The organism is Paenibacillus odorifer (assembly GCF_000758725.1).
GTDB classification, from domain to species: domain Bacteria; phylum Bacillota; class Bacilli; order Paenibacillales; family Paenibacillaceae; genus Paenibacillus_AQ; species Paenibacillus_AQ odorifer.
Genome location: NZ_CP009428.1, coordinates 5,190,440 through 5,248,110 on the forward strand (window position 1 = coordinate 5,190,440; position 57,671 = coordinate 5,248,110).

A 57,671-nucleotide genomic window follows, 5' to 3' on the forward strand; every position below is an offset into this window, starting at 1 on the left:
CTGCCCTCCCGAATGTGTCGCAAAGTTACTTCTGCCAATATTAGATCATCTTCTGCACTCCAAGCGTCCTGTCTAACGGCTGTCATAAAGCCAAACCTCCTAACAACGTCATGAAATAACCATCTCCATAACCGGCAGTTCTGCCGGGTAGTGAATAGGGATAAAAGCTGCTTACTCCATTTCTATGCTTCTCATAGAGTTCATAGAATCTATTTGATACTAATTTGTATTTCCATTATCTGCGTACATCATACGCATAAAACTATAAATTCTCTTTTTTAAAGCGCTAATCACTCAGGTCAATTATAAAAATCACATTTTTTGAAGATTAGTGCATTTTTTTCAATGAATTCGTTTACACATAATTATGTTGAGGGTATAATAAATCGAAGGAATATTCGTGAGATACATACTGGAAGGGGGACTCTCTCTTGGACCGCATGTTTCGGGTATTAGGTTTTTTCACATTAGCTATTGGATTGATGGCTTTCGCCGGAGGTCTAACAGAAATGGCCTTGCTTTTCTTTTTGCAAACAGCATTTTTCGTAATACTTGGCTATATGAAATTTACTGAAAAAACTTATGTTCTTCTCTTCTGGGCATACATGATTCTGACTTTCACCGGATTTAGTTATTGGACGATCTTTCAAATGGGTCTTCCACTATAAATTGCAGTACTCTTTTAGAGCGGATGAGGTCCTTATCTTATAAGGATCACTTCCGTTTTTTTGTTTGTATGCTATTTTAGAAGGGTTAAACATATTATTAGTACATACATATATCATTTCAAAAAAAAGGTGGTGGTGTGGTGCGCTCCCGCAATTTACAAAGCCGCATGATTGCAACCATACTAATTCTCTTCTGCTGTACTTTGTTTCCGTTACAACCTGTGAAGTATTTGTCTGCCGATCCTAGCGGTGATTTTTTCAACTCTGCTATACCAGATAATGAAGAAACCCGTAAACTACTTGAACAGACCTTGTCTTCTGCAGAAATTGAACGTGAAATCATCAAGATTACAGCCGAACAAAAAGCGCTTGAACAAAAGGTAGAAAGCTTGAACAGACAAGCTACCCAGAAAAAAACAGCCATTGCGGACCAACAGGAACGGGCAGGTGCAGTTGTGCGTTCTTATTATATGGGGGATAGAGATAATCTTCTGGTCGCGTTTTTTTCAGCAAAAAGTATCAGCAGATTCCTGGCTCTGTTCGATTATTATGAGATTATTATTGGGAATGACCGCGATATTCTCTCACAATATGAAGAACAATATAAGGATTTGAAGGATACCATTCAGACTGCGAAGCGAAACTCGGAAGAGCTCGCCCGGCTGCGCACGGCTCTGGAGGAACAGCAAGTTCGGGTAAACGCGCTCAACAAGGAAATTGAGGGTGGGATTAAAAATAGCAGCGATCCTGAAAATATGAGTACTCTACTTAAAGAATTCACATTATATTGGGAGAATATCGGCCTGCACGAGGTAAAAACATATTTCAAGGCGTTATCCTCCGCAATGAATAAACTACCACAGTTTGTTCAGAATCGAGAGGGTGTACTGACTCGAAAGGGAATGACTTATGAGCTAAACCTGAAGGAAGAGGATTTGAATGAATTTTTGCAATCACAGAATTCGCTGTTTAAAGACTTCGCCTTTCATTTCAATGACGGTTCAATTACTGCCACTGGAAAAAGCGGAGCGCTAGCTCTTTCACTGACCGGTCACTACACCATTCAGGAAGAACCGATCAACGGCCTTATATTCCAAGTCGATCATATTGTATTTAATGGTCTTGAATTGCCTGACACGACAAGAAAAACGTTGGAAGAAGAATTTGACTTAGGCTTTTATCCTGGAAAAATAGTATCTTTCCTTCGTGCCACGGCAGTAGATAGCCAAGAGGGCGTCTTGCATGTTAAGCTTTCCATTTCATTTTAGACCTTCTTTTAGATATTCTTTGTAGCCTTCCGCATCTATCTGCCCTGTTAATAGTAATGATACAGCTTCAACAACCTTACTCCAGCCGCCCTGTGACTCATCCTCCGGGGCGGTTTCTTCTGTCAGCAATAGCTCAACATCGAAAGGAAGTTTGTATTTAAAAGCATGCTCCGAACGATAAAGAACATCAAGCGCCGGCAAGCTCCCCGTATTCTCCAACCATTCCAGCTGAGCATCCTCTGAGGTGATAAAAGTCAGCCAATTCACAGCTTCCTTTGGACTTTGAGATTGAGCTGGAAGGGCAAAAGATCGACTGTAACAGGATTCAAACCCACCTCCGTTATTGGCAGTCAGCGCCGGAACAGCAGCAAGGGATGAATTACCATGCTTCTGCCACTCGGATAACGGTAAAGAAGCAACCGCGACACTACCTCCTTGTAGCATATCCCAGACATCTTTATTGTAGCGGCTGGTGAGATAAAAATAACTGCGGGCGTTCTGAGTCCAATTCAACACTTCTTGGTTATCTGCTAACAAGCTGCTATTCATGCTCTCCATTACCGCTGACAATCCATAAGGATTACGGGTATCCATCGCGAGTAAATATTTTCCTTGCTCTTTAAGCACATTCTGAAGCAGGATATTCCACTCTTCGAGGCTTTTGGGTAATGCATTAAAACCCAGCTCCGCCAGCCGTTGTGGGGAATAAACGAGCACGTAAGGATCTATATCTAACGGGACTCCCCAATTATATCCATTCCACTGCATCAAGGGGATCAACTGTGTTAACGGTGCACTCCCCGGAACGCTCTGATACACATCCATCGGCAATAAATATCCACGTGTGGCCCAGTCCAGTATGCTTCGTCCATCTGCCATGACTATATCCGGGCTGTCCCCGATCGTTAAATCATGCTTCAATACCTCATCGGCATCCTCAATATCCACATTGCTTAAAATAACCTTTACTCCACTTTCTAAGGTATAACGGTTGCTAAGGAGCTCCAGTTCACTAAATTCTTCGCTATTTAACGATACTCTTATATGTAAGCTATCTATAGTTCCCTCATCTCCGGAAGAGGGATTGGTCGACTGACTTTGCGGTCTTTTCATAGGACGTGGATCGTTACTGGTACTCAATTCCATACTAGGCGACAGGCTTGTCAGCGATAGTAGTAAAATTGCAAAAAGCAGCCAATAATTTTTGCGTTTCAGCACGATTTCCCACCTTCCCTTTTGATTGGTCTCCCCTATTTTACCAAACCCTCCGGTGCTTGTCTTTAGTTTGTGAAACCGTTCTCTTTCTATTATATGGGTGAAACGCTCTAAGAACCATAACCTCCTAAATTCCTCTGCCGTTTCTGGGCGGGCAGGAAAAAGCCGGGAGTGTTTGCTTCTCCCGGCTGAAAATTGGATTCATGAACGGCTAGAGTAGATCCGCGGCCAATTGCGCCAAGCGGGAACGTTCACCTTTTTCCAAAGTAATATGTCCGCTAATCCCTTGCTGCTTAAACTTCTCGACGATATAGCTCAGTCCGTTGCTCGCAGCATCCAGATATGGATGATCGATTTGCTCCGGATCGCCCATTAGAATGACTTTACTTCCTTCTCCCGCTCTGGAGACAATGGTCTTCACCTCATGACGGGAAAGGTTCTGCGCCTCATCAATAATAATGAACTGTGATGGGATTGAACGGCCGCGAATATAGGTTAAGGCTTCTACCTGTATACTGCCTAACCCCATTAAGATTTTATCGATATCGCCAGCTTTTTTGGTATCGAACAGGAATTCCAGATTATCATAAATAGGCTGCATCCAGGGTCTAAGCTTCTCATCCTTCTCACCGGGCAAGTAACCAATGTCCTTACCCATAGGAACAACCGGACGGGCGATAAGCAATTTTTTGTATTTATGTTCATCCTCCACTTTGAATAGTCCGGCTGCAAGCGCCAATAACGTCTTCCCTGTCCCAGCCTTACCCGTGATCGTTACGAGTGGGATTTCATCATTTAGCAGCAGCTCCAGTGCCATTCGTTGTTGAGCATTACGGGCGCTAATCCCCCAAACCGAATCATTGCCCAGATAGAGTGGCTCCAGACGTGTGGCATCACTATTCACTTTGAGAAGAGCTGATTTGCCAGTGCCAATCTCATCCTTGAGAATCACAAATTCATGAGGGTACAACGGATACGACAACGCGAGCTGTTTTACCGTCAGAGAGCGGTGACTATAATATTCATCAATCAATGCGGGATGCACCTGCAGAGATTGGTAACCAGTGTATAGTTCATTTAAGTCTCCAGTACGATCTGACAAATAATCCTCTGGCGTAATTCCAAGTACATCCGCTTTAATACGAACCAGTACATCCTTGCTCACAAGCACAACGGGACGCGGATCAGGCTTCTCATTCTCTTCATTCAAATAATTGAGCGCAACAGCCAAAATCCGATTGTCGTTAGACACCTCACCAAACATTTCCTGTACCTTCACAAAACTGCGATGGTTAAGTTCTACCTTCAGCTTGCCTCCATGCTCCAGTTCCACACCACTATGCAAATGACCTAGTTCCCGGAGTCCATCAAGCAATCGGGATACCGTACGGGCATTCCGACCGATTTCGTCAGCATTGCGCTTCTTGGAGTCGATTTCTTCCAGCACAACGGCCGGAATAACCACCTCATGCTCCTTGAAAGAGAAAATTGAATTGGGGTCGTGCAAAAGCACGTTGGTATCTAGCACAAATATCTTGTTCATATTATCCCCTCCACAGCGCCTGGTTTGATTGATCATACATAACTCTTTCCGCCAAGGGAAAAGATAAGGTACAGAAACGATTCATTGGCTGAAAGGAGTAATCACATATGAGAAAATCAATATGTCTGTTGCTGGTACTGCTGCTACTGACAAGCTGCGGTATCGCTAATAAAAAGACATCACCCTCTCCTCAGAATAAACAATCTGCGAATGCTGTAAAGGGTACGGGGAACCATGAGGTTCGGCAATTGTCCAATGATGGTGCGACTAATCCTAAAGCCACCTCAAAAGCTGGTCAAGCCGTCAATGTTAATGGAGAAAATGAAATTGCACTTAAGGATCATTTTGAACAGTTGGCCAAAAGAGTTCCCGGTGTAAATGGCGCACACTGTGTAGTCATGAACAAAGTTGCCATTGTTGGTCTTGATGTAGAAGGTTCTCTAGGCCGCTCACGTGTAGGAAGCATCAAATATTCTGTAGCAGAAGCTATCCGCAAAGACCCAAGAAGTGTACGGGCGCTTGTCACAGCGGATATGGATCTCTCCAGCAGATTAGCGGAAATGAGCCGCCATATCTCCAAGGGACATCCGATTTCCGGATTCTCATCCGAGCTGGCTGATATTATCGGACGAATCATGCCACAGCTGCCAGAGGATACCAAGCCGCAAAGAAATGCACAGTAGTGGATAAAGGAAAAAAGAAGTCCTTAGAATTCAAAAAAAGCCCAGTGATATTTTCACTAGGCTTTTTTCATGGCAGCAAATACTTGTCCGTCCAACTTCTCAGCGGCACGTCCATCATAAACTTTCGCATATCTTGGGGCGGAGTCAAGCTGCGCGCCGTAAAAAAGCGCGTTGCGGACCGCTTTAATTTCAACATCAAAACAGCACATCTTAAAGGGAACATCCTCTAGCGGGTCCTGCCTTACAGCAGCACTACCGTTAATGGCATAGACAGTTCCTTCACCAAACACAGTTATAGTTATTAATGGATTAACCTTCATATTATTCACAAGTCTTGAACGATGATCAATAGCCAAACGCACAGTACTAGGACTAACAGCATAAAGCCACGAAATAGCTGTGGATGTAGGACCGCCTGTCTCCGCATCAACTGTGTTTAGAAGAACAAAGGTTTCCGATTGCAGCATCGATAGCAAAGTTTCATTCAGCTGAGCAACGGCTTCGGACATAAGTACTGGCCCCCTATGCGACGTTAATTCATTCGATTTATTATATTATAGCACAGGCTGAAACTTGCATTCAATTTTAGCTATGGAAGATATTAAGGTCCTCAAGGCGCCTCAGCAGTTGTCGAATCAGCTCCAGTGGAAATTCCTGCAATTCGATCCTGCAAGCTTTTCTTAGCGGCCTCCAACTCCTCATCATTAATATATACATATGGACTTCGCCACGTACCAGTAACCGGCTTGAATTCGATATTCTCTTTGGAAATCTTCCAATACGTCGCAATCATATCTTTGATTTGCGAATTTTCGATATCTGTCTTCATGTTACTGTCCACTGCATCAAGCACCTTGCCGATTTTCAATACGCCACCAAGCGATTGCATCTGATCCACCAGACTGTTCAGGACTTCGTTCTGGCGTTTGTTGCGATCAAAATCATCTGAAGCGTTAGTCTTAGGCTTGCAATTGGATTTACGATACCGCACATAGTCCAATGCATTTTTTCCATCCAGCTCTGCCGGACCCTTTTTCAGATTGATATTCGTGCCGTCCACAGTGTCTGTATAACACATATTTTCACTAATATTTACTTCGACTCCCCCAAGCTCGTCCACCACATCCCGGAAGCCCTGAAAATCAAGAATCGTTGTATAATCTACATCAATGTCCAAATACTTACCCATCATCGTCTTCATCTCGTCTTCAGCCAGTAGACCGGAGGATTTCTCCTTACCCTTGAAGCGAGCATAAAATTCATTAATCTTCGTTTTCTTATAGCCGCTTAGCTCCACATAGGTATCACGAGGAAGCGAAACAATAGTCGCTGATTTGGTCTTAGGATTAAGTGCTGCAACCATGATTACGTCAGTCAAATAAGACTCGTGTTTAGGTCTGTTATCCGTTCCCAGTATAAGCATCGTCAGTGGCTTTTCTGAAGCGGATTGCCCTGGAGCAACCGTACCCTCAACCCCTGCATTAAATACGCCATGCTCAAGCTTCCAATACAGATAACCGCCATAACCCAGCACGCCGAGGATCGCAATAATTAGCAAAGTTAACAATACTCTAACTAATCTGCCAAAAAAACCTCTCTTTTTCACTTTCTTTTTCGTTTTTTTCTTAGAAACACCCTTCACAGGCTGTTTTCTATTAGTAGGTTGTTGCCCGTTTGCTCTTGGAGGTAAACCGCTGTTTCTTGTACTCATAATAGAATAAAGTCCTTTTCATTTCATTTAGAATTAGAATTGCTACATTAATTAGACGATCCTTAAGGTACAAAAGTTGCGATTACGATCTCTTCGCTGCTGCTGCGGCCTTTCTCTTCTGTCGAGCTTCTACTATATAACGTATCCGTACCATCAGCATTAATCCGACAGCAACCAACAGACACTGGATAATCGGAAGCTTATCATGTTGGAAAATTAGGAGCATGCCAGAGCCAATCGCCATCATTATGTAGAGCATGATTTCCTTGCCAATCGATAACTTTTGATTCACACGAAAGACTTGATTATAAACAAAAGTAAGCAATATAAAGATAACAATATAAGCGACGATTGGATGCTCAGCGAACCACACCTGCATAGATAACCGCACTCCTCCCAAATTTAAGATACGTTTACATTATATCATCAGTAGGGGAATTTTTTGTTTCTTATATTAAAAAAAGCCGCCGGATGCAATAATCCGGCGGTCTTATTCATAAGCATGTGTTTACGCGTTGGCTTGTGCTGTTTTACGTTGTTTCTCTACACGTTCGCGTTCGCCTTTGTTCAGAATCTTTTTACGCAAACGAATGGATTTAGGTGTAATTTCACAATATTCATCATCGTTCAAATATTCAAGTGCGCCTTCCAAAGAGAAGGTGCGTGGTGTCTTCATTTTTACAGTATCATCTTTGCCTGAGGTACGCATGTTGGTAAGTGCTTTTTCCTTACAGATGTTAACGATAATATCGTTATCACGGGTATGCTCGCCTACGATCATACCTTCATAAATTTCTGTACCTGCATCCAAGAAGAGAATACCACGATCCTCAACACCCACGATTCCGTATTGAGTTGTTGAACCAGTCTCACTTGCTACAAGCACACCTTGATGACGTCCGCCAACTTGACCAGCAACCAGTGGAGCGTAGCTGTCAAAAGCATGGTTCATAACGCCGTAACCGCGTGTCAAAGTCAAGAAGTAAGTGTTGTAACCAATCAAACCACGTGCAGGAATCAGGAACTCCAGACGTACTTGACCCGTACCGTTGTTAATCATATTGACCATTTCGGCTTTACGAGTACCCAGACTCTCCATAACAGAGCCCATGCTTTCTTCTGGAATATCAATCATTAGACGCTCAAGCGGCTCCATTTTGACACCGTCGATTTCTTTAATGATTACTTGTGGTTTAGAAACTTGCATTTCGTAACCTTCACGACGCATATTCTCGATCAGAATACCAAGGTGAAGCTCACCGCGTCCAGAAACGATAAATGCGTCAGGACTATCAGTTTCTTCCACTCGCAAGCTCACATCTGTTTCAAGTTCTTTAAAGAGACGCTCACGTAGTTTACGGGAAGTTACCCATTTACCCTCTTTACCAGCAAAAGGACTGTTATTCACTAGGAATGTCATTTGCATGGTTGGCTCGTCAATCTTCAGAACCGGAAGTGCTTCAGGGTTTGCAGGATCAGCAATGGTCTCACCAATGTTGATGTCCTTGATCCCTGCAATAGCAACAATATCCCCTGCGCCCGCTTGCTCTGTTTCAATACGTTTCAAACCTTGGAAGCCGAACAATTTCTCGATACGTGCAGTTTTGCTCTTACCATCACGCATAATAACTGTTACAGATTGACCTTGTTTGATCACACCGCGGTTAACACGTCCAATCGCAATACGACCCAAGTATTCGTTATAATCCATCAACGTTACGAGGAATTGAAGCGGTTCTTCAACACTTTCGGTTGGAGCTGGAATATGTTCAACGATGGTTTCGTAGAGCGAAAGCATCGTTTCATCTTGTTTCTCCGGATCCATGCTTGATGTACCATTAAGAGCAGATGCATAAACAACCGGGAATTCCAATTGTTCGTCATTTGCTTCAAGTTCGATGAACAAATCGAGCACTTCATCAATAACTTCCTTAGGACGAGCAGCTGGACGGTCAATCTTGTTCACGACAACGATCGGTGTAAGTTTTTGTTCCAATGCTTTACGCAGAACGAATTTCGTTTGCGGCATGCAGCCTTCATAAGCATCAACAACCAGCAATACACCGTCAACCATTTTCATGATCCGTTCTACTTCGCCACCGAAGTCAGCATGTCCAGGTGTATCCACAATGTTGATCAAAAACTCTTTATAAGTAATTGCTGTATTTTTAGCTAGGATTGTAATTCCACGTTCCCGCTCGATATCATTAGAGTCCATAGCACGTTCTTGCAAGTGCTCATGGGCGCTGAAGATCCCCGATTGTTGAAGGAGCTGATCGACGAGTGTTGTTTTGCCATGGTCAACGTGGGCAATGATCGCAATGTTGCGAATATCTTTTCTTGAATGCATGATTTGTATCCAAATCCTCTCATTTATCAAATTAAAACAGTTAAAATTCATAGCATGTCACGGCAGTCTCACAAAAGAAGCGCCAGGCAGAAAGCCGACGCTTCAACATAACATTAATATTATAGTGAAAGTACCATGAAAAGCAAGTCTTTTTATGAAAAAACAGTTACCAATTTCCGTTTTTTTTCACAAGATCCTACAGCAATTAGCTTCGATACCATCTATTCCGGCCACGTGCTCTGCCTCGACCTGTAATCAGCCAAATTCCTACAGCTATTAATACAATCCCGATCAGGTAGATCGCGCCGGTGCCCATAAGGCTGAAAATACAAAGTGCAAGGCTTAGTAAGCCTAATGTTACAGCAATTGCTGACAGTCCACCCGTCCGTCTTGGTTCATAGATAGAATATTCATACAAGCCCACGGCAAGACCAAGCAACAGCACAGGCCATAAGTTACTCATAAGCCCCCATCCCCAAATATTGCAAAGGCCAAACAACAAACCGTACACCGTTAATATCCCAGCAGGAACCAATACTGAGGCCGAAGCACGACGGCTGAAAAATAACATGTGCAGCACTATTCCTGGAATTAAAATCACTAGAGGCCAAAGCGCGCGGCCCAAAAATCCGAAGACGCCCAGCTTACCTAATAAAATCACGATGCCAGCAGCAACAATAAAAATTCCTAGCTGTATATCTTTCTTTGAAGACATCCTTCACCCATCCCTTCAATTTCACGTCTACCTCATTTCCTCGTCACCTTATAGCCTGAAAGCGACAGGATTCTTACTCATATATTATCCGAAACATACACAAAATGCCATCACTCCCTGTGATTAATCAGTGTCTATAAGCACTTCTGATCGCGAAAAAAAAAACGGACAATTCCAATTTATGGAGATGTCCGTTTAGTATTGCCTTTTATTGCAGTTTATTAACCTGCAGATGTTTTTCTGCGTTTAATTGCTCCCGTAACCACAACTAATATGCCTAAGGCAATGGGCAAAAAGGAATGTAAGGAGGGGAATAAAAAGGAGAGCATCGTCCCTAATTTTGCATCCTGAAGCAACATATCCCCTGCTGTAAACGCCAGTATATAAGCACCGATAAATACGAGCACTGGAAACCGGTGCAGCCAGCCTACAATGATGCCGCTTCCCCACACTACTATCGGAATGCTGAGAGCAATCCCGATGACAATTAAAGCTAAATCTCCTTTAGCTACTCCCGCAATGGCTAGTACATTATCCAGGCTCATAATAAAGTCCGCTACAAGAATCGTTCGGATTGCTTTCCAGACTGAGGAAGATTCCCTTACTCTGAGATCCTCCTCTTCCTCCAACAGCAGCTTGAACGCTATCCATAGCAGCAGCATCCCCCCTCCAGCCTGAATATAAGGGATTTTTAATAGCAATACCGCAACAAAAGTAAGCAAACACCGCAGAACAACTGCGCCTGCTGAGCCCCACCATACCGCAGTCTTTCGGTGCTTCGCCGAAAGATCCTTGCTGGCCATTGCGATAACCATTGCATTATCTCCGCTCAGCACCAGATTGATCATCAATATTTCACCAAGGAGCAATAATGAATCCATTCGCACTTACCTCCCCGAGTCACATGTAACTACTTGTATGTTCGGAAATGACAAGCTATGCTTCCTGTCCAACTTTTTTTGAGCGTGAACGCATGTTGGCTCCTTTTTTTGCGTATACAAAACTAAGCATATTTTGCAGCTCAATCTAACAAAACTTGGGAGTGACTTCGCTTTGAATACATCCATCTGGGAGTTTATATTATCGCTGCTCAACATTATTTTTCTAGATCTTATTCTGGCAGGAGATAATGCCATTGTGATCGGACTTGCAGCGCGTAATTTACCGTCCGACACGCAAAAAAAGGCTATCGTATTTGGAACAGCAGGCGCTGTAGTGTTGCGGATCTTCGCAACGATTCTGGTCGTATGGTTGTTGAAAATCCCCTGGTTACTGCTTGCCGGTGGGATTTTACTCATTCTGATTGCCTATAAGCTGTTAACCAGTGAGAACACTTCAACAGATATCAAGGCAGGTCAAAGCTTGTGGTCCGCTGTAGGTACAATCATTTTAGCTGATGCTGCCATGGGCCTTGATAATGTGATCGCCATTGCGGGAGCTGCCAAGCATAATATCTCACTGGTTATCATAGGACTGCTGATCAGTGTTCCCATCGTGGTGTGGGGAAGTACCCTTTTTATTAAATTAATCAACAAATATCCATGGATCATTTATATTGGTTCTGCTGTCTTAGGTTTTACTGCTTCAAGTATGATTACGGATGAACATCAGCTTGCGCCATTTTTTGATCATCATCCGCTGCTCAAATATCTGTCTATAATCGTGATCATTATAGGTATCTTGGCAGCGGGACATTGGAAACGCCAATCAAAACCAGAAGAGCCTCAGGAGGGCACAATCGTCTAAACCACAAAAAACTGCCTCAGAACGTAGATTTCACTACACTCCAAGGCAGTTTTTTGGTTTATTATTTTAGAACCATTCTTCCTGTAATCCCGCCTCGACACTTACAACATCACTAGGCTTCTCATCTCCATAAGGAGTGATTAACACGGTCTCTGTGGCTTCAATCGCCGCTTCCAGAAGTTCAGAATATCCCGGAAGCGTAGCCTCTATCTTATCCACAATCCGTAAATTCGGATTTGTTGTAGGTGATTTTGGAACAAATAAAGTACAACAATCCTCATAAGGAAGGATAGACAAATCATAGGTGCCGATGTTCTTCGACAGGTCCACGATATCACTTTTGTCCATCATTACCAGCGGACGCAGAAGGGGGAGGGTTGTCGCCCGGCCAATCACGTTCATGCTTGGCAAGGTCTGGCTAGCGACTTGTCCCAGACTATCCCCGGTTACAATCGCCAATGCACCTTCGCGCTCAGCAAGCCGGGTAGTAATTCTCAGCATTGCCCGCCGCATCAGTGTAATAATCAGATTATCCTGGCCGATGCCGGTAAAGGAAGTCTGCACTTCTGTAAAGGGTACCAGATGCAGCTTGATGACACCCGCATAACGTGACAATACCCGCGCAAGATCCACAACCTTTTGTCTAGCAAGCTCGCTTGTATAAGGATAACTGTAGAAATGCACGCACTCCACTTCAAGTCCGCGCCGCATGGATGACCAGCCTGCTACGGGACTATCAATGCCACCGGACAGCAATAACATCGCTTTTCCGTTAGTGCCTAATGGAAATCCACCTACACCGGCAATATTTTCACAGAAAATATAAGTATGTCCCTGACGAATTTCGACCCTCAGCTCTAATTCAGGCGATTTAACGTCTACGGTGAGGCCAGGATATCCTTGCAATAGTGGTGTCGCGATCAGTTTATTCATCTCAATGGAGCCGTAAGGAAACTCTTTCCATACCCGCCGAGCATTAACCTTAAATCTGGTGCCCGGAGCAGGCGCGATTATCTCCAAAAATTGACGGCTTACCGCTACAATATCCTCAAGCTCTGACTTAGAAACCTTCACTGGACTGACAGAAGCAATGCCAAAGACATTCTTCAGTGCTTGTACCAATTCAATCGCAGATTCCCCGTTCAGTTCCACGTAAATTCTTCCGAATTCCTTGCTCAGAACTACGTTTGGATAAGGCTTAATCAATTCCTTCACATGACGCAGTACGGTTTTTTCAAATCGGGTACGATTTTTGCCCTTTAAAGTAAACTCCCCAAAACGCAGGAGCAGCATATCAGCGTATTCTATACTATGGGCTCTGCCTTCTGCAGATTCCTTGTTCATCATGCTCATTTGTTACTTCATTCCTCCTTCAGCAATCTTTAAAGCTTGTACCGCAGTGGTTAATGCTTGCTCAAGCGCAGAGACATCCTCATTTGTATGACTGTCGCCAAGGCTAATACGAATCCCACCTAAAGCACTGGAGACATCTTTACCCATAGACAATAACACACGACTAGGCTCAGCCAGTCGTGAGGAGCAGGCCGAGCGGGTGGAGACTACCATCCCCAGTTCCTCCAGCTTGCGGGCGAATACCTCTCCCTTCATGCCAGGGTAAGAGAAATGCACAATATGGGGAGCTCCATCCTCTCTGCTGTTTATAACAAATTCAGGAACGGTGCGCAAGAAGCGTAATAATCGATCTCGGAGTGGAACCAACTGGGCAACGAAGGTTTCGCGCTGCTCACCACTCATGCGGATAGCTTTGGAGGATGCGACAATCGCAGGTACATTTTCAGTTCCAGCGCGTTGTCCTTCTTCATGAGAGCCCCCTGTAAGCAATGGGAATAGCTTAATTCCATCTTTGATATACAGTAATCCCACTCCACGTGGGCCTCGAAGCTTATGAGGAGACAGGCTATAAAGATCCACCTGCCAATCCTTTAGATTAACTGCAAGCTTACCATATCCCTGAACACCATCTACATGAAATAAGGTTCGCGGATTCACAGCTTTAATCAGCTTACCCATCTCTTTAAGCGGTTGTATCGTTCCAATCTCGTTATTGACATGCATCACACTAACAAGCACTGTGTCGCGCCGGACAGCAGCAGCTACGCGCTCAGGATCAACAACGCCAGTGCTATCGGGTGCTACAAAAGTAACCTCCCAGCCCATTCGCTGCAATTGCAGGAAACTCTCATATACAGAGGGATGCTCTATTTCTGTAGTTACCAAATGGCGGCCTCTAGACTGATATTGCAGAGCAGCGCCTTTTATCGCCAAATTATTGCTTTCCGTTGCACCAGAAGTAAATAGAATCTCCTGCGGTTGTACAGATAAAGCAGCAGCGCATACTTCACGCGACCGTCTGATCAGCTTACCCGCTTCACTGCCCGCACGGTGCAAAGAGGAAGGGTTCGCATAATGCAGCTTCATAATTTGTTCCATCGTCTGCACCACTTCTTCATAGGGCGGTGTAGCGGCGGCATAATCCCAGTAAAGCATATGTCAAATGTCTCCTTTACTTCGTTGAGTGAACTTATTATCGAAAAAGGATCAAACGGTGTTTCCCGTTTGATCCTTTTTATTATACCGCGTATTGAGCGCGAGCGCGTTCTATTTTGAAGATATAAGACTGTGTCTCTTTTGGAAGCAGGCTAAGTTTCTCCAATAATTCCTGATCATTGGTTACTCCAAGATCTGTTACCCGTCCCGGCCCTGCGTTGTACGCTGCAAGTGCCATCTTTTCCTCTCCGCCAAAGCGTTTCAGTTGATAAGATAAATAACGTACGCCGCCATCAATGTTTTGCGCCGGATCGAACGAATCAGTAACCCCTAAGCCGCTCGCGGTGCCATCCATAAGCTGCATTAAACCTTTAGCCCCTGCCGAAGAGACCACATTAGGATTAAACGAAGATTCAGTATCAATCACTGCTTTGATCAGATCAATCGGCACGCCATATTTAGCACTCGCCTTCTGGATGAGATCATCATAGCTTGTAGGTGTGGAACCCGTTATTTCCCCGGAAATTATGTTATTGAAGGTTTCTGTTGTCCCACCTATCTGCTGCCATAACAAGCTGCTGACAGAAGTTGCATCCGGGAGAGAGGTCAAATAGCTTGAACTTTCACTACTCGTTGACATTGCCTGAAGCATTGTCGCAAATCCAGAAGCTGAAACTCCCGTTGACCGTTCATTTCCATTCGCGGAGCTAGTTTTTTCGGTTGTAGCCTTAAGGTTGATCCATTTAAGCTGCCCTAACCCGTCGGTTACAGCGGGATTGATCTGCATGCTGGCGCACTCCTTTTTTTGTCCTACTCGAATCATATATAAGGTTTCGCGTTGAAATTTCGATGAATTACGGCTTAATCTTACATTTTATCTGAGATTATTGCTATATGTTGGAATGAAAAAACAGACTTCAGACCCTGATATTTAGGTCTAAAAGCCTGTTTAGATCAAAGCCATTCAGTTTTTTAGCGCGCAAAGGGAATCATCACGAAGTAGCTTAGTGTCGCAACAATCCCTAAGCCCATTGCCCATGCCCCAAGCGTTTTTTGCTCTTTGACATAGGAATAATAACCAACTACGGCAGCGATGGGTCCGAGAATAAAGGACCAGATGAACAATGAGGCGATTCCCATCCCCAGTCCAACATACCCCATTACCCGGCTTCCACTATATTCCGCTTCACTGTCCTTGCGCTCTTCCACTATACGCGGGGCATCCCGTACCTGCATTGGAACCGGATTTACCTCAGCAGCGTATTCTTCGCGATGCTCTCTGTCCCGACGAGGATAGTCCACTCTCCGCGGACGAAGAATGACTTTTCTCGGACCGGATTGTTCCCGTGATGAGCTTGATTCATTATCCTTTTCTGTGTCCATTCTGGCGGCCTCCTAAGCGTTCGGCTTAAACGTCAGACAACATGTTGCAGATGATGTACTGGCATGATCGCGGTGACCTTCATTCGTCATTTCTTCAGCATATTCTTCCTTATAACCATTGCCTACGTGCTTATCGATCTCAATGACAATTTCTTCAGCCCGGCATAAATTATGCTCGCCCCAATAATGACAATTGCTCACGCTACATTTTACTAATGGTTTTTCACTCGACATAATTATCACCTCGGCTTCATTATGTCCGCTCCATTTACCCGCTATTCGACAGAGTGGTTTCCAGTTGATGTATCGAGACAGGCTTTCAATCCACGCAAAAAAGGACCAGCTCATCGTCATTACAAAATGACAAAATGCTGATCCCTTTAGATCACTATTTAGAAGTTAAACCTGATTTTGCATACGTTTCTCGGTCAAATAGTCGTTCTCATAATAAATGAGATCATCGCGAAGATCTTCATACGTTTTGGTGATTTCCAGGATGATATCACGTGCGGGACGTACTGGCTTTTTGCGGAAACGGATTGCATCCTGACCTGTATAAGCGTAACGTCCATCTTCAGAATAGCTTTCATTTTTCGGATAAAAGAAGTTGTTCACGCCATAGTGATATACATTATAAAGCGCTTTCTGTGCAAAAGATTCATCGAATGTCGCACGACGCAGCGCAACGCCTAATTTCTCATATGACATTTCCGAGAACACTAATAGATGACGAAGATCGGACAGAAAACCTTGGTAAAATTGTACAGTTTCCTCATCTCCCTCAACTACAAGCTGAGGCAATGCATGCTCATTTAGAAATACTTCCATTTTGTCGATTACCACTTTAAGTTTATCTCTCGTCGATTCACATAATTTCTGCACATTGGCTGCTGACATAGCGGTTGCTCCTCCTTATTATTCCCTGCTCTTGTAGTCAATAAAGTTAATCCTCTGAAAGAAACCGCCCTAAGGACGTATCTCTTTATTCTTGCAATATCAGGATGTGAACACAGAGAAGTCTAACCTTCTGAACAATTATTAAGAACAACATCTAATGAGGTATCTCTTACACAATCAAGAAGACAATTCGAGATACTTATTCTCTCTGATATTATCATAAAAAACGTTAGGAAGGTATCCTTTTCTAAGATGCATAAAAGATACGCTCTCTTCTAAACCTATAGACATTACATTGCATAGAGGAGCGGAAATCATGTCACGAAAAAATCTAACAGTTGCAGGTTTGGTTACAGCAGCTTTTACAGTTGGGTTACTTACCTTTGCCCTGCGGCCTGCCACTAATGGGACGACCAGAGATGCCGCTAAAGTCGCTGTTCAGAATCCGGCTCCAACTTCAGCTTTGCATTCACCTCCAAATCCCTCTCAGGAAAAAACATTAAAGAAAACCTCCTTAAGCCAGGATGTGGAGGCGACAGATCATCTGAATAGAGTCGATGTCAGTAGACATTTAACTAAACTCCTGTCTGAAACAGACGGGATGTCTTCGATTCATGATAAATCAGTGTATGCGAAACGATTGCAGCAAGACCACGGGTTTATCTCCATGCTGATGTGGATCGATTTTCGCACACAAAAGACTGAGACCTTTAAGTCATCTTTTCCAAAAGGAACCGAACAGGAGAACAAGCAGCTTCTAAAATATCTCAAAACGGCAAAATCAGCAATCCACGGTCATCAATCCTATGAATCTCCAACGTTTACAATCGGTAAAGAAAAATATTACTTTATCGCTCAGCGGAACAAACAGAAAAATGTAGGGATTATTGCTCTTATCAACCAAAAGGTGCTTGGGCGTGTGGCAGACCATCAGCTGAAGAACCTGCGTCTCATTCCGTATCCTAAGGAAGGCAAATACCATGTGGAATCAGTCCATACCGATAACTTAAAGGACATTAAGGTCAAGACCGGCCATGATAACGAAAATGCCAGCCATTTTTATGAGAATGAAATTGTAGTCCGTTTTCAGGGAAATGCTCCGACTCAAGGACAGCTCCAGACGATAGTCGCCGATATCCACTGCAAGCAGCCACGCAAGCTGGGATATGCCTATATCTTTCGCTCTGAGAAGATGACCTACTATCAGCTGAAATCCTATTTCACCAACAAATGGCATCCCGAGTATACGGAACCTCACTATATGTATTTAACCAATGATACCATCACTAAAAACGCTGAAGGAACTGTCACTCCTAACGACATGTTATTCTCCACTTACCAATGGAACCTCCCGGCGATTGAAACCGAGCTAGGGTGGAATCTTTCCAAAGGCAGCAAAGAAGTGGTTGTGGCCGTGGTGGATACGGGAGTACAGATTAATCATCCTGATTTACAAGGTAAGCTTTTAACTGGTTATAATGCCATTACCAATGGTTCCACACCCGAGGATGATGTAGGTCACGGTACACATGTATCTGGAATCATTGGCGCACTTGTTAACAACGGGGAAGGTGTAGCTGGCATCAGCTGGTACAATAAGATCCTCCCTGTAAAAGCGCTAGATAACTCAGGTGCCGGAACGACTTATTCCGTAGCAGAAGGTATCATATGGGCAGCTGACAATGGTGCAAAGGTTATTAACTTAAGTTTAGGGAATTATGCCGACTCTCAGTTCCTTCATGATGCGATTAAATACGCCTATGACCGGGACATCGTGCTTGTGTCTGCAGCAGGCAATGATAATACAGAGCGGCCTGGATACCCTGCAGCTTATCCCGAAGTGATTGCAGTGGCTGCTACAAATGCTTCAGGGGAAAAAGCCTCCTTCTCCAACTACGGCGATTATATTGATGTCGCTGCACCCGGAGAAAGCATCGCAAGCACCTATCCGGACAGTCAATATGCCGCTTTATCCGGCACGTCAATGGCCAGTCCCCATGTCGCTGCGCTGGCGGGTCTGGTACGTTCACTAAATCCTAATCTGACGAATAAGGAAGTTATGGACCTTATGACCAAAAACGCTGTGGATCTGGGAACTTCCGGCCATGATAAATATTTTGGCTGGGGTCAGGTCGATATTTATAAAACGCTACAAGCGGCAAGCGGCAATCAAGTCCCATTGCAGCTTTTCCCTCAACATGTACGCCAGCAAATGAATCAATTAAAACAAAGAACAAATAACACCCCTTAACCGTGTCATTGCAAAAACCGGCCAAGTAAGTGAAGAAACCGCTGCAACCCTTCCTCCATCTCCGGTTCCTTCATTTGAGAATAGCAAAGACGGATGTGGCGGGAAGGCGTTTCCGCAGAGTAACAGACATCACCGGGTAAAAAAGAAATGCTCTCCTGTTCCGCCAAGTCATGCAGGCTTGCGATATCAGGAGAAGGGGGCAGCTCCAGCCAGAGATTAAGTCCTCCCTCTGGTAGCATATAGTTCACTCCAGGCGGCGCGTACAGCTTCAGAAGCTTCGCCGCCTTTTCCATACGACCACGCAGTGTAATTCGTAGCTGTGCTGCGTAGGCGTCGTATTTTTCAGCGATGAAGGGTAATACAGCCTTCTGTGTCAGCAAGGGACTTCCTAGGTCACTCGCAGATTTAGCGGCGATCAGCCGGGATAGAATATTTCCTTCTGCTGCTACACAGGCGATTCGGCAACCAGGAGCAAGTACTTTGCTAAAGCTTTTCATATAGACTACATGTCCATCGGGATCCATTGATTTAATCGCCCTAGGTGGAGGTGCATGGAAATATAAATCACTAAATGGGTCATCCTCAACAATGAGGCAACGGTAGCTGCGCGCTAATTCCAGCAGTCGTTGCCTTCTTGTGATGCTCATAGTTACGCCGCTTGGATTTTGAAAAGTAGGGATGGTATAAATTAGCTTTGGGGGTCTTTGATCACACATTTTTGTAAGAACATCCACCCGCATCCCTTCACTATCCGTAGGTACAAAAATCATCTCTGCACCTCGTCCCGCAAATACATCAATAGCACCAGTATAGCTAGGCGCCTCAAGATAGACTGTATCTCCAGGACCAACAAATGTACGAGCCACCAGATCAATGCCTTGCTGGGTCCCGCTGGTTATCATCAAATCGGAAGAAGTTAGCGAAATCCCACGCGATTTCAAATGTTCTCTCATGACATTCCGCAGCTTAAGATCTCCCTGAAAATTCCCGTAGGTCGCCATAAGCTCCGGTTGCTCTTTGACCAAGGACGCGTAGGTGTCACCAATATCGTGAAGCGGCAGCAGCTCACTGTGGATGGCGGCTAAATGAAAGGGATATTTCACTTCCGAAACATCAAAATTCCGCCAAAGCTGAGCCCGCGGCAAATAATCATCATATAAATCCTGCCAGCAACCCTCTTCGTGACGTCTATTATGGGTTGGATCGGCTACAAAGCAGCCTTTGCCCTGTCTGCAGTAAATAAGTCCTCGTCTCTCAAGCATATCGTAAGCCTTGCTTACTGTAACCTGACTCACGTTCAATGTTATAGCTAGACTTCTAACGGAGGGCAGCCGGACACCTTGCTGAAGCAGTCCTGATGAGATCCGCTGACTGAGGGTTTCACTGATTTGATGGGGCAGAGTTTTGCTGCCGCTGCGATTCAAATCGATATGCATGAACCCTTCACCTCCACTGTTATATTCAACGCTTTACTGTTATACAGCGCTCCTATTATGATAGCATCAAATCGAAAGGTGGAGAACTAATTTATGGATATCAAATACTCAACGGCAGCCAATCATCTAGGATCATCAGCAGTTCGGGAGATTCTAAAAGTTACACAGGGCAATGACATCATTTCACTTGCAGGCGGGCTGCCTGGGGAGGATTTGTTTCCCTTGGAGGCCGTACGCGATGCCTATAATCGTGTGCTCTCCAGCGATACCTCAGCGCTTCAATATGGGCTAACCGAGGGTTTTACTCCACTACGTGACAAAATCGCTGAAAGACTTACCCGGCAAGGCATCCCGGTTACATCCTCTGAGATGGTGCTGACTACAGGCTCACAGCAAGCTATAGATCTGTTATGCAAAATATTGCTGGATCCCGGCGATGCAGTTTTTGTGGAAGCGCCCACCTATCTGGCAGCACTACAGGTACTCGGTTCTTACCGGGCTGCTATTCATACGATACCAAACGACGAACATGGCATTCTGCCAGATCAATTGGAGGAGCAGATTCGGGTACATCGGCCAAAACTGCTCTACGCAGTTCCGACCTTCAACAATCCGTCTGGAGCAACCTGGAGTAAAGAGCGCCGCGAGCAGGTGGTTGAAATCTGCCGCCGTTACAGTGTTCTTATTCTAGAGGACAATCCCTATGGAGAAATAACCTTTGATGAAGATAAAACTCTATATCCCCCCTCACTAGCCTCCATCGATAGAAGCTTCGGCGGGGATTATTGTGTAGTCTACACAGGGACCTTCTCCAAAATCGTCGCCCCTGCCCTGCGCACGGGTTGGATTATCGGCGATTCCGAACTAATCAAGACCATCGCCAAGGCGAAGCAAGCAGCCGATCTGCATTCCAGCACCATCGACCAGCGTGCTTTAGATGAACTGCTATTACATTTTGATATTGAGCAGCATATCCGCCTCATCTCAAGAGAGTATCATTCGCGTATGAAGCTCCTGTCCGCGGAGCTCAGATCACATAACTGGGAAGGAGCATATTTCCTTGAACCAAGAGGCGGCATGTTCCTATGGCTTACACTTTCCGAAGAGATTAACACTAAGGAATTACTCCCGCTGGCAGTGGAAAACGGAGTAGCGTTTGTTCCAGGAGAGGTATTCTATTCAGCGGAGCCTCACAAAAGCAAAATGCGCCTTAACTTCACGCATACGCCACCCGAACTAGTTCCTGTTGCTGTTCAACGTCTAGAGAAAGCATTGGTTCAATGGCAGCAAAATCAAAACATCGTTCGGTCGTGAATAACTGCTCATAATCAATAGCCACGATAGCTAATTAAAACGGCTTCTCCATCCTTTATTGGCCGGAGAAGCCATTTTTTGTGAGCAGATTTCTGCGTTTTCACTTTTGCGCATTTGCAGAATGTTACCTTTACGCATTTCTGCAAATCAAATTTTCGCATTTCTACTTTTAGCATTTTTGCAAATCTCATTTCGCAATTCCACATTGAGCGTTTCTGCTCAGCTTATTTCGTATCTTCACATTTCACATTCAGCGATTTTCACACGTCATATTTCTGATTTCCACATTTCAGCGCCTCTACAGATCACATTTTCCTATTTCCACATTCAGCAATTTTTGCTCGTCATATATCGCATTCCACATTTCAGCCTCTCTACACATCTCATTTTCGTATTTCCCCATTCAGCAATTTTTACACATCACATATCGCATTCCCACATTTCGCCGTCGGCATCACCAAACATCCTTTAGTTACTCAACACATCTGCCATTCAACTAATCCGATTTCACAGCGAAGTTACAGCCAGAGGTTACAATTGATATTTTGCTACTAACTCCAATCTTCCCGCAGAAGATTAGCCAAGCTCCGCATTGCGCAGTTTGCTAGCTACTAATCTAATTCTGGCGTCAAAGTAACTATGGAGTTCTGGAGTTCTGGAGTTCTGGAGTTCTGGAGTTCTGGAGTTCTGGAGTTCTGGAGTTCTGGAGTTCTGGAGTTCTGGAGTTCTGAGTTCGGGAGTTCGGGAGGTTCGTATCGGACCCCAGCGCTCTTATTTGCATCAATTCCGCTCATTTAGTTTGCTATCGGACTCCATAGTCACTATTGGATTCAAAACGCCCGATATCCACCCTGTTTATGCCGAATAACGGCTCTCCAGTCCGAAACTCCTCCAAAAAGGCATAAAATACACAAATAGCTGCATCTCGGTCCGTTAGCATATCAGCTCATCAGCCCATCAACCATCTGCCATCTGCCATCAGCCATCAGCCATCAGCCATCAGCTCATCAACCACCAGTCATCAGCCCATCAGCTCATCAACCACCAGCCACCAGCCATCAACAATCAGCTCATCAACCACCAGCCACCAGTCATCAGCTCATCAACCACCAGCCATCAGCCATCAGCTCATCAACCACCAGTCATCAGCCCATCTGCCGCTAGCAATTCTTTTAAAAAATCCAATTTCTGCATCTCACATTTCTAAACACCTGCATTTTCACGCATTCACTGCTTTATATATTTGCCTTATCCGCATTTGTTTGCAACAAAAAAGGCGACGTAGCCGGGTTACCGGGATACGTCGCCGTTTGTATGGTGTTGTTATTATAACGTTGCAGTTAGGAAAGTTTGCCGTAAGCCGGGTTCTGTGCTCGTCGTGGTTCGATCGGGAACTACCCTCCCACCATAAGCGACAATCATCTATCTAGGCCATACATTACTGCACAGCTCCAGCGACCAACCTAGACGCGCCTCAGGCTAAGGCTGCTTATTCAGCTGCGTCTCATTAGGTCTTGCTCCAGATGGGGTTTACCAGGAACGAAGTCACCAGCGTTCCTCGGGGTCTCTTACACCTCGGTTCCATCCTTGCCTGTGCCGCCCTAAGGCGGCCATCGGCGGTCCATTTCTGTGGCACTATCCTTCAGCTCGCGCCGACTGGACGTTATCCAGCATCCTGCCTTATGGAGCCCGGACTTTCCTCCCGTGACGTCTTCACGTCACCGGCGATTGTCTGTCAAACTTTCCGAACAACATTATATATTATACAGACATCACATGTCTGGCACAAGCATTATTAAATGGCAATTTTATAGGAACTTAAATGGCTCCGTATTCACCTGCGAAGCATGTACAGCTGTATCATACTTATGCTCGGCCAATTTTCCAGCCATCCACTCCGCTACTTTCTCTTTCATGATCTTCTCCGCATTATGTCCCGGATCAATCAGAGTGATTCCGGCGAGCGCAGCATCCTGAACTGTATGATAATCCAGATCCCCAGTAACCAGGACATCCGCACCACGGAAAATAGCACTGTTATAATACTTTCCACCCGAGCCACCGAGAACAGCGGCTTTACGAATCGGACGGTCCAAATCACCAACAACCCGTACATGGTCTACCTTCAGACCTTTTTTTACCGTCTCCACGAATTGTCCAAGGGTTGTAGGCTCTTTGAGCTTTCCTACCCTCCCAAGTCCTAAGCTGCGGCCCTTAAGATCCATTGAATATAAATCATAGGCAACCTCTTCATAAGGATGGGCCTTAAGCATAGCCTGCACCACTTTATTGCGGATGGAGTGCGGGACGATCGTCTCAATACGAATTTCCTCGGCACGTTCCATCTTACCTTTTTCCCCGATATAAGGATCCGTGCCTTCTCCTGGAATAAAAGTACCGTATCCCTCGATATTGAAGCTGCAATGACTATAGTTGCCAATTGCCCCTGCTCCAGCATTCAGGATAGCATCCAGAACCTTCTGATGATGATCCTTCGGCACAAATACTACCAGCTTTGATAATTGCTCTGAATGAATGTCTTTGATGGGTACTCCGTTTTCTATGCCAAGAGCTTCCGCCATCCAATCATTCATTCCACCCTCGGTAACATCCAGATTCGTGTGGCTGATGTACACCGCAATGTCATTCTTGATTAATTTTTCATACATTTTGCCCGTCGGTGTGTCTGTCTGGATTCCTTGCAATGGACGGAAAATAATCGCATGATGCGCAATAATCAAATTGCAGCCTAGACGAATCGCTTCTTCAACTACCTCATCATTCACATCTAAAGCAACTAATACATTAGTTATTTCTTTTTGCAGCGTGCCCAGTTGAAGGCCAATTTTGTCCCAATCCTCAGCTAAATGCTTAGGAGCCAGTTGCTCCATATACTGAATTACTGTTTGTCCCTTGGCAAACATTGTAGCACCTCCGTAATTTCCCTGATCTGACCTTGAATCTGTTTCCGTTTATTCTCAGCAGATTCTAGTTCTGAACGTGACAACGATGTTAAAATGCCTTCCAATTTCTGAATCTCACCCTGCCACTTAGCAAAAAACACAGCATTTGGCGCTTGAAGCAGCCATGGTCCCATTTGCAGCAAGGCCTCTTGCCCAAGGACCTTAGTGGAATCCCCCAAGGTTAAGTCACGATATACACTTTCATTTGTAATTCCAGCGTCCGTATTTTCTGGTACAGCCGTCAATACTTCATATAACTTCCCGTCTTCTTCCAAAATTCTCTCAGCTACGAGTACCCATTTATTATTTAATAACCAGCGGCGCAAAATATCCTCGCCTACATTCGGCTGAAGCAAAAGGGTTGTAACATCCTTTAGCTTACCTTGGCTTTGACCCCGGTCCAGAATCGCGGCAATTAATGCGCCTCCCATACCAGCAATCGTGATACAATTGACTTCACCAGGTTCCAGAACCTCAAGGCCGTCTCCTCGGCGCACCGAGATCACCTTCCCTAGTCCAGCCTCTGCAACGCCCTTACAAGCAGCATCAAAGGGACCCGGGTTTACTTCACCTGCAATTGCAAACACAGCCTTACCGCTTTCGACAGCGGCCACAGGAAGCAAGGCATGATCGGAACCGATATCTGCTAATCTGCTTCCTTGCGGAATTTGCTCCAGCAATTGCTGAAGCCGATCTGATAATTTCACATTGTTCATGTTGCCACCCACGTTATCCATTTTTTTCGAAACCCAAACAACAAAGCTAACCCTGCTGCAATCTTTAGGATCAGCATCAATGAAATCCACTGCGGATAATCCTGTCTTAATAAAAGAGCGTCAAGCTCTGGCATGATCCAAAGCGATACTCCCACTGCAAAATAAACACTGGCAACACCCCTTACCTTATGATGCAAAAGCCAGCTTAACCATACCATCAGCACACACAATGGCAGCCATAGGAACTCCAGTTCAAATATAGAGGCTTCCGGGCTTCTTCCACCGAAGAACCCTGCATACAGTAATGCCCAAAAAGCAAAACCACAGTACTGCAACAAACCTATCCGGAGTAAAAATCCCAAAATACACCATAACAAGCCGCAGCACCCAATTAGAATAGGCCTCCAGAGCTGAGGATCCAGATCATGCAAATCAATCAGCCATAGCCCAAAACCAAGCGTTAAAACACTGCCCAGCCCCGCTAGGATAAGACTGATAACATTGTTCCGGTCCTTATAAACGGCGGAGTATCCATAACAAATAATTAATACAGATAGTGCGGTTGCAAGTTGCAAAGGCCAAGGAAAAACGCTAAAATAAAGACTAATCAAGAAAATCAAGGAAATAATTCCAAAAGAAAACAGCCAAATTTTGATGCTTCCCTGCTGTAAATTTCTCAGCGAAATTGGATTGTTATCCTTATTCGCATCCTCATCGTCATACAGATTGGTTAAGAAATCGCAATACTGCTCTGGCAGCAACCGGCTTTTTCTCCAATACTGAATCTCTTTTATAATGATGTCGCGTTTTTCCAAATTCACTGGTTCATCCTTCTTTCCAGATACACAAGGTCAACACATTTTTTACCAGCGTAAATTCAAATAAAAGAACCTCCTGCCACTGAGCAGCAGAAGGTCCAGTTCATGAAATACTATTCAAGGAAATCCTTAAGCCGTTTACTACGGCTAGGGTGACGAAGTTTGCGCAATGCTTTGGCTTCGATCTGGCGAATCCGTTCCCGGGTAACACCAAACACCTTGCCGACTTCTTCAAGCGTTCTTGTCCGTCCATCATCAAGGCCAAAACGCAGGCGAAGTACATTCTCTTCACGCTCCGTGAGCGTGTCCAGCACATCCTCCAGTTGTTCCTTCAGGAGTTCATAAGCCGCTGCATCCGCAGGAGCCAATGCTTCCTGATCCTCAATGAAATCTCCCAGATGAGAGTCATCTTCTTCACCAATTGGTGTTTCCAAGGATACAGGTTCTTGGGCAATCTTCATGATCTCTCTAACTTTCTCAACCGTCAGTTCCATCTCAGCCGCAATTTCCTCTGGGGAAGGTTCACGTCCCAGTTCTTGCAGCAATTGGCGAGAAACCCGAATCAGCTTGTTGATCGTTTCCACCATGTGTACAGGAATACGAATGGTACGCGCCTGATCCGCAATCGCACGAGTGATGGCCTGGCGAATCCACCAAGTAGCATACGTACTAAATTTGAATCCCTTATTATGGTCAAATTTCTCTACTGCTTTGATCAGACCCATATTACCTTCCTGAATCAGATCCAGGAACAGCATACCGCGTCCGACATAACGTTTCGCGATACTTACTACGAGACGCAGGTTCGCTTCTGCAAGACGGCGTTTAGCTTCTTCATCGCCATTCTTAATCCGCATAGCAAGCTCAACTTCATCGTCAGCCGACAACAAAGGAACGCGTCCGATTTCTTTTAGATACATACGGACAGGGTCATTAATCTTGATCCCTGGTGGCAGTGACAGATCGTCATCAAAGCTGAAATCATCGCTGTCTTTATCCTCATTATCCTCGCTTGGTCGGAGGCTGTTAACCTCTTCATCGTTCTCGTTTACAACCTCAATTCCCAAATCACTGAGTTGCTCGTAGAACTCCTCCATTTGCTCGGGGTCTTGATCAAACGGCGATAATTTCTCCATAATATCTTTGTAATTTAATGATGATCTTTTCTTACCTTGCTCAATGAGCTGATCCTTCACCTGATCCAAAGTAAATTCTGCTTCCAATTCAGTATGCTGATCGTTCGCCATAATTCGACTCCCTCCTCCCTAGGTACATCCTGTCAACATGTCATTGTCTCTCTAGGGCTATAATCTCACTTGCTATTTGTGCCGCACGCAAAAAGTCACCTGACTTTTCAGCCTGAATCATCTCTTCACGCTTCTGTTCCATTTTGCGTTGCAGTGGGTATTTCCGCACTTCACGAATACAATCATCTAGAACCTGCATATTCCAGTCCGGAGGGGTATCCATCATGGATATTGATGTCGCAGTTTTTTCCAGACGATCATCCTGAAGTGATGATAGAAACCGACTAATGCCGGGTGGTTTGCCTTGCGCGTAATAGGCATATAGATAAGCAGCAATTGCCGCATGATCAACGATGTTGAAATCTTCTCCGAGGCGTTCGCCCACATACGTGGCGGCTTCCGGGTCCTGAATCATAAAGGACAATAGACGCCGTTCCGCGACATGATAAGCGGGTAGTAAGGTCGGTGTCTGCACCTGCCCTTTTTTATGCCTACCATTATTCCACCTTTTGTCGTTATTATCCCCTTCAGGGATGTTTTTTTGCATCGATGCCCTAAGTAAATTACAATCCTGCTTCAAACTATCATATGAAAGTTCGAGTTCAGCAGCGATTTCCTTCAGATAAACCTCTCGCTCTGTTGAGGAATGCAGTGAAGCAATAACTTCTAAGGCTTCCTTGACATAGGCGATTTTGCCATCTTCCTCTAGGAGTATATGGTTTTTTTTCAGATATATAAGCTTAAATTTTATGGATGAAACTGCTGAATCAATAACCTGATCTTTAAATCTTTCTCCTCCATGCTTGGAGATAAATTCATCCGGATCCACCCCGCTTGGCAGTAAGGCGATCTTTACACGCAGGCCGCTGCCTTCAAGCATCGGAATGGCCTTCATGGCTGCTGCTTGTCCCGCCCGGTCTCCGTCGTAAGACAGTATAATTTCATCAGCCAGGCTCTTCATAAGTGCCACATGACCCTCCGTCAAGGACGTTCCCATCGTTGCTACGCCGTTATGCACACCCGCTTCCCAGGATGAGATGACATCTCCGTATCCTTCAAACAGGACGATTTGTCGAGTTTTGCGAATGGATGCTTTGGACTGGTGCAAATTGTACAATATCCGGCTTTTGTTAAACAATCTACTCTCCGGAGAATTTAAATACTTAGGTTGACCCTCTCCAAGTATTCTTCCGGCGAATGCGATTACCTTGCCTGTACGGTTGGCAATCGGAAAAATAATCCGGCCACGGAAACGATCCAAATAGCCTTTGCCCTCACCGCGGGCTGACAGAAGTCCGCCTTTCTCCATTTCCGCAAGGTCAAAATTTCGCTTCTCCAAAAACTGCAGCAAAGTATCCCAGCGGTCCGGAGCATATCCGATCTGAAACTGGTCAATCATTTTATCACTGAAGTTCCGGCCTCTTAAATAGTCCATAGCGGCTTTGCCGTGTTCCGTATTCTTCAGCAAGTAATGATAGAACTTTGCCGACCATTCATAAGCTTGAATCAACCGGTCGCGTTCCGGATCAGGGGGAGACATCATACCTCCCTTACCTTCTGGAACGGGAATATCACTTTCTTCAGCCATTATTCTGACAGCTTCGGGGAAGGTTAATCCTTCGATTTCCATCCTAAATTTGATGGCATTTCCACCCATACCGCAGCCAAAGCAATGAAATACTCCCCGGTCGGGGGTAACAGTAAAGGAAGGGGTTTTCTCCGAATGGAACGGGCAGAGGCCCCATAAATATTTCCCCTGCTTGGACAAATGAACAACCTTACCGACTGTATCGACTATATCATGACGCGCAAGCACGCTTTCGATAACCTCTTCCGGAATATTGCCGTGTCCGCTAGCCACTTCAACCACCTTCATCTCTTAACAAATAAATATAATTCGCTATTGCTACACATTCTCCTGCAAAAGTATTAAAAGTTTTGTCAGTTTATGTTGAAAATAAGTTTTTTCTTCTGCCGTTATGGGTTTTGGACCCTTGGAATAATGTCCCCGTCTTCGTTCCACGGCCCTGGCATGTCTTCCCTCCAACATAAAATCCATCTTGGAATTGTCGTATTCCTGACCACGAAATGAAAGCACACTGCATCGTTTACCTAGTGCAAGTGCCGCAAGACCATAATCTTGAGTCAGTACCACATCTCCTGCAGTAATATGATTGGCAATATATAGATCGGCACTCTGATCTCCTCGATCCACCTGCACAACCGTTACACCCTCTTCAGCTTTCAGTGCATGGTCATAAGAAGATACCATAAGTACCGGAACACCAAAGGTGCGACCTACCTCAGCGATCTCTTTTTTGACCGGACAAGCATCCCCATCCACCACTATCGTTCTAGACTGGGACTTCTCCATGATCATCACCAATTTCCCGTGTAATATATATACGCCCTCTCCGCAAGAAATCCTTCTTTCTAAGCATAAATACGGAACGGATGTCAAATGACGCATTGGCACCGTTCCGTATATTTATACCCCAAACCAACATTCTATACCATAAGATTCAAATTTTCTTGATTAAAATTACCAGACAAGCTTCGCGAAATCAGCGAACGACTTGGAGTCAGCATCAATACCAGCAAGCAGAGCCAAACGGTTAGCACGCACTTGCTCGTCCTCAGCCATAACCATAACGGAATCAAAAAATGTTGTAACGGCGTCTTTTAGACCCGAAAGAATCCGAAGTGCTTCTTCGGCATTTTTTGCCGCCATAGCTTCAAGGTAAGGTGTGTGAAGCTCCTGCCATGTATTGAAAAGCTGCATTTCGGCATCTTCTTTAAGTAAAGCAGGATCAATCACTTCACTAGTTGCTTTACTTGCCAAATTACTGACACGAGTAAGCGAATCCACGGTAATCTTGAAATCTGCTTGGTCGGACACAGCAGCCATAAGAGCACGACTTCTGCCCACAACATCTACTACGTCGTCAAAACCAGCCGCTGTAACAGCGTCCACAACATCATAGCGTACATTGTCAGATAAAAGACGTTTTACACGCAGACCGAAGAACTCGTACAGGTTTATACGTAGTTCATCTCCAGAATGTTTCGTATTTCCTGAATTTTCATGAATTTCAATCGCCGCTTCAAAAATTTCACGCAGCGTAATTGGCAATTTATGCTCAAGCACAATTTGAACAATTCCTGCAGCCTGACGGCGCAGCGCATATGGATCCTGAGAACCTGTCGGGATGATGCCGATGGAGAAGCAGCCAACAATCGTATCAATTTTGTCTGCTATGCTGACTACTGAACCCGCTTCTGTTGAAGGTACAGCATCTCCTGCAAATCGTGGCTGATAATGCTCGAAGATCGCTTTTGCCACAGTCTCAGGCTCGCCTGCTTTACGTGCATAATCTTCACCCATTGTTCCTTGCAGCTCAGGAAATTCATAAACCATTTGTGTGACAAGGTCAAATTTACAAATATCCGCAGTGCGACTTACTTCGGACACAGCAGTAGCTGACAGTCCAAGCTTCACAGCCAGACGATCAGAGATTTGGCGAATACGGCGCACCTTATCCCCTACGCTGCCCAAATCTTCATGGTAAACAATGTTCTCAAGCTTGGCTAACGCATCGTCAATCTTCATCTTTTGATCTTCTTGATAGAAGAATTTGGCATCTGATAGACGAGCACGAAGCACTTTTTCATTTCCCTTAGCGATAACATCCAAGGATTCTGCATTCCCGTTTCGTACAGTTACAAAGAATGGCAGTAGCTTGCCAGCTGCATCAAAAACAGGGAAATAACGCTGATGCTCACGCATCGAGGTAATCAGCACATCCTGAGGAATCTCTAAGAAAGATGGATCAAAGGTTCCAAAGAGCACGGTTGGTGTTTCTACCAAGAACAGTACTTCTTCCAAAAGATCTTCTTTAATCGCAATCGTCCAGCTTTTCTCTTCAGCCAATTTGTTGATTTGATCCAGGATAAGCGTTTCCCGTTCCTTCACATCCACAAGTACATGCTGCGCACGCATGCTCTCCACATATTGTGCAGGCTCCGAGATTACAGTCTCTGTACCCAGAAAACGATGTCCACGGCTCACATTACCCGCTTTTACATCCGTAATCTCCAAATCAATGATCTCTTTACCAAAAAGAGCAACCATCCAGCGAATCGGACGAACGAATTTAAAATCGTAAGCTCCCCAGCGCATGTTTTTCGGGAAAGTCATCGCATTTACAATACCCAGAAGTCCTTCTGTGAGCAAAGAAGCAGTCTCTACACCCGCACTATTTTTTGTGGCATAAATATATTCCACGCCAGCTAGCTCTTTAAACGTAAATTGCTCTGGAGATACACCCTGACTGCGGGCAAATCCTAGTGCAGCTTTACTCCAGTCGCCGTTAGCATCCAGCGCGATTTTGCGTGAAGGTCCTTTGACCTCTTCACTAATATCCTCTTGCTTCTCAGCCGCATCCTTAACAAATACAGCGAGACGACGCGGCGTAGCATATGCAGTAACTCCAGCATGGTTTATACGTGCAGAATCCAACCACTTGGACATTCTATCCTGCAGCTGTTCCATCGCAGCACGGATAAAACGTGCAGGAATTTCCTCCAGACCGATCTCAAACAGGATATCTTTAGACACGGTCAGCACCTTCTTTCTTCAGCAGCGGGAAGCCAAGCTTCTCGCGTTCCTCAAGATATGTTGCCGCTACGGAGCGGGCAAGATTACGCACTCGGGTAATAAATCCAGTCCGTTCAGTTACACTAATTGCTCCACGTGCATCGAGTAGATTAAAGCTATGTGAGCATTTCAACACATAATCGTAGGCTGGGAACACAAGATGCTTCTCCATCGCTCTACGCGCTTCCTCTTCATACATGTTGAACAGCGAGAATAACATTTTTACATCCGATACTTCAAAAGTGTAGGTAGAATGCTCAAACTCCGGCTGATGAAAAACATCACCATAAGTCATACCGCTTACCCATTCAAGATCGAACACATTTTCTTTATCCTGAATGTAAGAGGCTAAGCGCTCCATACCGTAAGTGATTTCTACAGCAACAGGGTTAGCTTCGATGCCACCTACCTGCTGGAAGTAAGTAAATTGAGTGATCTCCATACCGTCCAGCCATACTTCCCATCCCAGACCTGCACAGCCCAGTGACGGATTCTCCCAGTTATCCTCTACAAAACGGATGTCATGCAAGAGCGGATCAATACCGAGTGCTTTCAAGCTATCCAAATAGATCTCTTGAATGTTATCTGGTGAGGGTTTGATGATTACTTGGAATTGGTGATGCTGATACAGACGGTTCGGGTTCTCTCCATAACGACCATCGGAGGGACGACGTGAAGGCTCTACGTAAGCCACTCTCCAAGGCTCAGGACCTAGCGAGCGTAAAAAAGTCATAGGGTTCATCGTGCCGGCGCCTTTTTCTGTGTCATAAGGCTGTACGATGATACAGTTCTGTTCAGCCCAGAACTGCTGCAGTGTCAAAATCATCTGCTGGAAGTTCATAATACCGTCTCCTTCGCTTTACAAGTTTTTTACAACAGCTTGCCTAAAACTTTCTACCATGGAGGCGGCACTTTTAGCTCCTGACAGCAACAAAAAGCCCCCGCCCCCATGCCTGATTAACAGACATAGGGACGAGAGCTTAACTTATTCTCCCGCGGTTCCACCCTACTTGATTTCATACCTTGTATGAGCAAGTTTGCTGCCAAGACAAGAACGAAATCCACTTTCATTCGCCGCATCCGTACTCCCGGGTGCCATGTTCATGAACGTTGTCCCGCTAGGCTTCCACTGCCCCCAGCTCGCTGAATAACGACAATACAGTCCACTACTTTCCCGATCAATGCACGCCTCTCCCCAATTGGAGCATAACGACGATCATATAATAAACTGATCCTATAGTAACGGAAAAATCAGTTTTCGTCAAATCTTGTACTTGTCGAGCTGGTCTAGGAAACTTTGTGACTTCAGCTTTAATCCGAGTTGCACATCCATAAAGGCGCGCATAATTTTTTTCAGCTCATCCCGGCTGCTTTCCTTTACATCCACATTGCCTAGTCTAGTTAGGTCAAGTCTGGCGAATAATCGCAGCAGCTTCAACGCACGAGCAGAGACCTCCATGGCTGGAGGGTCATTATGTTTACAACTGCGGCACAGTGCTCCTCCAAGGCGAGGGCTGACCAGCAGTTGATCATCCGGCTTCTCGGCACCACAAATTACACAAGAATCGAATTCAGGACCATAACCGGCTGCCTGTAAGATTTTCATTTCAAAGACATTTATGATAACGCCGGGTTCCTTGTCCTCTTCAAGTGCATTAAGACAGGCCGTAAGCTGGCGAAACCAGAAGCTTCCCGTTTCCTCATCATGCAGAACACGATCAAGCAGTTCACACGCATAAGACGCATAAGCAGCTTTGATCAAATCCTCACGCAGCGGATGGTGAGACTTCGTAATTTCGCCAGAATTCAGTGTCCCAAGTCCTCCATTATTTCTAAAAAAAACAAATTCCCCAACGGTGAACAGTTGGATCAATGCAGCATGGCGGCTTTTGACCTTCTTTGCGCCACGCACCAGAACCCCTACTTTTCCCGCGTTCTCGGTGCAAAGCGTAATAATTGCGTTCCCCTCGCCGTAGTCCATGCTGCGGATGACGATCCCTTCCACCCTGTGTAGCATGCCTCTTCCCCCAACCATTCGGCAAGCAACCAGTCCTTATTGCGCTTCTTCATCACAGGCCTTCTCTTCCTCCACTAGCTGTAATCCACTATCTTCAAGCGGATGGCCAGCTTCCTTATACAGCAGGTAAGCATCGACGTCTCCTGTCATTGCAAAATACTTCCACGAAAAGTTTCGCATTCGTATTCATCCTTTCTTGGGAAAGACGATGTCTCTTATCAAGAATTAGGATGGTGCGATGGAGCAGGTTCTATCCTTGCAATTCCTACCAAACGAGGAATAACGGAATTAACTTAAAGGTCTTTATGGAAGCCCAAATCCCGCAGAACGCGGTCCTGATTGCGCCAATCTTTTTTCACTTTTACCCATAGCTCCAGAAAAATCTTCGAACCCAGCAGGTTCTCAATATCTGTCCGAGCCCGTCTGCCGACCTCTTTCAGCATTGCCCCTTGCTTGCCGATAATAATTCCCTTTTGGGAATCACGCTCAACAAAAATAACAGCTGAAACATGTACTACTCCATTAGGCTCAACCTTCATATCTTCGATGGCTACAGCAATAGAGTGCGGCACTTCTTCACGAGTCAAATGCAGAATTTTCTCCCGGATTAATTCCGCGCAGACAAATTGCTCGGGGTGATCCGTGATTTGATCTTCCGGATAATACTGAGGGCCTTCCGGCAAGTACTTGGCAACCTGCTCTAACAGCGTGTTAACATTGCTGCCCATCTTCGCAGAAATCGGAATAATTTCGGCAAAATCATGCAGCTTGTTATATTGAGCCATAAGCGGGAGCAGAGCTTCCGGCTCTATTTTATCGATCTTGTTGAGCACCAGAATCACCGGTGTCTTCAGACCATTTAATTGCTCGGCAATGTAACGGTCTCCACCGCCCAAGCCCTCTGACGCATCCACAAGGAATAACACAGCTTCTACTTCACCCAGTGTACTCATTGCAGTCTGGTTCATGTAGTCGCCTAGCTTGGACTGTCTTTTATGAATCCCCGGTGTGTCCAGGAATACGATTTGTGAAGTGTTTGTTGTGTAAACACCATGAATTTTGTTTCTGGTTGTCTGTGGCTTATCCGACATGATGGCAATCTTCTGGCCAATGACCTGATTCATGAGTGTTGATTTACCTACGTTTGGTCTGCCGATAATTGCGACAAATCCTGATTTGAATTTCATATTATCTTCCTTCCATACTTACCTTCTAGTTCAATCTTTTTCAATCATTCAATCTTTTTTTAAAAGCTTTTTCGCTCCCCCTGAATCTCCCTCAGCCAAGGGGGACCCCAAGGGCCCCGACCCTCTGGACACCCGAAAATAGGCGTACCTGCAACGTTCGACGGGATTAGAGGGACGGTTGTGTATGAGCGCTTTTGTCCCCTGTTGGGGACACGCTTCACTGTCGCTTATTAACACGGTTCGCATTAAGCTCACCATGGAGAAAAATTACTGAGATGCAGCTTACAGGCAGGGTTTCAAGTTACGATGGGCAAAGAATCGCTGGCGGCTTTTGCCGCGGCGCTTACCTCGTAATATTACTCTAATAACACATAGTTTGCACCAGTTTAGCCTAACTTGGTAGAACTAGAACACTTTTAATTGTATTTTGTACAACTAATTTTAGTTTGAGTTTATGTTTTGGTGCTTTAGTTGTATTCTGTGCAATTAAATCCTGTCTTAAGAGCCTAATATGGACTTTATCATAAATTTAATTGTACTATCTGCAACTAAATTCATTTTTGTGGGAAAGAGTAGCAATTTAACTGTACATTGTGCAATTAAAGTAGCAACCTTCGTCTAACTATGCCTAATTTGCCTTTATACGGGCACAGGCATTAAATCAAAACCTCATTTTATTCTGAAGCTTGTCCTTGCTTTAGATCTACGGGACCAAAAGCGCCTGGAAGCAATTCTCCCACCGTAGTCTCAACGATATCACCCTTCATGTTTCCAAGAATAACCTTCATATCTGGTGAACACAACTCAATCATTACTTGCCGGCACACACCGCAAGGTGAAACGGGGCCGTCAGAGTCAGCTACTACGGCAATTGCTTTAAAAGAACCAACAGCATGTCCATCCGCAATCGCACGGAATAATGCTGTCCGTTCCGCACAGTTGGTTGGGCCAAAAGCAGCATTTTCCACATTACAGCCGTGGTGAATATGACCATCCTGATCAAGAAGGGCAGCTCCCACTCCGAATCGGGAATATGGAATGTAAGCTTTAGCTCGTGCTTTAATCGCCTCTTGCATAAGAAGAGTAGAATCCATATTTTGTCCTCCTAAAGTTTTGTGAGTATTGACTTCGTTGATTTTTCTTCGCACAAAACTCACTTCGTAAGCATACGCTCTGTTTTGTTTATCGTAACTTCCTGTTATCACTTCAACAAAACTCACTTCGTAAACATCTAATTAGTTTCGTTTATCGTTATTTTCTCAGCATGCACTAAATTTTATCAGCGTACTTCATGAGATATATTCGGGTACATAACTCACTTCAAAATTATTCAGTAACGAAAGAGGCGGAATCGCAAAACGCGGGTCCGCCTCTCCCCTGAATTGATTTTGTATCCTGATTATGACATAAGTCCGCTAATCCAGTCCATCACAGGCTGGTAAAAAACATAGATCCCGACTAAGACAGCAAACACCGCCGTGAGAAGCACAGCTCCTGCGGCGGTATCTTTTGCTCTCTTAGCCAGTGGATGAATCTCTGGCGAGATCAGATCAACCGTCGCTTCAATTGCCGTATTGAGCAGTTCGGCAGTTAGGACAAGCGTGATCGAGAACAGCAGCAACATCCAACTGGCCAGCGGAAGTCTGAACACGGCAGCGGCAACTAGCACAACCACCGCTAAACAGCAATGCACCTTCATGTTAAGCTCGGATTTGAATGCCGACACTAAGCCTTGCGATGCAAACCGAAAAGAGTGCCAGAACTTCTTGTGCCCTACCGCCGTGTTCTTCACCATTAGCGCGTCAACCCAACCTGAGATAGTACTTTTTCTTGCTTGGACATCATTTCTGCTTCTGAGGCTTCATCCTGATGATCATATCCTAACAAATGCAGAAATCCGTGAACGAAAAGAAAACCAAGCTCTCGTTCCAGTGAATGACCGTATTCCAGCGCCTGCTCCTGCGCACGAGTTACGGAAATGATTATATCCCCAAGTACGTCTGGAACATCTTCCAGCGCCTCGCCTTCCTCTACCTCGTATATAATGTCCAGCTCGTCCTCTCCGCTTTCATTCATAGCAAAAGAAAGCACGTCCGTCGGACGGTCAATTCCCCGATATTCTAAATTCAACTCATGTATACGAGCGTTATCGACAAAAGTAAGAGCTACCTCGCCCCGATCGATCCCTTCCGCTTCACCTGCTTTTTGCAAAATACTCTCCAGCAGCGTAATGAGATCGTCCTTTATCTCGTATTCTTCTTGCTCGTTATCCCAAACGATCTCCAAACTCATGGGTTAGGTGCCCCTTCCTCTTTTTTCGGCTTACGCACATCTTCTGGGTATTCGATCCGTGAATGGAAAATTCCCATAACCGTCTCCTTCAGAGTCCGTGCAATAATATCCAATTCTTTAATCGTCAAATCACATTCGTCAAACTGATGATCATCCAGTCGACTTTTAATAATCTTCTCAATCATCGTTTCCACCTGCAGAACAGTTGGCTTACGCAATGATCTCACTGCAGCCTCGACACTGTCGGCAATCCCCACAACGGCTGCTTCCTTCGACTGGGCTTTCGGTCCAGGATAACGGAAATCTTCCTCGGTAAAATCAGCCTCGACACCTTTTTCTTCAGCCAGCTTCAGTGCCTTATGGTAAAAATAATGCAGGAACGTTGTTCCATGATGCTGCTCCGCAATGTCACGGATTGGTTTTGGCAGCTTATATTCTCGTTGCATTTCCACCCCGTCACGGGCGTGGGCAACGATGATAGATTTACTAAGCTTCGGTTCAATAGAGTCATGTGGGTTTTCCATATTATTCTGATTCTCGATAAAATAAAACGGACGTTTTGTTTTGCCAATATCATGATAATACGATCCTACCCGGCATAATAAGCCATCTGCTCCAATTGCTTCCGCGGCAGCCTCCGACAGGTTACCTACCATTACACTATGGTGATAGGTTCCCGGGGTTTCGGTAAGCAGCTTGCGCAGCAGCGGGTGGTTTGGATTAGACAATTCTACCAGCTTCAATGCTGATAGAATACCAAAGGTTGCTTCGAAGAAAGGCATTAGCCCAATCACAAGCACAGCCGTCAATAGCCCCCCTGCAAAAGCAAAACCAACCGAATACAAGGTACCTACCTCTTTCCATGCCCCTCCACCTAGCAGTATCTGCATAAAGACTGTCAGACAGCCAAAAAGCGATACCATAATCCCGCCTTTAAGGAGCGTGGAGCGTTGACCCGCACGGTGAGTCGCAAAGATAGCCACGTAAGAAACCACAATGGCAAAGAAACCAAAGTTAAAATCAAAGATTGAGTTCTGCTGCACATTCAAAATAACACTTGCCAGTACACTGAATAGAATGGAGCAGAAATAGGCCAAAGGCATGTCCAGAAGCATTGCAATTAACATTGCGCCTATCGCCACTGGTGCCAGGAATCCGATATAAGATCGGACATCGGTCTGCAAAACAGCGGCCAGCCGCATAGAGATAATAGTTATAACAAATACAAGCACCAGCATCAATAGCTGAGAATTGTTGTACTTAAAGCCTGAGGTACCGCCAGAATAACGAATGAACGCAAGCAAACCGACGGAGAGCATCGCAGAGAGAATCAATAGGCCTAATTGGGGCCAGTAATTCACCTCATTGCTTAGTAGACCATTCTCATCCAAAAGAGTGTAGAGCTCTGGAGTAATTAACTGCCCCTTAGCAACAAGCGTGTCCCCTTGCTCGATGAATACATCAGGTGTGTTCTCCCGAGCTTGTACCTTCGCTTCCTTGGTGGCATCCTCATCGTAGAACTTGTTACTTGTGATCACAAGACGTACAAGCTCCTGAACAACCTCACGCGCTGTACGCTGGCTTAGAGAACTAATACTGACCTGTTCCGCTACCTTGGCGCGAGCAGTCTGCGCATCCGTAATCTGATCATTCATCAGCCTAGTTACAATATCTCGGGCGACAGGCTTCATCTCGATAATGTCCTGAGAGGTCAGGCGCGGAATCTTAATGTAAGTCTCTTCCGGAATGACATAGGTCTGCTCTTTGATGACAGATTGCATTTCATCCAGAAGGTGATCTGAATAAGTAGCGCTGCCTCGATTGGAAGCTACGAAATTCAAGATGAAGTCGCTGGCTCTCTGCGGAATCTCATCACGATAAATCCCCGTCTTATCGCTTTGCGAAATCAGATCATCCTGATTGAGGCGATCTATCCGGTCCAGCAGTGAGGTCACAAGGTTGTCCGCCCTCATCGGGATAATTTTGTACTTGGGAGATACGCTTTCAGCCGCTTCCTCAGCCGCCTTTAACGTAGCTTTGGTGTCCTTAATTTGTTTCGGTGCCGTTATTTCCTTTGCACTGTAAGTATTCTCTTTAATATCATATTTCTTAGGTAGCAATTCTGGCGACAAGCTGAAGTAGAACACTAGTCCGAGTAACAGGAAAAGAGCATAGCGTGTCACTGCGCTATACTTCCATCCGTTGTTCGTATATACAAATCCGCTTAATTTAGATGGTTGCTTTGAAGCCATGAAGACAATCCCCTTTATTGGAGGTTTTCGGCAGAGCGGTCATAGGCAACGATAATTTTCTGCACCAGGGAATGCCGTACAACATCCTGTTCCGCGAAGTAGACAAAGCCAAGTTCTTCTATGCCGGATAAAATCGCTTTGGCTTCAATCAAACCGGATTTCTTGCCGCGGGGCAGGTCAATCTGGGTAACGTCACCTGTAATCACCATTTTGGACCCGAAGCCGAGTCGAGTCAGGAACATTTTCATTTGCTCAGGTGTGGTATTCTGTGCTTCATCCAGGATGATAAATGAATCATCCAGTGTACGTCCGCGCATATAAGCCAGCGGAGCAATCTCAATCAATCCCCGTTCAAGCGCCTTAGCCACCTGATCGGGTCCCATAACGTCGTATAACGCATCATAAAGCGGACGCAGATATGGATCTACCTTTTCTTGCAAATCCCCTGGAAGGAATCCTAGACTCTCTCCTGCTTCTACTGCGGGACGCGTAAGAACAATACGCTTAACCGAACCCTCTTTCAGTGCCGTAACTGCAAGCACCACTGCCAAGTAGGTCTTCCCCGTTCCTGCAGGACCGATTCCGAATACAATATCACGCTTCTTGATCGTTGTCACATAATGCTTCTGGCCGACCGTTTTGACACGGATAGGCTTTCCGCGAAAAGTTGTAGTAATTTCTCCTTTGAACAAATCGAGCAATTGATCAGCACGAAAATCTTTCGCCAGTTCCACAGCGTACTGCACATCACGTTCAGTAAGTATGTAACCGCTCCGAATGAGGGACAGTAGCACATTAAACAATTGCCCCAGCATGTCTACTTCCCGCTCAGCTCCACGAATCGTTAGCTCAGCTTCACGCGAATCAATAATGGCGGGAATTTCACTCTCGATGATTTTTAAGAATCCATCCTGCGGGCCAAACAGCGATTGCGCTTCTCCCGCATTTTGCAAAGATATACGAATGCTTGCAGTCTGTTCTGACAAGTAGCCTCATTCTCCTCAATTGTTTACTATTGGCAGTTCTTCGGAAATTTTTTCTTCTACTTCAAAGATCACTTTCATATAAACTTTACCATTCTCTTTCTTCTCATGCAAAACTTTTTGACTTTTGATGACGCTATCAACACCATATCGAGCTAAAATATCATTCTTCGCCCGCTCAATTCCCCTCGCAACTCCGGCTTCTGGAGTTATCGTATCCTTTGTTTCATTGATCTCCATTTCTTTCTCAGTCATCAGGCCCAGCGGCAACTCAATAGAACGCCAAGACAGCGGATCATGCTCTGTGAGCGTCTTTGAATTCTCAAAGGCGGATTTGCCATAACCCCACAGCTGAATAGCCCATTTCCCCAACACAAGATAAGTGCGATCCTTACGCTCCCCAGTATAGGTGCTATTTGTTGTTTTAAGAGGGACCTCGATATTGTACTCATGCCAAACCAAGCCCTTAACCTCACCCTTGGCTACCACATACTCTACATTTTCTTCGTCTCCAAGAGCACCGGAAATCAGGATATCTCCTTTTTTCACACGCGAATTACGCGCAACTACCGGTCTGCCCTGCTCCGCATATATTTCTGTTACCACCGCATCTGTTCGGCTAATTAAATGGCGCTGGCTAAGCAAAGGTTTGATGTCGGGCTGTTTAGCCTCTACAACCTGAATTTTGATGCTCGTCCCCGTCCGTTGCAGCCCTATCCAAGAAACACCCGGTAAATGGGCCAGCAGCCCCTTAGAGAGCTTGTCCGGCTCCTCCAGACGCCATATCCACTGAAAAGGGTACACCCCCTCCTGGCGAGCAGCAGCCAATATATCCTCAGAGGCAATCTTTTCATTTCCTTCGACTCTAATACTCCATACCATCGTAGATAACATAAAAAGTGTAATTCCAAACATTAAAATACCTATTCCAAAAAATTTCCTTTTCCACAGCCGTGCCATAAGAAATGGAAGTCCGCTTCTACCGGTAACGTGCATACGACAGCCTGTCTTTTTTAAAATCGGCCGGAGGACATAAAAATCATCCAGAAGCAGCTTAAGGGAAGCGCCGCCCTCAGCGGGCCTCACATCCCAAATCATGATTCCTGCTTCAGAAATGAAATTAATAAATCGCTCCACCTGAGGTCCCGTCACATGCAGTGTAACGAACCCCCGCAGTGATGACAGAGGTGGCTCCTTCATGATCTCTCCTCGCTTTCGTTATATCTGATCTCCCCGATAACGCCTTCTACAGCCAATTCCTGGCCTAGAATATTTCGGATGACAAGTCCCTCGCCTGTGATTTCAAGCGATCCTTTAGCTAACGCGAGCTTAAGCTGACCAGAGGAAAAATGCAGCACGCCGCGATGGTTCTCAATATGCAGTTCCTTATTGCCGATCAGGGTGATCCGGGGCATTTCCTGTAATAAGTCCTGTGGTAGATCCAGTACCCCGTTTGTCCATCCCCGCAGCCTGCGGCCAATACGGGTCATAAGTAGACGTTCCCCCTTCCTGCCTTCTGTACACCTTATGCGGCTACGCTTTTTTTTATGAGAAGAAGTAACAAAGGAGGACCCTTCTAGTGTGAAAAAAGCAAAAAAAGCCCCGGCAACCTATCGTAAAGATAGGAAACCGAGGCTTTATTGTTACTATGATCCGTAAATATTATCTTCGGGTAGAATGCGGCTGACGAGAACGTGGTGGCCCCAGAATCTCTGCCCAGACTACACCATTGCGCAGGTCGTCACGACTCCCTGTTTCATGTGTCTGGTCTGCCGCAGAGGGTGAGTTGGTGTTCTTAGTCTTATTTGACCTTTTGGAATCTGCACCCGCTATCCCGTCAAAAGCAGATTGAAGACGCCGCACCTCTTCTTGCATTCTTTGTGTGCGTAATTCAACTCCGTCATCGGCATGCTCCAAAGACATTCCTTCTCCAGTAGAATAATCTGGAGTTGGTATATACGCGGGTTCTGGAAAGGCAGGAGAGGCTTCATACTCCCGGTTATCCTCTGACATCGACTGCCGGGAAGAGGTGTTAACAGGAGCAGGAAATCCACTGCCAGACTCCGCTTGGCGCCCTCCATCGATATCCGGGCGCTTTACCCGGCGGAGCGGAGAATCCTCTCCGCCCCCAAAAGTGGGCATCCCCCCGCGAGGAGCTCCTTTGGGCTTGTTTTTAGTTGCTTTATTCACATTGGATACGATCGCGAATATAATAACCGCAATAATATAGATCCAGCTCATGGAGATTCACATCCCCTTTTATTTATTATTGTTAGGACGGTTATTGTCGTCCTGATCATTCATTTTGCCGAGAGATCCCCGCATTTGGGTATCTGCCTCGATGTTTTTGATATTCATATAATCCATCACGCCGATTTGGCCATTTCTGAGCGCCTCAGCCATCGCCATAGGCACCTGAGATTCAGCTTCTACAACAAGAGCCTTCATCTCTACTACGCGCGCCTTCATCTCTTGCTCGTGAGCGACAGCCATCGCTCTGCGTTCTTCCGCCTTGGCTTGGGCAATACGTTTGTCCGCTTCTGCTTGCTCAGTTTGTAGATAAGCACCGATGTTCTTGCCTACATCGATATCCGCAATATCAATGGAGAGGATCTCAAAAGCAGTACCTGAATCCAGACCTTTGGACAATACCGTCCGCGAAATCAAATCCGGGTTCTCAAGGACATCTTTGTGGGAATCACTCGAACCTACTGTCGTTACAATCCCTTCACCAACACGGGCAATAATCGTTTCTTCACCCGCACCACCCACGAGACGGTCGATATTGGCACGAACAGTTACGCGCGCTTTTACCTTAACTTCAATCCCGTTCTTAGCAACAGCCGCAACAACCGGTGTCTCAATTACACGAGGGTTAACGCTCATTTGCACAGCCTGCAGCACATCACGTCCTGCAAGATCAATAGCTGCTGCGCGAGTAAATTCCAGAGGAATATCTGCACGTTGTGCTGCAATAAGCGCATTAACCACCCGGTCTACGTTACCACCTGCGAGATAGTGACTCTCCAGTTGATTAATGTTCAGTCCAAGACCTGCCTTGGTCGCTTTAATCATTGGGTTAACGATACGACTTGGGGTTACACGACGCAGTCTCATCGCCACCAGTGTAATAATACTGATTCTAACGCCCGACGCTAATGCAGAAATCCAGAGCATAACCGGGAAGAAACTTAAAAACACGCTTAATACAATAATCACCACTACCGCGATAAACAGAATAGGAATCAAAGATGCTTCACCCATACTATATAACCTCCGTAAATTTATTCTAGAACTGTTATTGGTTCCAGTGTTTACCTTATTCCTTGATTTCTTTCACAACAATCCGTCCGCCCTCTACTTTAATAATAGAGACCGGTGCATTAGCACTAATAAAACTACCTTCTGTAACAACATCCACACGTTCGCCGCCTATCATAGCCGTTCCTGATGGACGAAGCGGAGTAATACTGGTTCCTGTAGCGCCTAATAAGCTAAGCTTCTCTTCTACGGGCACAAATCCCTGATCTTTAGTAAGGCTTTCCTTCAAAATAAATCTGTTCCAGATCCCTCGTTCTTTAAAAATGACCGCAACAATTACTACAACTATAGTCGCAGCTACGAAAGAGATACCTAGACTGAGAAGTGCATGCTTATAGCTGTAAGCAGCTCGTACGACACCCGCTACAAGGCTAACAGAGCCGAGCAGCCCCAATATTCCGAAGCTAGGCACAAAGAGCTCCAGCACAAGCATGACAAGCCCAATGATAAACAAGAGCCAAGTTTCCGCTCCGGCGAATCCTGCAACATAGTTGCCGAAGAAATATAACACAAAAGCCAATGTCCCGATAATTCCTGGCGCACCAAAGCCTGGAACAATCAGTTCAATTACAACGCCTGTAATCCCAATGAACAGCAGAATCGTCATAATAATCGGATTGGTCAGAAATTGCGACATTTTTTCCGCACCGGTATGTTCTACGCGAAAGATGTCGTCTGTAGTATATCCAAGCCAATGAATTGCTTCTTCAGAGGTATCTGTAATTTGATCAGCGTAACCAGCTTTTAAAGCTTCTTCACTAGACAAGGCAATGATCTCTCCCTGTATCTTAGTCACACCAAGCTCTGGCTTATCCACGACCAAATTACTATCCACCATACCAGCGGCAATGTCTGGATCACGCTCATTCAGAGCAGCAGCACCGATCATTTTAGATCTCCAGTAGGATATCATTTTGGCATCATCGACTTTTTGACCATTCATGTCTACCAAGGAAGCGGAGCCGATCATACTGCCCGGCTTCATGATTATTGCACCTGCATTAAGTGCTATGTAACTGCCTGCAGAAGCGGCATCACCTTTAATATAGGCAGCTGTTGGTATTTCACTCTCTCTTACCATCGTCCCAATCTCTTCTGCCGATTTCACCAGCCCTCCAGGTGTATCGACCTCTAGTAGAATAAGGACTGCTCCATAATTAGCGGCTTCTTCAAATCCTCTTTCCAAAAAGCTTTGCAAACCCCGTTCAATCTTTTGATCTACCGGAATAATAAACACGGGACCTTGTTTCAGCTCACTGTTCGTAACCCCCGGTGTTTTCGGGGCTGCCCCGTCAGCGCTTACATTCGTTGCAAAGGGTGTCAGGAGGAGTAACAGCAGGACCACAGGAATGCTAGCTAACAGTATTTTCCGTAATCTTCTCAATGATTTTACCTCCCTTCTTTAGCTTGACCCAGAACTCATAACCCTTAATACGCTGAAATTGGATTTACGTTTCATTACATAGAAAAGCACCCCTTTTGCAAGGGGTGCTAGTGCTATATTATTGCAGAAATTGCAGAACCGCCTGGTTCACGAGTTTACCATCAGCGCGACCTTTGACCTTAGGCATCAGTGCGCTCATGACCTTCCCCATTTCGCTCTTCGAAGAAGCACCGGTTTCCTGGATGGTCTGCTGTACAATTACTTTAATTTCTTCTTCGGAAAGTTGCTCGGGAAGATATTTAATAATAATCTCGATTTCTGCTTTTGTACTCGCGGCAAGCTCGTCGCGACCCGCTGATTCAAATTCTTGGAGGGCATCTTTGCGCTGTTTGATTTCACGACTAAGGATATCAAGCACTTCGTTGTCGTCCAATGTTCTCTTCAGATCTATTTCAAGATACTTTATTGTAGAACGAACCATTCGAATCGTGGAGAGCGTGAACTTGTCCTTACTCTTCATCGCTTGCTTCATATCTTCGTTCAATCTCTCGCTAAGATTCATGCGTGGGTAATCCTCCTAAAACTTTCTCTTACGAGCAGCCTCAGACTTCAGCTTTTTCTTAACGCTCGGCTTTTCGTAATGTTTGCGTTTCTTCACCTCAGCCAAGACACCATCTTTTGCGATGGAACGTTTAAAGCGACGAAGTGCAGCATCAATTGTCTCGTTTTTGCGAACTTTCGTTTCAGACACAGGTTTCCCCTCCCTCCGACCATACCGTCCAAGAGCATAACACGGTTTATCAAACTCCATTATAGGTCAAACGGAAATAACGTGTCAACCTTCGTGCTATTCTTTTTTCTGGCAAGTTCTTCAACATTAAATGATTATGCTATGCGTGGGAAGCTGAGTTTCCAGTGAGCGCACCCAGCTTGGCTCCACCCAGCAGGTGATAATGAAGATGAGGCACAGCTTGTCCACTATCAGGCCCGCAATTATTGATTAAACGATAACCAGACTCAGCAATCCCAAGGTCTTTGGCGATCTGTTGGGCTACACTGTGGATTTCAGCAATTAGCGGAAGATCCTCAGGTGTAACATCATTCATTGAAGCAATGAACTTCTTGGGAATGATCAACACATGTACCGGTGCAGCCGGCTCGATGTCGTAAAATGCAAGAATACGTTCATTCTCAAATACTTTTTTGGAAGGAATAGTACCCTCAATAATTTTGCTAAACACGGTCTCCATAGAGTGCTTGCCTCCTAAAAATTGGTGAAATTCCACTTCATCATAAGATAATCATACAGGATAATCATCAATTACGAAAGCAGCAAGCAAACTCAGTATAATCAGCACCAAACTGTATCTGTTACAGAATGAACCATTAAATAAATATATCAACACCGTTAGGCCTAAAAAAGACAAAAAAAAGAGAAACACCCTTCACAGCTTATAAAGCTGATTCGGCGGCGGACGTATGAAAAGGAGTTCATTCCCTGCCATACGTCCGCCGAGGTGTTTCTAAAGTAATGTCGGCTTAGCTGTATTATAACAGCGCGTTGATACTGTATCTGTGATAAGAATCACACACATTGTAGATCTTCACATTTTTTCCAAAAGGATCCGAGATCCCCCTCCACCCTGTTCAGCAGGTACTACTACCAGCTTGCGTGGCAGTCGTGCCCGAAGCTCTGGAACATGGCTGATAATGCCGACAGACAGTTGGTCGTTATGCAGTCTTTCCAGTGAGGTAATTACCGTATCGAGCAATTCCGGATCCAGCGTACCAAAACCTTCGTCCAAAAAGAAAAATTGCAATGGATACTGCCCCCGCAGCTGAATCTGTGCCGAAAGAGCAAGTGCAAGTGACAAGGAAGTTAAGAACGTCTCTCCGCCGGAAAGCGTGGAGACCGGTCTTCTTACACCACCGTTTCCATCATCACGGATTACAAAGCCACCGCCCGAATCAACCTCCAGCGCATAACGCTGTTTGCTCAGGAAACGAAGCCGCTGAGAAGCAGACTGGCACACCTGCATCAATTGTTCCTCCGCAATATACTCAACAAAAGCATTTCCACGTAAAACCGTCTGCAATTTGGACAAATGATCCTGTAGGGAAGCATGTTCTAGCCGCTGGGCTTCAAGCTCCATCCAGCGAATATGCCGATGCCGCAGATCCTCTAGATCTCGCTCTGCACGCGCTCTTGCTTGCAGAGACATTTCATCCTCTGACTTACACGCGCTTAAGCTCTCCTGGCTAACTTGCCATTCCTCTTCACTTAAGCTGGCTCCGTCAAGCTTCTCTTCAATATTGCGCAGCTGCAATGAGACTTCAGCTTCTTCAGCACGATGGGCACGTACCCGAGAAGATGAAATTTCCCGCTCTTCAGGTGCGAGAGCTGCTCCTTCAACCTCAGCGGCCGAACTAAACGGTGAAGAGGTTAAGCTTTGCTCCCACAGATGGCTTGAAGTCACATAATGCTCTCGAGCAGATTCTGCAGCCTGGCGGGTAATCGCTGCCTCCTTGATCTCATGCTGCGCTTTTTCCGCTGCCGTGAGATGTAATCGTTGGCTGGTCTCCACAGCTGCTAACAATTCCTGCAGACGACGCTCACACTCTGCTAGAAGTGGGGCAGCAGCGCGGCCATTAGTCCACTCTAGAAGACGCCGTTCTTTTTCACGCTGCAATTCTTCTTTGCCTTCCATCTGTGTATTCCACTGAGTAAGCTCTTTATCGAGTCCGGTGATGGTCTCCTGAAGATTCTGTAACGAAGCGCTTTTCTCATCCAGAAACTTGACACTGATTTCCAGTCGGGATCTAATTTCCTCAGCTTGAGCATCCTTGGCTAACAGCTCACGATAAGCTTTTTCTACCTCTTCCGGTCCCAAATCAGGGAACTGCTGTACCCAGTTCTGCCGCAAAGCGGTTAGTTGGCCACTCAGTTCCTCAGCTTTGGCGGTAAGGCCTTCTACCCAGCTTCGCTCACCTTCGGCACCCGCTGCTTCTTTGAGGCATAGCTGCTGAACTTCCTGCATCGATTGCTGCCATTGTATCGCTGTACGGCGCAGTTCTCCAGACTGGCTTTTTAATGCTAAAAATGCAGCATCAAGTTCTGCCAAAGCTTTTTCATCTGGGATGGACATATCGGTAGAGGAAACCTCTGTAGTGCTGACTTCTGAACCTGCCGCCGCAGGATGATTTACCGTATCAAAAGCTCCATCACCAAACACCTGCTCCAGCCAAACCAGGTCCTGCTCCCTTAAACCACGGAACATATGGCGTGCTTCCAAAGCACGTCTAGACAACACCCGAGCCTGTTGAAGCTTTGACTCCAGTTCCTGTTGCTCTAGGTTATCCTGCAATACAGCAGGGGCCGGGTGGTGTTCGCTGCCACATACAGGGCATGGTTGTCCTGCTTCCAATTCTTTAGCCAATCCAAGCGACAGTCTGTGCAACTCATGCCCCTTGAGGGCTGCTTCCAAAGAACTGATATGTTGCTCCAGGCTTTCTGCTGCGGTGCGCGCAGCTTCTTCTGTCGCCAGCAGCTTCTCTTGATGCAGCGCCGCCTCGCGGATCAGCTGCCCGCGAGAAGCTTCCTGCTGCTCGCGACGGCCCTCGGCCTCCGCGAGTCGCGCCTGCGCAGCCGCGAGTGCAGCGGCACGCTCGCGGCGCTCCTTCTCCGCCTTATCCCACTGGGATTCGGCGGAGTGCAGCCCTTGCAGTCTCTGCATCGCTTCTTGCAGAGACTGCCGCTCCTGGGAGCGGACACCGAGCGGCTGCAAGCTCTGCTGCAGCTCTTGCTGGCGCTTTTGGCCCTTGGCCAAAAGCTCACGCTCCCGGGCCATGCCCTCCCGCAGCTCCGCTAGCTTGCGGGAGGCCTCTTCGCGGCGCTCGCGCAGAGCCGCGAGTTCGCGCCGCAGGGCGCCGAGCTCGGACTCGAGCTCGAGCGCGCGGCGGTAGGTGTCGGCCCCCTGCCGGAGGGCCGGCTCTTCCGCCGCAAGCGCGGCCTGCGCAGCAGCCGCGGCCGCAGCGGCACGCGCCGCCTCCTGCTCGGCAGCGGCGGCCAGCACCTCTTGACCCTCCGCGCGGGTCAATCGGCTCTTGAAGGCTTCTTCCGCGCTTCGCCATGCTTTCAGCGCGGGAAGCCTAGCCTCGGCCTCGTCAGCTTGGCCGAGCTTCCGTTCAAGGAGGAGAATCTCCTCCTCCTTGGAGAGCAGTCCCTGCCGCTGCAATTCGCGGCGGGTCCGTTCCTCTTGCAGCTCGCGAATGCGCGTGAAACGCTCCGCGACCTGCAGCGCCGCCTCCAGCTTGCGGCGGCATTCCACAGCATGTTGGGCTGCTTGTTCGAGGCGCTCCGCCGCTGCCTCTACATCCTCTTTGCCTGCGCTGCCAAGCCCCTGCTGCTCCGCTTCGAGCGCGCGGAGCGCAGCCTCATTCTCCTTCACCCGCCGGCTAAGCTTCAACGCAAGCTGATCGCCATACTGTTCCAAATGGAACAGGCGCTGCAGCATTTGTCGGCGGTCTACGCCCCGAAGCGATAAGAATTCGGCGAATTTCCCCTGCGGCAATACAACTGCTCGCGTGAAGTCATCCATTTTGAGTCCAATATGCTCTTCCACACAACGTGTAACATCTGCGAGTTTATCCGCCATAACGTTATCCCCGTCAGGTGTGACTTCAATGAAACGGCTAATGGTGTTGCTGACTGTTTGCTCACCTGTCCGCTTGAACTTACGTTCAACACGATAACGATGTGCCCCAGCAGAGGAAGTGAGCTCGAAGGTAAACGCCACGCTGAGTGAATCCTCAGAGTGATTCATAATCCCCTGTGTCCCGTTAACGGCGCGCTCTACTTTCCCGTACATCGCCAAAGTAATAGCATCCAACAAACTGGACTTGCCGCTGCCCGTAGGTCCAAAAATCCCAAACAGCCCGGTCTCACACAGACTTTCAAAATCTATTTCCTGCATTTCTCTATAACTCTGCAATCCTGCAACTTTTAATAAAATAGGCTTCACCTTAGTTCTCCTCTCCTTCCTCCGGCTGCTGCCGTTCTTCTTCGGTTAGCTGTAAGAACAGCTCAATCAAACGATCCTCCGGCTCCGCCCCGCCCGTCTGCCGCTGATAGAATTTACGGAACAATTCTTGTACAGGCATACGTGAACGGGAAATCTGTTCGAGCTCCAGCTCCATTTGCGGATAAATCGGACGAATATGAATGATCCCCTCACGTGATTTACGCAGGCGCTGAATATCATTCATCGACATAGCTTCACTGAGCCGAATCTCCAAATCTATAAAAGCAGAAGCATCTCTACCTTCATCCAACCAGTTATATACCTCTTGCAATCCACCCGTAGAGCTCCATCTTACAAGTGGACGCCCACAGCGTAGATAGATTTCTTCGAAGGTCGGCTCACCGCCCGGCGCGACATCAATCAGCGTCACCGACTTGGCTTGTCCTGCTTCCGAAAAGCTATATGCCAACGGGGATCCGCTATAACGGATCATCCCTTCCCCTTTAACACGCTGAGCGCGATGAAGATGGCCTAGGGCAGTATATTGCGCTCCACAGGATAAAGCAGAAGGATCTACAGTGTAAGCCCCACCCACTTGAATCGGGCGTTCCGAATCACTCTCTACACCACCCAGCACATAAATATGGCTCATCGCCAAATTTACGGTTTGTCGGGTAAATTCCCTTCCCAACAGCTGCATGAGTTTGCCTACCCGTGCGCTGTAAGCCAGTCGAAGCTCCTCTTCCCCGCTGTCCCCAGCAAGCAGCTCACCAAGACGTGCCTCTGAGGGGTAGGGAAGGGCTGCGATTTTGGCAATCTCACCCGTGCGCGCAGCATGAACTGTCACTGGCTCTGAGGTTGGAAGTCCTACCAAGGTAATCCCCTGCCTTAATACAAGCGGGGAGACTGAAGATACGCGCTCCGGTTGGTCATGATTGCCGGCAATCACCACAAGGGGCCTGCCCCCTGAAGATAGCCTGGCAGCAGCCTCATAGAATAATTGCTCCGAAGCCGCTGGTGGATTAACGGAATCGTACACATCTCCCGCCATCATAATCAAATCCACCTTATGAAAATCGGCGATCTCCACCAATTCATCTATGAACTGCTCTTGCTCCTTCTGGCGGCTTCTTCCCTCCAGCGTACGGCCCAAGTGCCAATCCCCCGTATGCAATATCCGCATCTTCGTCCTCTTTCCCCGCTCCTATGCGGCAATGAATAATTTATAATTTCACAGCATGATCGCCGTCAAAAAAGTACAGCCAAATCTCGCTGATCGGTTCTCCCAAAATATCATGTAATGCCTTGCTGTATAACTCTAGCTGAAAACGATATTTTTCCTTAAGTGCTTCTAGGCCGCCCTGATGTTCTAATACAGAGTCCGTCTTATAGTCTAGCAGAATAATCCGGTCCTCTTCTCGGAACAGGCAGTCAATGACCCCTTGAATTAGCACAGCCTCACTAAAGCCTTCCTTATTGTTCTCAGGGGTAAGCTCCGAGACGGCTTCATTCATATAATCGAGCCCTCGATAAGCCTCACCTGCGGGAACCATATAACTGAATGGCATTTCTCTAAGCTTCCAAGAAGAAGCTATTAATCTACGTCCAAGTTCATTATTATAAAAAGCTTCTATCTGATCGGGAGCTACAGCCTCCACCTGCTCAGCAGTTAGAATAGCCACTCTCTGAAGTCGGGCTAAGGTTTCTTCCACAACCATAGGATCAACTGAACCCTCCAGCGGAATATGCTGCATGACTGTATGGTATGCTGTCCCGCGTTCCGCTGGGGTCAGACTGCGTTTTTCCATAAATTTCGGACGCCGCAAATGAAGACTGTCCGCACCTGCAACACTTGGACGTTTATCGTTTTCTATTGAGGTTGTAGAATTGCCTTCTTCCAGCAGATCAAAAGAGGGCTGCTCCTGTAATGACAACAACGCTTTTAACTCCGTAACAGAAGTTTTAGCCGGAATACCTGAGGCTGCCGCATACGGATAATTCCATTCCAGTCTTCTAGCAATTTCATCGCTAGTCTCTGTTTCATATATATTTACAGATTCACCCTTATGCAGTGCTTCGAGTACAGCTTGCCGTTCCTCTACCTTATCTTCAGTCTGATCCGTTGGCAGGAACGCCCCAGAATTAAGTTCGGAAGCATTTTGCACACTGATGCTCCAGTTGGAGACATCGTTGTGCAGCACCGTGGAGACGGTACCTTCTGAACCGCCCAGCTTACGAAGAATCGCCGCAGCAGGGTGCCGGATCAATGCCGGTCCAACCCAATCCAAATAGCTGCGCCCTCGGGCCAGCAGATGGTCTGCAAGCAGCAGCTCATCCCGGTTCTGTACGCTGCTCCAGCTAGCGATTTTGCGTGGCAAATCTCTTACGGTGCCCACTAGAATCATTTTATCTCTCGGACGAGTTAACGCCACATATAATACACGCATTTCCTCAGCTAATAACTCAAGCCGTGTACGCCGGTTAATAGCCAGATAAGGAAGTGTTGGGTAACTAACTCGCGTTTCCCGTTCCACAAAACGTGGCCCAAAGCCAAGCTCTTTGTGCATAAGAAATGGCGAATGCAAATCTTGTCGATTGAACTGTTTTGCCATCCCGGCTACAAAAACAACAGGGAACTCCAGACCTTTGGATTTATGGATGGTCATGATTCTGACGCCATTGCCTTCTTCACCGCCACCGCCAGCTACACCCAGATCTCCGCCATTCTCACGAAGCCGTGAAATGAACACCAGAAAACGGAACAATCCGCGTGCTGCGGTATCATTCTCAAATTGCACAGCCCGATCATACAAAGCTTTAAGATTGTTCTGGCGCTGCGAGCCTCCAGGCAGTCCTCCAACCCATTCCAGATAGCCGCTCTCCCCATAGATACGCCAGATCAGCTCACTGAGACTACCTTGTCTAGCCGCATTTCTCCAGCTTTCCAGCTGTTCTAGGAAATGTTTAAGCTTGCGCTTCAGTTCTGGACTGATCTGCGGCAGATCTTTATCAGGTAAAACATTATTTTCGACGGTGCTTGCGGATTCAATCACATGAGCCGAGAAGAGGTCATACTCTTCTTCAGCCTCTTTTGCATCTTGCATATCCACCGCCATCTGTACTGCTTGAAAAAAAGGACCCTGACTACACATACGCACCGTAGCCAATTCTTCTTCCGTTAATCCGACCACAGGTGAACGAAGTACGCCAGCCAGCGGAATGTCCTGCTGAGGATTATCAACTATTTTTAAGAGGGAAAGTGCAATTTCCACTTCTGTAGCTTCAAAATAACCTTTATTCAGATCACCATAAGCAGGGATTCCTTCCATCCGAAGCTCTTCGATGATTAGAGGGGTCCAGATTCTTGCCGAGCGAAGCAGGATCACGATATCACCGTAAATAACCGGGCGCATAATCTTGAGTCCTTTATCGTAGATAAGCAGCGGCGATCCACCGGTCATCCCCGTCATTTGTGAAATACGCCGGGCAATTGCCCGCGCTTCCAGCTGCGCCGTCTCGCTCTCAATGGCTTCACTCTCCTGAAGTGGCGCCTCACCGTCTTCAGAGGTCTCTTCTGACTTCCCTGCTGCCGAACCACGATCAATCAATAATAACTCCGGTGCAAAAAAGGTGTCGGGACCCTTCTCTGCTGCACCTGGGAAATTCGCTCCGTAAACAAGCTCAGCGCGTTCATCATAATTAATCTCCGCTACCGTCTCATTCATAATCTGCCGGAAGATCATATTCACGGCATTTACAACCTCCATGCGACTGCGAAAATTACGGGCCAGATCGATGACCGAACCGCTAGATGATTCATTAGTAATTTCAGATAGATCATCGATTTGGTGTGAGCCAAAGCTGCGGTATTTATCCAGGAATAGCCCCGGCTCCGCCAGACGGAATCGATAGATACTTTGCTTCATATCTCCGACCATAAACCGGTTACCGGGTGTTTCACGGGATATTAGCCGCACAATCTCCTCTTGCACACTATTCGTATCCTGATACTCATCCAGCAGAACCTCATCGAATTGAGCACGGTATTCCATAGCTGCATCAGAAGGCAGGGAATGACCGGGCGTAGAGTCCGGATGGCGTAGAATTTGCAGACAATAATGCTCCAAATCACTGAAGTCGACTAGACCTCTTCCTGCTTTTTCAATTCTATAACGTTCACCGAATGCTATCACTGTCTCTGCAAGCTCTGCCATCAATGGAGCCGCTTCGTTCAGCTCTTTCAAAAAAACCTCAGGCGGACGGCCAAACAATGCTTTCTGAAGATCTAAAATACTCTTCTTCACACTGTCGCGCAGTTCCTTCACCATCTCCTGCAGTCCAGGATCTGTCGAATCCTTCTTACAAGCCTTTAATTTCCCAAAATATACTTCCATGAAAATATCATATAATTCTGCCCAAGGTCGTTCGTTTACGGCATCCTGCAGTGCATTTACCATCTCAAGATCAGCGGTTAAATTCTCAGCATAGGGTGCCGGACCGCCCGGCTGCAGTGCAATCTCCCGGCCTTGAATCAGCTGACTGGCTGCGCCCGCAAGTGTCAGCTTCGCTTCTTCAAGAATGCTCAGCACCCATGGCGTTCCACCCAGACTTTCGGTGTCTGGCAATGAGAAATCAGCTGCAGTATTACGGAGCCATTGCGCAGGCCAAGGATGGCTGCGGGCATAATCATGCAATCGCTGTATGAGCGCATGCACTGCATCATCACTGCGTTCACCACTGAACCAATCAGCTAGCTGCACAAATATGCTATCCTCGCCATCCGCACCTACCTCACCGTACTTTTCCTCCAGCAACTCTTCGAGCAGCTCCTGCCGCATCATCTCCGCTTCATGCTCATTTAATATGCGGAAACCCGGATCAATCGGAATCATTTGATAATAACGCCGGATCACTTCCAGACAGAAGGAGTGTAACGTTGTAATCGAAGCTTTGCCCAGCAGGGATAGCTGACGGCGCAAATGGTCTTTCTCCCCATTCTCCTCCAGCTCCCGATCAAGGGCTTCCCTGATCCGCTGCCGCATTTCGGCAGCCGCAGCTTTGGTAAACGTAGCTACTAATAGCCTGTCTACACTGAAGCCGTTCTCTTCCTTACTGATTTTTCGAATAATCCGTTCTACCAGCACCGCCGTCTTACCGGAACCTGCTGCCGCAGCAACGAGGATGTCATCACCGCTCTCCGCAATGGCGCGCCACTGGTCATCACTCCATATACTTCCTTCCGGTTTCGCTTCTATTTCAGCCTTCATACTCAAGGTGTAGTTCCTCCTTTGCGGGACAGCAGATCCCATATAACGTCCTTCCCTGGCTTACCCAGATTGTTATAGCTGTTGCCTTCCACAGCTTCATCGAACTGGCAGACAGGTCTAAAGGAACAGATTGTGCAGGCGGTCTCCTGCCCAATTCGGTACGGCTCAATCGCCACATCACCTTCTGTAATCCGTGTCCCGATATCCGAAATTGTCCCTCTAACGGAGGATAATAGATGACCCCACTGCTCTGGTGTAGCTACTGAAGCACTGCTATAAAAGCTGCCGTCAGCTTTTACTGCTACAGGCACGATAGAAGAATACCCTTTGTCTAAAGTGGTATCCATCAGGGAGACAACCTCACGATCTGCTGTAAGTAGTCCTTTCATCTTGAAGCGTTTCAACAGCTCTTGCTCAGCCTGTTCCTTGTTCATCCCATTGGATGAGGTCAACAACGGATCATGCACATGGAAATAAAGTGTGCCGGCTGGAAGTGCCGGCTGCCCCAGCCATTGCTCCGAATATGTTAGCAGCACATCCAAATAAGTCAGCATTTGCAGCGATAATCCATAATACACCTCATGCAGCTTGAGATCCTTTTGGCTCGATTTATAATCAATTACCCGCAGAAGAATTCCGTTCTCTCCACGGGCCATATCTACACGGTCAATCCGGCCAACAACCTCCATCACGCAGCCATTTGGCAGCGTAATCCTTAAAGGCGGCAACTCCTTATCCGGTCCAAAGTCCAGCTCCAGCCCTACTGGCTCAAAGCTGCCCCGGCGGGCGTGCTCGCCCAGAATCACAGAAGCACGTCCAACAATATTCTTAAGTTTACGGGAGATGTACCCGTAACGTTTGGAGCTCATTAGGATTTCACCCTGCAACATCGGAGATAGCCGCTCTACTGTCTCACTGGCCTCACGCCGACATTCATCCGGAGACAAGCTGCCCCAGCCCCGTCCCTCTTGTTTCAGTCTTATCGCCATATCACTTAACGCAGCATGGAACAGCTGTCCAATATCAGGTGCTTGCAGCTTATATAGCTGACGCTCCTTCAGTCTTAGTCCGTAGGACGCAAAATGGGAAAATGAGCACGCAACAAATTTCTCCATCCGGGACACACTGCCCCGCAGTGTTGAGCCACCATACAATCTGAGGCTTGTGCCACGCTTTAGCTTCGTTCCCTCATTACGATAGAACAGTGAGCTTAGCAAACGTTCCAGTTGAAATTTACGATCTTCGTTCTTAGTAAACCAGTTATACACATCCCACCATAGCTCCGGAATTTCTGTCCCCTGGCGCCACTGCCGCAGCTGCATAATCAATGCGCGAAGACTCTGTTCTGGTTGACCAATGAAACCGAGATGAATAGGATTTCCGACTTCTGCCGGTAGTCCCGCAGGGGGAAGTGCTGACAAACTATGCTCTTGAACCCTTGGGAACATTCTATGCAAATGCCGGATAACCTCAGAGGGAAGGAGAGCTTTGCCCTCATCATCCGCTGTAGCGTAGCTAATCCAGAGCTTTTGACTTCCTGTCGTTAGCGCATTATAGATCAGAAACCGCTCGTCCAGCAGTTTACGAGAAGCGCCGGGAGCAAGCTCCATTCCAGCATTCTCTAGTACGGAGCGTTCACCTTCCGAGAGAATTCCATCTTCCTTAAACTGCGCAGGCACAACACCTTCATTAAATCCAAGCAAAAAAGCGTATTTAACCCCTGTTGGGCGAGTCCGATCCATATTGCCGACCAATACTTGATCCAGTGCGGGCGGAACTAGTCCCATTTTAAGCTCAGCAAGTCCTGTCTCTAGAACTCCGGTGAACACTTCAAACTCAAGTCTTTCATTGCCCATCA

Annotated in this window: 50 protein-coding genes and 1 other RNA gene (2 of these 51 running past the window's edge); 6 read left to right on the forward strand and 45 right to left on the reverse strand. The window is 46.4% G+C overall.

Going from position 1 to position 57,671, the window contains the following annotated elements:
* Nucleotides 1-86: the beginning of an RsfA family transcriptional regulator gene (locus tag PODO_RS22740; protein ID WP_036683702.1), read on the reverse strand. Its footprint begins 565 nt before the window's first position; 86 of the gene's 651 nt are visible here — the first part of the coding sequence; its start codon is at nucleotides 84-86; its stop codon lies beyond the left edge, outside the window.
* A 345-nt stretch (nucleotides 87-431) separates the two neighbouring features.
* Here PODO_RS22740 and PODO_RS22745 point away from each other — a divergent pair, with 345 nt between their 5' ends.
* Nucleotides 432-668 (forward strand): DUF2626 family protein, encoded by a 237-nt coding sequence (locus PODO_RS22745; protein ID WP_036683705.1) that lies wholly within the window; start codon nucleotides 432-434, stop codon nucleotides 666-668.
* Nucleotides 669-835: 167 nt separating this feature from the next.
* Nucleotides 836-1,936 carry a coiled-coil domain-containing protein gene (locus PODO_RS22750; protein ID WP_036683942.1) on the forward strand — a complete coding sequence of 367 codons (1,101 nt, stop codon included), beginning with the start codon at nucleotides 836-838 and terminating at the stop codon, nucleotides 1,934-1,936.
* Here PODO_RS22750 and PODO_RS22755 read toward each other — a convergent pair.
* Nucleotides 1,928-3,154 (reverse strand): extracellular solute-binding protein, encoded by a 1,227-nt coding sequence (locus PODO_RS22755; RefSeq protein WP_038572874.1) that lies wholly within the window; start codon nucleotides 3,152-3,154, stop codon nucleotides 1,928-1,930. The genes PODO_RS22750 and PODO_RS22755 overlap by 9 nt on opposite strands.
* A 208-nt stretch (nucleotides 3,155-3,362) precedes the next feature.
* Nucleotides 3,363-4,694, reverse strand: a complete 1,332-nt coding sequence (locus PODO_RS22760) for a PhoH family protein (RefSeq protein ID WP_036683710.1) — start codon at nucleotides 4,692-4,694, stop codon at nucleotides 3,363-3,365.
* A gap of 107 nt (nucleotides 4,695-4,801) precedes the next feature.
* Between PODO_RS22760 and PODO_RS22765 the strand changes: the two genes are divergently transcribed.
* The gene (locus tag PODO_RS22765) at nucleotides 4,802-5,377 is read left to right on the forward strand and encodes a YhcN/YlaJ family sporulation lipoprotein (RefSeq protein ID WP_036683713.1); all 576 of its coding nucleotides are present in this window, start codon (nucleotides 4,802-4,804) and stop codon (nucleotides 5,375-5,377) included.
* 56 nt (nucleotides 5,378-5,433) lie between these two features.
* Here the strand turns inward: PODO_RS22765 and PODO_RS22770 are convergent, their stop codons facing one another.
* From PODO_RS22770 to PODO_RS22795, 6 genes are all read right to left on the reverse strand, one after another.
* Nucleotides 5,434-5,886: a pyridoxamine 5'-phosphate oxidase family protein gene (locus PODO_RS22770; protein WP_036683715.1), complete on the reverse strand. Its 453-nt coding sequence runs from the start codon at nucleotides 5,884-5,886 to the stop codon at nucleotides 5,434-5,436.
* 101 nt (nucleotides 5,887-5,987) lie between these two features.
* A complete protein-coding gene (locus PODO_RS22775) occupies nucleotides 5,988-7,088 on the reverse strand; it encodes an LCP family protein (protein WP_036683718.1) in 1,101 nt (366 codons plus the stop codon).
* Nucleotides 7,089-7,170: 82 nt separating this feature from the next.
* The gene (locus PODO_RS22780) at nucleotides 7,171-7,467 is read right to left on the reverse strand and encodes a YlaH-like family protein (RefSeq protein ID WP_036683721.1); all 297 of its coding nucleotides are present in this window, start codon (nucleotides 7,465-7,467) and stop codon (nucleotides 7,171-7,173) included.
* Between the two features lie 129 nt (nucleotides 7,468-7,596).
* Nucleotides 7,597-9,438: a translational GTPase TypA gene (gene typA / locus PODO_RS22785; protein ID WP_036683723.1), complete on the reverse strand. Its 1,842-nt coding sequence runs from the start codon at nucleotides 9,436-9,438 to the stop codon at nucleotides 7,597-7,599.
* Between the two features lie 205 nt (nucleotides 9,439-9,643).
* Nucleotides 9,644-10,153, reverse strand: coding sequence for a hypothetical protein (locus PODO_RS22790; RefSeq protein WP_036683726.1), 510 nt, complete (start codon nucleotides 10,151-10,153; stop codon nucleotides 9,644-9,646).
* Between the two features lie 221 nt (nucleotides 10,154-10,374).
* On the reverse strand, nucleotides 10,375-11,034 hold the full coding sequence (locus PODO_RS22795) for a TerC family protein (protein WP_036683728.1): 660 nt from the start codon (nucleotides 11,032-11,034) through the stop codon (nucleotides 10,375-10,377).
* 172 nt (nucleotides 11,035-11,206) lie between these two features.
* On the opposite strand from PODO_RS22795, the gene PODO_RS22800 reads away from it, so the two are divergent.
* On the forward strand, nucleotides 11,207-11,899 hold the full coding sequence (locus PODO_RS22800) for a TerC family protein (protein WP_036683731.1): 693 nt from the start codon (nucleotides 11,207-11,209) through the stop codon (nucleotides 11,897-11,899).
* A gap of 66 nt (nucleotides 11,900-11,965) precedes the next feature.
* On the opposite strand, the gene thiI is transcribed toward PODO_RS22800, so the two are convergent.
* From thiI to PODO_RS22830, 6 genes are all read right to left on the reverse strand, one after another.
* Complete coding sequence (gene thiI, locus PODO_RS22805) at nucleotides 11,966-13,252, reverse strand: tRNA uracil 4-sulfurtransferase ThiI (protein WP_080742568.1); 1,287 nt, start codon at nucleotides 13,250-13,252, stop codon at nucleotides 11,966-11,968.
* A 3-nt stretch (nucleotides 13,253-13,255) separates the two neighbouring features.
* Nucleotides 13,256-14,407 carry a cysteine desulfurase family protein gene (locus tag PODO_RS22810; protein ID WP_038572878.1) on the reverse strand — a complete coding sequence of 384 codons (1,152 nt, stop codon included), beginning with the start codon at nucleotides 14,405-14,407 and terminating at the stop codon, nucleotides 13,256-13,258.
* An 82-nt stretch (nucleotides 14,408-14,489) separates the two neighbouring features.
* Entirely contained in the window at nucleotides 14,490-15,194 is a 705-nt protein-coding gene (locus PODO_RS22815; protein WP_038572880.1) for a lytic transglycosylase domain-containing protein, read from the reverse strand.
* 185 nt (nucleotides 15,195-15,379) lie between these two features.
* On the reverse strand, nucleotides 15,380-15,790 hold the full coding sequence (locus tag PODO_RS22820) for a hypothetical protein (RefSeq protein ID WP_038572882.1): 411 nt from the start codon (nucleotides 15,788-15,790) through the stop codon (nucleotides 15,380-15,382).
* A 12-nt stretch (nucleotides 15,791-15,802) separates the two neighbouring features.
* A complete protein-coding gene (locus tag PODO_RS32365; protein ID WP_370510525.1) occupies nucleotides 15,803-16,144 on the reverse strand; it encodes a DUF1540 domain-containing protein in 342 nt (113 codons plus the stop codon).
* Between the two features lie 45 nt (nucleotides 16,145-16,189).
* A complete protein-coding gene (locus PODO_RS22830) occupies nucleotides 16,190-16,687 on the reverse strand; it encodes a YpuI family protein (RefSeq protein WP_036683764.1) in 498 nt (165 codons plus the stop codon).
* A 316-nt stretch (nucleotides 16,688-17,003) separates the two neighbouring features.
* On the opposite strand from PODO_RS22830, the gene PODO_RS22835 reads away from it, so the two are divergent.
* Nucleotides 17,004-18,938: a S8 family peptidase gene (locus PODO_RS22835; RefSeq protein WP_038572885.1), complete on the forward strand. Its 1,935-nt coding sequence runs from the start codon at nucleotides 17,004-17,006 to the stop codon at nucleotides 18,936-18,938.
* A 5-nt stretch (nucleotides 18,939-18,943) separates the two neighbouring features.
* Here PODO_RS22835 and pdxR read toward each other — a convergent pair whose 3' ends face one another.
* Entirely contained in the window at nucleotides 18,944-20,374 is a 1,431-nt protein-coding gene (gene pdxR, locus PODO_RS22840) for a MocR-like pyridoxine biosynthesis transcription factor PdxR (protein ID WP_038572887.1), read from the reverse strand.
* A gap of 93 nt (nucleotides 20,375-20,467) precedes the next feature.
* Between pdxR and PODO_RS22845 the strand changes: the two genes are divergently transcribed.
* The gene (locus PODO_RS22845) at nucleotides 20,468-21,688 is read left to right on the forward strand and encodes an aminotransferase-like domain-containing protein (protein WP_038572889.1); all 1,221 of its coding nucleotides are present in this window, start codon (nucleotides 20,468-20,470) and stop codon (nucleotides 21,686-21,688) included.
* 1,341 nt (nucleotides 21,689-23,029) lie between these two features.
* Here the strand turns inward: PODO_RS22845 and rnpB are convergent.
* From rnpB to addB, 29 genes are all read right to left on the reverse strand, one after another.
* Nucleotides 23,030-23,432: RNase P RNA component class A (gene rnpB, locus PODO_RS30280), an RNA gene on the reverse strand.
* Nucleotides 23,433-23,496: 64 nt separating this feature from the next.
* Complete coding sequence (locus PODO_RS22855) at nucleotides 23,497-24,612, reverse strand: Nif3-like dinuclear metal center hexameric protein (RefSeq protein WP_036683794.1); 1,116 nt, start codon at nucleotides 24,610-24,612, stop codon at nucleotides 23,497-23,499.
* Nucleotides 24,588-25,388: a tRNA (adenine(22)-N(1))-methyltransferase gene (locus tag PODO_RS22860; RefSeq protein ID WP_244886381.1), complete on the reverse strand. Its 801-nt coding sequence runs from the start codon at nucleotides 25,386-25,388 to the stop codon at nucleotides 24,588-24,590. Before PODO_RS22860 ends, PODO_RS22855 begins: the two co-directional genes overlap by 25 nt.
* Entirely contained in the window at nucleotides 25,364-26,188 is an 825-nt protein-coding gene (locus PODO_RS22865; protein ID WP_036683797.1) for a hypothetical protein, read from the reverse strand. Before PODO_RS22865 ends, PODO_RS22860 begins: the two co-directional genes overlap by 25 nt.
* A gap of 110 nt (nucleotides 26,189-26,298) precedes the next feature.
* Nucleotides 26,299-27,432, reverse strand: coding sequence for an RNA polymerase sigma factor RpoD (gene rpoD, locus PODO_RS22870; RefSeq protein WP_036683799.1), 1,134 nt, complete (start codon nucleotides 27,430-27,432; stop codon nucleotides 26,299-26,301).
* 40 nt (nucleotides 27,433-27,472) lie between these two features.
* On the reverse strand, nucleotides 27,473-29,308 hold the full coding sequence (dnaG, locus tag PODO_RS22875; RefSeq protein ID WP_232061436.1) for a DNA primase: 1,836 nt from the start codon (nucleotides 29,306-29,308) through the stop codon (nucleotides 27,473-27,475).
* Between the two features lie 30 nt (nucleotides 29,309-29,338).
* Nucleotides 29,339-29,812, reverse strand: a complete 474-nt coding sequence (locus tag PODO_RS22880; RefSeq protein WP_036683807.1) for a YaiI/YqxD family protein — start codon at nucleotides 29,810-29,812, stop codon at nucleotides 29,339-29,341.
* A gap of 162 nt (nucleotides 29,813-29,974) precedes the next feature.
* Complete coding sequence (gene glyS / locus PODO_RS22885) at nucleotides 29,975-32,050, reverse strand: glycine--tRNA ligase subunit beta (protein ID WP_038572893.1); 2,076 nt, start codon at nucleotides 32,048-32,050, stop codon at nucleotides 29,975-29,977.
* A complete protein-coding gene (glyQ, locus tag PODO_RS22890; protein ID WP_036683820.1) occupies nucleotides 32,043-32,930 on the reverse strand; it encodes a glycine--tRNA ligase subunit alpha in 888 nt (295 codons plus the stop codon). Before glyQ ends, glyS begins: the two co-directional genes overlap by 8 nt.
* A 420-nt stretch (nucleotides 32,931-33,350) precedes the next feature.
* Nucleotides 33,351-34,106, reverse strand: a complete 756-nt coding sequence (recO, locus tag PODO_RS22895; protein WP_036683821.1) for a DNA repair protein RecO — start codon at nucleotides 34,104-34,106, stop codon at nucleotides 33,351-33,353.
* A gap of 36 nt (nucleotides 34,107-34,142) precedes the next feature.
* Nucleotides 34,143-34,286 (reverse strand): YqzL family protein, encoded by a 144-nt coding sequence (locus PODO_RS30725; protein WP_076098533.1) that lies wholly within the window; start codon nucleotides 34,284-34,286, stop codon nucleotides 34,143-34,145.
* A gap of 113 nt (nucleotides 34,287-34,399) precedes the next feature.
* Nucleotides 34,400-35,293: a GTPase Era gene (era, locus tag PODO_RS22900; RefSeq protein ID WP_036683823.1), complete on the reverse strand. Its 894-nt coding sequence runs from the start codon at nucleotides 35,291-35,293 to the stop codon at nucleotides 34,400-34,402.
* Between the two features lie 674 nt (nucleotides 35,294-35,967).
* Nucleotides 35,968-36,387, reverse strand: coding sequence for a cytidine deaminase (locus PODO_RS22905; protein WP_036683825.1), 420 nt, complete (start codon nucleotides 36,385-36,387; stop codon nucleotides 35,968-35,970).
* Nucleotides 36,388-36,692: 305 nt separating this feature from the next.
* On the reverse strand, nucleotides 36,693-37,088 hold the full coding sequence (locus PODO_RS22910; RefSeq protein WP_036683827.1) for a diacylglycerol kinase family protein: 396 nt from the start codon (nucleotides 37,086-37,088) through the stop codon (nucleotides 36,693-36,695).
* Entirely contained in the window at nucleotides 37,088-37,585 is a 498-nt protein-coding gene (ybeY, locus tag PODO_RS22915) for an rRNA maturation RNase YbeY (protein ID WP_036683829.1), read from the reverse strand. The genes PODO_RS22910 and ybeY overlap by 1 nt, the downstream gene beginning before the upstream one ends.
* The gene (locus PODO_RS22920) at nucleotides 37,582-39,837 is read right to left on the reverse strand and encodes an HD family phosphohydrolase (RefSeq protein WP_036683831.1); all 2,256 of its coding nucleotides are present in this window, start codon (nucleotides 39,835-39,837) and stop codon (nucleotides 37,582-37,584) included. The genes ybeY and PODO_RS22920 overlap by 4 nt, the downstream gene beginning before the upstream one ends.
* Before the next feature lie 14 nt (nucleotides 39,838-39,851).
* Entirely contained in the window at nucleotides 39,852-40,823 is a 972-nt protein-coding gene (locus tag PODO_RS22925; protein ID WP_036683834.1) for a PhoH family protein, read from the reverse strand.
* Between the two features lie 15 nt (nucleotides 40,824-40,838).
* Nucleotides 40,839-42,020, reverse strand: coding sequence for a sporulation protein YqfD (yqfD, locus tag PODO_RS22930; RefSeq protein ID WP_036683842.1), 1,182 nt, complete (start codon nucleotides 42,018-42,020; stop codon nucleotides 40,839-40,841).
* Nucleotides 42,017-42,310: a sporulation protein YqfC gene (yqfC, locus tag PODO_RS22935; RefSeq protein ID WP_036683844.1), complete on the reverse strand. Its 294-nt coding sequence runs from the start codon at nucleotides 42,308-42,310 to the stop codon at nucleotides 42,017-42,019. Before yqfC ends, yqfD begins: the two co-directional genes overlap by 4 nt.
* A gap of 172 nt (nucleotides 42,311-42,482) precedes the next feature.
* The gene (locus PODO_RS22940) at nucleotides 42,483-43,061 is read right to left on the reverse strand and encodes a YqfB family membrane protein (protein ID WP_038572896.1); all 579 of its coding nucleotides are present in this window, start codon (nucleotides 43,059-43,061) and stop codon (nucleotides 42,483-42,485) included.
* An 18-nt stretch (nucleotides 43,062-43,079) separates the two neighbouring features.
* Entirely contained in the window at nucleotides 43,080-44,084 is a 1,005-nt protein-coding gene (gene floA / locus PODO_RS22945; RefSeq protein WP_036683849.1) for a flotillin-like protein FloA, read from the reverse strand.
* 55 nt (nucleotides 44,085-44,139) lie between these two features.
* Nucleotides 44,140-45,525, reverse strand: coding sequence for an NfeD family protein (locus tag PODO_RS22950; protein ID WP_038572898.1), 1,386 nt, complete (start codon nucleotides 45,523-45,525; stop codon nucleotides 44,140-44,142).
* Nucleotides 45,526-45,643: 118 nt separating this feature from the next.
* Nucleotides 45,644-46,087 carry a GatB/YqeY domain-containing protein gene (locus PODO_RS22955; RefSeq protein ID WP_036683862.1) on the reverse strand — a complete coding sequence of 148 codons (444 nt, stop codon included), beginning with the start codon at nucleotides 46,085-46,087 and terminating at the stop codon, nucleotides 45,644-45,646.
* A gap of 15 nt (nucleotides 46,088-46,102) precedes the next feature.
* A complete protein-coding gene (gene rpsU, locus PODO_RS22960) occupies nucleotides 46,103-46,276 on the reverse strand; it encodes a 30S ribosomal protein S21 (protein WP_036657994.1) in 174 nt (57 codons plus the stop codon).
* 139 nt (nucleotides 46,277-46,415) lie between these two features.
* The gene (locus tag PODO_RS22965) at nucleotides 46,416-46,775 is read right to left on the reverse strand and encodes a histidine triad nucleotide-binding protein (RefSeq protein ID WP_036683863.1); all 360 of its coding nucleotides are present in this window, start codon (nucleotides 46,773-46,775) and stop codon (nucleotides 46,416-46,418) included.
* A 354-nt stretch (nucleotides 46,776-47,129) separates the two neighbouring features.
* Nucleotides 47,130-50,546 carry an AAA family ATPase gene (locus PODO_RS22970; protein ID WP_038572901.1) on the reverse strand — a complete coding sequence of 1,139 codons (3,417 nt, stop codon included), beginning with the start codon at nucleotides 50,544-50,546 and terminating at the stop codon, nucleotides 47,130-47,132.
* Nucleotide 50,547: 1 nt separating this feature from the next.
* Nucleotides 50,548-51,729, reverse strand: coding sequence for an exonuclease SbcCD subunit D (locus tag PODO_RS22975; protein ID WP_036683873.1), 1,182 nt, complete (start codon nucleotides 51,727-51,729; stop codon nucleotides 50,548-50,550).
* A 40-nt stretch (nucleotides 51,730-51,769) separates the two neighbouring features.
* Nucleotides 51,770-55,813, reverse strand: coding sequence for a helicase-exonuclease AddAB subunit AddA (gene addA / locus PODO_RS22980; protein WP_038574767.1), 4,044 nt, complete (start codon nucleotides 55,811-55,813; stop codon nucleotides 51,770-51,772).
* Between the two features lie 2 nt (nucleotides 55,814-55,815).
* Nucleotides 55,816-57,671, reverse strand: the 3' portion of a protein-coding gene (gene addB, locus PODO_RS22985; RefSeq protein ID WP_038572903.1) for a helicase-exonuclease AddAB subunit AddB. Its footprint extends 1,657 nt past the window's final position; 1,856 of the gene's 3,513 nt are visible here — the last part of the coding sequence; its start codon lies off the right edge, out of view; its stop codon occupies nucleotides 55,816-55,818.

Coding starts and splice junctions, on each gene's coding strand:
- PODO_RS22750 (WP_036683942.1), top strand. CDS start 836: ATGATTGCAACCATACTAATTCTCTTCTGCTGTACTTTGTTTCCGTTA.
- PODO_RS22760 (WP_036683710.1), bottom strand. CDS start 4,694: ATGAACAAGATATTTGTGCTAGATACCAACGTGCTTTTGCACGACCCC.
- PODO_RS22765 (WP_036683713.1), top strand. CDS start 4,802: ATGAGAAAATCAATATGTCTGTTGCTGGTACTGCTGCTACTGACAAGC.
- PODO_RS22770 (WP_036683715.1), bottom strand. CDS start 5,886: ATGTCCGAAGCCGTTGCTCAGCTGAATGAAACTTTGCTATCGATGCTG.
- PODO_RS22775 (WP_036683718.1), bottom strand. CDS start 7,088: ATGAGTACAAGAAACAGCGGTTTACCTCCAAGAGCAAACGGGCAACAA.
- PODO_RS22780 (WP_036683721.1), bottom strand. CDS start 7,467: ATGCAGGTGTGGTTCGCTGAGCATCCAATCGTCGCTTATATTGTTATC.
- typA (WP_036683723.1), bottom strand. CDS start 9,438: ATGCATTCAAGAAAAGATATTCGCAACATTGCGATCATTGCCCACGTT.
- PODO_RS22790 (WP_036683726.1), bottom strand. CDS start 10,153: ATGTCTTCAAAGAAAGATATACAGCTAGGAATTTTTATTGTTGCTGCT.
- PODO_RS22795 (WP_036683728.1), bottom strand. CDS start 11,034: ATGGATTCATTATTGCTCCTTGGTGAAATATTGATGATCAATCTGGTG.
- thiI (WP_080742568.1), bottom strand. CDS start 13,252: ATGAGCATGATGAACAAGGAATCTGCAGAAGGCAGAGCCCATAGTATA.
- PODO_RS22810 (WP_038572878.1), bottom strand. CDS start 14,407: ATGCTTTACTGGGATTATGCCGCCGCTACACCGCCCTATGAAGAAGTG.
- PODO_RS22815 (WP_038572880.1), bottom strand. CDS start 15,194: ATGCAGATCAATCCCGCTGTAACCGACGGGTTAGGGCAGCTTAAATGG.
- PODO_RS22820 (WP_038572882.1), bottom strand. CDS start 15,790: ATGGACACAGAAAAGGATAATGAATCAAGCTCATCACGGGAACAATCC.
- PODO_RS32365 (WP_370510525.1), bottom strand. CDS start 16,144: ATGACGATGAGCTGGTCCTTTTTTGCGTGGATTGAAAGCCTGTCTCGA.
- PODO_RS22830 (WP_036683764.1), bottom strand. CDS start 16,687: ATGTCAGCAGCCAATGTGCAGAAATTATGTGAATCGACGAGAGATAAA.
- PODO_RS22835 (WP_038572885.1), top strand. CDS start 17,004: ATGTCACGAAAAAATCTAACAGTTGCAGGTTTGGTTACAGCAGCTTTT.
- pdxR (WP_038572887.1), bottom strand. CDS start 20,374: ATGCATATCGATTTGAATCGCAGCGGCAGCAAAACTCTGCCCCATCAA.
- PODO_RS22845 (WP_038572889.1), top strand. CDS start 20,468: ATGGATATCAAATACTCAACGGCAGCCAATCATCTAGGATCATCAGCA.
- PODO_RS22855 (WP_036683794.1), bottom strand. CDS start 24,612: ATGTTTGCCAAGGGACAAACAGTAATTCAGTATATGGAGCAACTGGCT.
- PODO_RS22860 (WP_244886381.1), bottom strand. CDS start 25,388: ATGGATAACGTGGGTGGCAACATGAACAATGTGAAATTATCAGATCGG.
- rpoD (WP_036683799.1), bottom strand. CDS start 27,432: ATGGCGAACGATCAGCATACTGAATTGGAAGCAGAATTTACTTTGGAT.
- dnaG (WP_232061436.1), bottom strand. CDS start 29,308: ATGAAGGTGGTTGAAGTGGCTAGCGGACACGGCAATATTCCGGAAGAG.
- PODO_RS22880 (WP_036683807.1), bottom strand. CDS start 29,812: ATGATCATGGAGAAGTCCCAGTCTAGAACGATAGTGGTGGATGGGGAT.
- glyQ (WP_036683820.1), bottom strand. CDS start 32,930: ATGAACTTCCAGCAGATGATTTTGACACTGCAGCAGTTCTGGGCTGAA.
- recO (WP_036683821.1), bottom strand. CDS start 34,106: ATGCTACACAGGGTGGAAGGGATCGTCATCCGCAGCATGGACTACGGC.
- PODO_RS30725 (WP_076098533.1), bottom strand. CDS start 34,286: ATGCGAAACTTTTCGTGGAAGTATTTTGCAATGACAGGAGACGTCGAT.
- era (WP_036683823.1), bottom strand. CDS start 35,293: ATGAAATTCAAATCAGGATTTGTCGCAATTATCGGCAGACCAAACGTA.
- PODO_RS22905 (WP_036683825.1), bottom strand. CDS start 36,387: ATGGATTCTACTCTTCTTATGCAAGAGGCGATTAAAGCACGAGCTAAA.
- PODO_RS22910 (WP_036683827.1), bottom strand. CDS start 37,088: ATGGTGAAGAACACGGCGGTAGGGCACAAGAAGTTCTGGCACTCTTTT.
- ybeY (WP_036683829.1), bottom strand. CDS start 37,585: ATGAGTTTGGAGATCGTTTGGGATAACGAGCAAGAAGAATACGAGATA.
- PODO_RS22920 (WP_036683831.1), bottom strand. CDS start 39,837: ATGGCTTCAAAGCAACCATCTAAATTAAGCGGATTTGTATATACGAAC.
- yqfD (WP_036683842.1), bottom strand. CDS start 42,020: ATGAAGGAGCCACCTCTGTCATCACTGCGGGGGTTCGTTACACTGCAT.
- yqfC (WP_036683844.1), bottom strand. CDS start 42,310: ATGACCCGTATTGGCCGCAGGCTGCGGGGATGGACAAACGGGGTACTG.
- PODO_RS22940 (WP_038572896.1), bottom strand. CDS start 43,061: ATGAGCTGGATCTATATTATTGCGGTTATTATATTCGCGATCGTATCC.
- floA (WP_036683849.1), bottom strand. CDS start 44,084: ATGGGTGAAGCATCTTTGATTCCTATTCTGTTTATCGCGGTAGTGGTG.
- PODO_RS22955 (WP_036683862.1), bottom strand. CDS start 46,087: ATGAATCTTAGCGAGAGATTGAACGAAGATATGAAGCAAGCGATGAAG.
- PODO_RS22965 (WP_036683863.1), bottom strand. CDS start 46,775: ATGGAGACCGTGTTTAGCAAAATTATTGAGGGTACTATTCCTTCCAAA.
- PODO_RS22975 (WP_036683873.1), bottom strand. CDS start 51,729: ATGCGGATATTGCATACGGGGGATTGGCACTTGGGCCGTACGCTGGAG.
- addA (WP_038574767.1), bottom strand. CDS start 55,813: ATGAAGGCTGAAATAGAAGCGAAACCGGAAGGAAGTATATGGAGTGAT.